Source organism: Enterobacter cloacae complex sp. IR5418, from assembly GCF_049238105.1.
GTDB lineage: Bacteria > Pseudomonadota > Gammaproteobacteria > Enterobacterales > Enterobacteriaceae > Enterobacter > Enterobacter hormaechei.
Window position 1 is genome coordinate 1 of sequence record NZ_JBMKHS010000021.1, and the last position, 57,671, is coordinate 57,671.

The window sequence follows — 57,671 nt, forward strand, 5'->3', positions numbered from 1 at the left end:
CATCGTTCATTCTGAAAGTCGCTTTATTGCTTCAGCTTAAAAATTACTGGGGATCCCTCTACCGGTGGGAGAGGCCATTATCGCGCACTCTGTAAAACATCAGCGCAACAGCACGCAGTCCGGCGGCAACCGGCACTCCAACGCGCCGGGTAACACTTCGATACGGAATCGCTTACCGCTGAGCGGCTCCCCGTCGAGGTTAAAGGTCATGCCGTGTGGGGCGATCACTTCAAACCACGCGGATTTGCCGTCGATAATATTCGGGCTCTCCTCTGGCTGCGTCAGCGTCGTAAACAGCGCGGGCAGCAGCCCGTCGCCGGTAAAAATGCGCAGCTGTAGCTGACCGTCATTAATCAGCGCTTCCGGGCAAAGCTGCTGTCCGCCGCCTGCCTGACGCCCATTGCCGATACCAATCACCAGCGCGTCGCCCTGCCAGTGGAAGTTTTCACCGAGGATTTCACAGCTGTCGGGCTTGAGGGTGTCCATGCGCATCAGGCCGTGAATGAGATACGAGACGCCACCCAGCGCGGCTTTCAGTTTTTCTGGCGTTTCGCTGGTGATCCGCGTACCGAAGCCCCCCGTCGCCATATTGATAAAGCAGGTTCTTTCATTCACCTGTGCAATATCAACGGCGGTCGCTTTTCCGAGGATAGCCAGTTGCAGCGCTTTCCCTAAATCCTCAGGTATGCCTGCGCTGGTGGCAAAATCATTGGCAGTACCGAGCGGTAAAATGCCCATCACCGGGCGATGTGCTGTGTTGAGGTCAATAAGCGCGCCAGCGATCTCGTTGATTGTTCCGTCGCCGCCGCCGGAAATGATGGTCTCAGCGCCTAACCTGATGCCTTCGTCGATATAGCGTGCCGCATCGCCTTTTTCAAAAGTCACCCTCACGTGAATGCGCGCGCCATCTTCACGCAATTCGGTAATCGCCTGGCGCAACAAATCGTTGCCTGCACTTTTGCCATTGAGAATTAATAAACTGTCTGGATAGGTTGCCATCCGGGTTGCTCCCTTTTTTTACTATAAAAAGAGTGTATCCCAGAGAAGGAAAAAGCGGGTAAGAACAGGATGAAAGGCAAAAAATAAGCCCGCGTAAGGGAGATTACGCAGGCTAAGGAGGTGGTTCCTGGTACAGCTAGCATTTATGGGTTATGTTTTTCAGCGGGGGGATAATACCCGTATTGAACGAAGCGGTATGTGATCCGATTCTAAGAATTATCCCAGCGTGAAAAAATCCCGTTGATTGACTATTTGCTGTGTGGATTTCGGGTGTTTTCACCTTCAAAATTACGCATCAGCAGTGCAAACTCCAGCTCCACCTCTTCAGGAACCGGCAGCCAGACCACATGGCCATCGCCAGGTGCGACCTCAATCGCTTCACCTTTTTTGTTTTCCAGGTGCTCAAGACGGAAGTTCATGTTGCCCTGCGGCGTCATCAGCTCCAGGCTGTCACCTTTTGTGAATTTGTTTTTTACGGCGACGGCGGCCAGTGGACCTTTACGTTCACCGGTGAAGTCACCTACAAACTGCTGGCGTTCAGAAATGGAATAGCCATGCTCGTAGTTCTGGTAGTCGTCGTGGGTGTGACGACGCAGGAAGCCTTCGGTATAGCCGCGATGCGCCAGGCCTTCCAGCGTTTCCAGCAGGCTGGTATCGAACGGTTTACCGGCAGCGGCATCGTCGATGGCTTTGCGATACACCTGTGCGGTACGGGCGCAGTAGTAGTAAGACTTGGTGCGGCCTTCGATTTTCAGGGAGTGCACGCCCATCTGCGTCAGACGCTCCACGTGCGCGACGGCGCGCAGATCTTTGGAGTTCATGATGTAGGTGCCGTGCTCGTCTTCAAAGGCGGTCATGTACTCGCCCGGACGTTTGGCTTCTTCGATCATAAACACGCTGTCGGTAGGCGCGCCGATACCCAGCGTTGGCTCAACGTTGGTGACCGGGATCGGCTCGTGTTTGTGCACGATGTTGCCGATGTCATCCTCTTTGCCTTCCTGAACGTTATATTCCCAGCGGCAGGCGTTGGTGCAGGTGCCCTGGTTCGGGTCACGCTTGTTGATGTAGCCAGAGAGCAGGCAGCGCCCGGAGTAGGCCATGCACAGCGCACCGTGGACGAAGATTTCGATCTCCATATCCGGCACCTGGGTGCGGATCTCTTCGATCTCTTCGAGAGACAGCTCGCGGGAAAGAATGACGCGGGTCAGCCCCATCTGTTTCCAGAATTTCACCGTCGCCCAGTTAACGGCGTTGGCCTGCACCGAGAGGTGAATATCCATCTCCGGGAAGTTCTCCCGAACCAGCATGATTAAACCGGGGTCCGACATGATCAGCGCGTCCGGCCCCATATCCACCACCGGCTTCAGGTCACGAATGAACGTTTTCAGCTTGGCGTTGTGCGGCGCGATATTCACCACCACGTAGAATTTTTTGCCCAGAGCATGCGCTTCGTTGATGCCGAGCTGAAGATTCTCGTGGTTGAATTCGTTGTTACGCACGCGCAGCGAGTAGCGCGGCTGGCCCGCGTAGACGGCGTCGGCGCCATAGGCGAAAGCGTAACGCATATTTTGCAGCGTTCCCGCCGGGGAAAGGAGTTCCGGTTTAAACATGTTTGTTCTCGTTCTGATGACAGGTCAGATCCGCGTGCACCAGGTGCAGCGGTAAGGGGAGATCCCCCACTTTAAGGGCGGGCATTGTAGCGCTGCGGGGAAGAGAGGTAAAGCTTTGCCCCTCACCCTAACCCTCTCCCCAAAGGGGAGAGGGGACTCAAACACCCTCTCCCCTTTGGGGAGAGGGCAGGGTGAGGGGGTGTTTATTTAGGCAATCCTGCACGCATCCGCTTCCCAGCGATACCCCACGCCGTACACCGCGCGAATAAACGACTGGTCGGCGTCCAGCGCCTCCAGCTTGCGGCGCAGGTTTTTGATGTGGCTGTCGATGGTGCGGTCGGTCACCACGCGGTAATCGTCATACAGATGGTTAAGCAGTTGTTCACGGGAAAACACTTTCCCCGGCTCGTGGGAGAGCGTTTTCAGCAGGCGGAACTCCGCAGGGGTGAGATCCAGCAGTTTGCTGCGCCAGCTTGCCTGGAAGCGGCTTTCGTCAACGACCAGCGGGCTTTCGGCGTCCAGCACCTGAAGCTCGCGCTGCGGCTTACAGCGGCGGAGGATCGTTTTCACGCGCGCGACCACCTCCCGCGGGCTGTATGGCTTGCAGATGTAATCGTCGGCGCCGATTTCAAGCCCCAGCAGACGGTCGATCTCTTCGATTTTGGCCGTCACCATCACAATGGGCACATCGGAGAAACGACGAATTTCACGGCACAGGGACAGGCCGTCGGTACCCGGCAGCATCAGATCCAGCAGGATCAGATCCGGCGGCGTCTGGCGCACGTAGGGCAACACCTGGTCGCCGTGGCTGATAAGCGTTGGCGCATAGCTCGCGGCGCGCAAATAGTCGATCAGCAGTTGCCCCAGTTTAGGCTCGTCTTCCACGATCAAAATGCGCGGTGTGTTGTCGTCAATCGGTAACTCGGTCATGCTTCCCTCGATAAATCCCGTTCCAGAGGTAACTCTACTGTAATGCTTACCCCGCCAAAAGGCGAATGGGCGGCGCGGATGGTGCCCCCGTGGGCTTCCACAATGTTAACGCATATCGCCAGCCCAAGGCCGGAACCGCCGCTGGCGCGATTGCGTGAACCTTCGGTGCGATAGAAGCGTTCAAACAGTTTTTCCAGCTGCGCATCCTTCACGCCAGGGACGGAGTCCGCAAAGGTCAGGGCAAAGCGCCCGTTTTCCTGTTTGCCGGAGATATGCAGCGCGCCGCCGCCGTCGGTGTAGCGAAGGCTGTTCTCCAGCAGATTATTGAACAGCTGCATCAGGCGATCCCTGTCGCCAAATACCACCGCGCTGTCCGGCAGCGAGAGGTTGATTTTCAGGTCACGGCTGGCGAAGCGCTCGCGGAACGCGCCGGTCACGACTTCAAGGATATTGATCACATCGATAGGGGCTTTCTGGTAAGCCAGGGCGCCTTCGTCGGACATGGAAAGCTGATGCAGATCGTCCACCAGCTTGGTCAGCGTGCCGACTTCCGCCTGCAACGAGGCCACGGACTCGGGGGTGAACTGCCGCACGCCGTCCTGAATCGCCTCCAGCTCGCCGCGCAGCACCGCCAGCGGGGTGCGCAGCTCGTGCGAAATGTCCGCCATAAAGTCCCGGCGCATCTGCTGGTTTTTTTCCAGCGTGCTGGCGAGCTGGTTGAAGTCCTGCGCCAGCTTGCCCAGTTCATCCTGGCTGCGGGTGTCCACGCGGGTCGAGAAATCACCCGCCGCCAGCTTGTGTGTGCCTTCCACCAGGCGCTTAACCGGTGCCAGCAGGCCACGCGCCAGCGGGAAGGTGGCGAGCGCCGCAAGCAGGGTAGAAAGCGCGACAATCAGCCAGCTGGTTTGCCGCTGCTGGCGGTCAAAGTTGATGTCGGTGTTGCGCGTCAGGCGCTCGACCGGCGAGGCAATTACCCAGCCTACCGTTGCGCCGTTCGAGGTAATGGCGCGCTTTGTGCCATCCGGCGGTACCGGTGAGCGTGGGCCAACGAGCACGCGCATCTCCTGGTCAATCACCCAGAACTGGGTGCGCCAGCCGTGCGGCGGCATGCCCGGCCCCGGGCGGTCGTCGTCGTTATCGTGCTCCAGCGAACGCAGGATTTGAAAAATAAAACGGTCGTTGTTGCGCAGAAAACGCCAGTTACCGTGCAGGCTGTACTGCTCGCCCAGCGCGTCGCTTAAGCCCTGTAAACGCTGTTCGTTACCGTGTTTGATGTAGTCAATAAAGCCCCGCTCAAAGCTGACCCGCACCGCCCAGTGCATGGTAATCAGCAAGACGATACAGGTGGCGAAAATCGCCACAAAAAGCTTGCCGGTGATCCCCGGACGCCAGAATTTCATGGTGCACTCCTTTTGCCGCGTCGGATCACGACGTTTTTGGTCGTGTCATTCGGTACTCTGGCAAAGATAAAAGCGGGCATGGCGATAATTACCGCCATGCTGAGGTAAGTGTATAAAAAGACCTGATGCGCGACGGGGGTGTCGGCGCTGAGATGGTGCTGACCGTACATGCCGAGCAGCAAACCGGCCACCGTGACCCCCACGCTCATGGAGAGTTGCATGATCATCGACAGTAGGCTGTTACCGCTGCTCGCCAGCTCGTCCGGCAGATCTTTTAGCGTCAGGGTGTTCATCGACGAGAAGCGCATGGAGTTGATAATCCCCTGGCAGAACAGCACCAGCGGCAGGATGTAGTACCAGCCCAGCAGCGCCACAGCCATAAACAGCAGGCAGACCAGCGCCAGCCCGAGCGTGGCGGCCACCAGCACCCGGCGATAGCCAAAGCGGTTCACCACCTGCACCACAATACGCTTCATCCCCATGCTGCCGAGCACCATCGGGATCATCATTAACCCGGCGTGGAACGGCGAGAAGCCCATCCCAATCTGTAAAAATACCGGCGTCATAAACGGCAACATGCCGCTGCCGATGCGTCCGGCAAAGCTACCGATAAGACCAAGACGGTAGGTGGGGTTCCTGAACAAATTCAGGCTGAACAGCGCGTTTTCGTTGCCTCTGGCATGCCACAGATACCAGAGGATCGCGGTGATCCCCAGTGCCACCAGCAGGGCGAGCGACAGGGAGGAGATCCCCAGCCCTTTTTGCCCGTCGAGCGCCAGGGTGAGCGTCGCCATGCCAGCCGCCAGCAGGATAAAGCCAACGACATCAAAGCGCCGGGTCTGCATTTTATAGTTCGGCATCAGCGTCAGGGTGGCAATCGCGCCGATAATACCGACCGGCAGGTTGATCAGGAAGATCCAGTGCCAGGAGGCATACTCCACCAGAATACCGCCCAGCGCCGGGCCAAGCAGCGGGCCGACCTGACCGGGCAGGGTGACGAAGGTCATCGCCGCCATGTACTGCGCGCGCGGAACAATTTTCATCACCGTGAGTCGCCCGACGGGCACCATCATCGCGCCGCCGACGCCCTGTAGCACGCGCGCCATCACCAGCTGGTCGAGGGTATTGGCCTGGGCACAAAACAGCGACCCGGTGGTAAACAGCACAATGGCAGTGAAGAAAATATTCCGCACGCCGACCTTATCCGCCAGCCAGCCGCTGGCAGGCAGCATCACGGCGACCGTCAGCACGTAGGCGACAATCACCATATGCATGTGCAGCGGACTCTCCCCCAGGCTTTTCGCCATTGAGGGGAGGGCGGTGTTCACGATGGTCGTGTCCAGCGACTGCATAAAGAAGCCGAACGCGACGATCCACAATTGCCAGCGAACGTTACTGGGTAGGTCGGTCATTTACTCGGTCACCGTGGTTCTCTTATTACGCGAAAAACGCAGCCGCAGTCGGTCAAAGAACAGATAGACTACCGGCGTGGTGTAGAGCGTCAGCAGCTGGCTCATCACCAGACCACCGACAATCGTGATCCCCAGCGGCTGGCGCAGTTCCGAACCATCGCCGCCGGACATGACCAGCGGCAGCGCGCCAAACAGTGCGGCCAGGGTGGTCATCATGATCGGGCGAAAACGCAGCAGACAGGCCTGGAATATCGCCTCGTCCGGCGTCAGGTTGCCGTTGCGCTGGGCGTCCAGGGCGAAGTCGACCATCATAATCGCGTTTTTCTTCACGATGCCTATTAATAGCATGATCCCGATGAGCGCGATGAGGCTGAATGGGGCACCGAATAGCTCCAGCGCCAGCAGCGCCCCCACGCCCGCAGAAGGCAGCGTGGAGAGGATGGTCAACGGATGCACGTAGCTTTCATACAACACGCCCAGTACGATATAGACCGTCGCAATGGCCGCCAGAATCAAAATGACCTGCGAGTTCATGGTGTCCTGGAACACCTGCGCCGTACCGGCAAAACTGCCGCGCACGGAGGAGGGCACCCCGAGCTGGGTCATGGCGCGGTTGATGGCATCACTCGCCTCAGACAGCGACGAACCGGTTGGCAGGTTAAACGACACGGTCGAGGCGGCAGAAAGCCCCTGGTGATTCACCGACAGCGGCGCGTTCGACGGCTGCCAGCTGGCGAAGTACGACAGCGGGATGGCCTTGCCGTCATTATTAATCACAAACATCTTGTCCAGCGCGCTGATGTCCTGGGTGTAGCGCGGATCGACCTCCATCACCACCTTGTACTGGTTCATCGGCTGATAGATGGTGGAAACTTCACGCTGGCCGAAGGCGTTGTTAAGCAGGCTGTTGGCCGCTTCAACGTTGATGCCCAGCCGCGACATGGTTTCACGATCGTAGGTGAGCGCCATCTCCGCGCCGTTGTTCTGGCTGTCGGAGTTCACGTCCGCCAGCTGCGGCAGCGCGGCCAGCGCTTTGCGTATCTTCGGCTCCCACTCGCGCAGGGCGGCTAAATCGTCCGAGAGCAGGGTGTACTGATAGCTGGCGTTAGCCTGTCGCCCCCCGACGCGGATATCCTGAACGGCCATCAAAAACAGATTCGCCCCCGGCTCTTTGGCAAGCTTCACCCGCAGGCGGTCAATGATCTGCTGCGCCGTTTCATGACGTTCATCGCGCGGCTTGAGGGTAATAAACATCATCCCGCTGTTAACGCGCGAGCCGCCAGTAAAGCCGGTCACGTTATCCACGGCCGGATCTTCCCGGATGATTTTCATAAAGTCTTGCAGTTTGCCGCGCATCGCCTGGAACGAAATACTCTGGTCTGCCTGAATACCGCCCATCAGCACGCCGGTATCCTGCTCCGGGAAGAAGGTTTTCGGGATGGTGATATACATCCAGACGTTGAGCACAATGGTGCCGATCAGCACCAACCCGACAAGACGCGTGTGGTTCAGCACCCACTTCAGCGATTTGCCGTAGCCTGCCTGCATCGCCATCAGGACGCGGCCAAAGCCTTTCCTGCGCGGCTGCGAGTGCGGTTGGCTGCGCTTTAGCATCCAGCCGCACATCATCGGCGTCAGCGTCAGCGAAATGACCAGTGAGATACCGATGGCGACGGAGAGCGTAACGGCAAATTCGCGCAGCAGTCGCCCCGGCAGGCCGCCCATCAGCAGCAGTGGCAGGAACACCGCCACCAGCGACAAGCTCATGGACAGGACCGTGAAGCCCACCTCGCGCGTCCCCTGAAGTGCCGCCTGGAGCGGCTTCATGCCCGCTTCCAGATGACGCGAGATATTTTCCAGCACCACGATGGCGTCATCCACCACAAAGCCGGTGGCAATCGTCAGCGCCATCAGCGACAGGTTGTTAAGGCTAAAGCCGCACAGGTACATGGCGGCAAAGGTGCCTATCAGCGATACCGGAACCGCCACCGCTGGGATCAGCGTGGCGCGCCCCGAGCGCAGGAACAGGAACACCACCAGGATCACCAGCGCGACGGAGATGATCAGCGTTTGCTCGACCTCCTCAAGCGAGGCGCGGATGGTGGGGGAGCGGTCCTGCGCAATCTGGAGGTCGATGGCCGCCGGAATCGTTTCCTGAAGCTCTGGCAGGCGCGCGCGGATGCTGTTTACCGTCTGGATGATGTTGGCTTCCGGCAGCTTGCGGATCATCAGCAAAATCGCGGGTTTGGCATTGGTCATCCCGGCGTTACGCACGTCCTGCACCGAGTCGGTGACACTGGCGACGTCGCTCAGGCGCACCGCCGCGCCGTTATTGTAGTGAATAATTAACGGCTGATACTCGGCGGCGGTTTTCAGCTCGTCGTTGGTCTGGATCTGCCAGCGGTGGCTGTTGTCCTCAATGGCGCCCTGCGGTTTACGCACGTTGGCGTTGCTGATGGCGGATCGCACGTCGTCCAGCGACACGCCCTGATTAAACAGCGCCTGCGGATTTAGCCCCACGCGCACGGCGGGGAGGGAACTGCCGCCGACGTCCACGTCGCCCACGCCGTCGATCTGGGCGATGGTTTGCGCCAGCTGGGTGGAGGCAAAATCGTACAGTTCGCCCTGGGAGTAGGTCTCTGACGTAAGCGTCAGGATCATGATCGGCGCGTCGGACGGATTGGCCTTGCGGTAGGTTGGACGGCTCGGCATGCCGCTTGGCAGCAGGCTTTGCGCGGCATTAATCGCGGCCTGCACGTCACGCGCCGCGCCGTTGATATCCCGGTCGAAGTTGAATTCCAGAATGATGCGCGTGCTGCCCAGCGAGCTGCTGGAGGTCATCTCGTTCACCCCGGCAATTCGCCCAAGCGATCGTTCAAGCGGCGTCGCCACCGATGACGCCATGGTTTCCGGCGATGCCCCCGGCAGCGAGGCGCTGACCATGATCACCGGGAAATCGACCTGCGGCAGCGGGGCCACCGGCAGCAGCCGGAAACCCAGCACACCGCACAGGGTGATGGCGACGGAGAGTAAAATCGTCGCTACCGGACGGTAAATGAAGAGGGCAAAAAACTTCACTTACGCCTCCTCTTCACGTTTCGGGAAGCGGCTTTTCGTCCACAGGGCCAGACGGTCAAACAGCAGGTAGACAACCGGCGTGGTAAACAGCGTCAGCACCTGGCTCACCAGCAGGCCACCCACCATCCCGATCCCCAGCGGACGGCGCAGTTCGGCCCCCACGCCGGTGCTCAACATCAGCGGCAGCGCGCCTAACAGGGCGGCGAGGGTGGTCATCAGGATCGGACGAAAACGCAGCAGACAGGCCTGGAAAATGGCCTCGCGCGGCGCCATCCCCTGCTCGCGTTCGGCGGCCAGCGCAAAGTCGATCATCATAATGGCGTTTTTCTTCACGATCCCGATAAGCAGGATGATGCCGATAATGGCTATCACGTCCAGTTCGCTTCCCGCCAGCATCAGCGCCAGCAGCGCCCCCACGCCCGCCGTCGGCAGGGTGGAGAGAATAGTGATCGGATGGATAAAGCTTTCATACAGCACGCCAAGCACGATATACATCGCTACCACCGCCGCAACAATCAGCCAGACGGTGCTCCCCAGCGCGGCCTGGAACGCCAGCGTACTGCCCTGGAACTGGGTCTGAATATCGGACGGGAAGCTAAGTTCTTTCTCCGCGCCCAGAATGGCCTCCACCGCTTCGCCCAGGGAATACCCGTCCGGCACGTTGAAGGAAATGGTGGTGGACGAGAACTGATCGAGATGGTTAATCGACAGCGGGGTGTGACGCTCTTCCACGCTGGCAATGGCGCTGAGCGGCACAATACCGCCGTCTTTGCTGGTCAGGCGTACCGAGTCCAGCGCCGCCAGACCGGGGGTGTTTTCGGTGTTATGTTCCAGCACCACGCGATACTGGTTTGCCTGGGTGTAAATGGTGGAGATCAGGCGCTGGCCAAAGGCGTTATACAGCGCGTTATCCACGTCGGACATGGTAATACCCAGACGGCTGGCGGTGTCGCGGTTGACGTTCACGTATGCCGCCAGCCCTTTATCCTGCCAGTCGCTGCTGACGTCAGAAACCTGCGGCAGCGCTTTCAGCTTATCCACCAACTGCGGCACCCAGGTGCTCAGCGCCTCAAGCGTGGTGGCCTGGAGCGTAAACTGGTACTGCGTGCGGCTGACCTGCGTATCAATGGTTAAATCCTGAATCGGTTGCAGATACAGCTCAATGCCCGGCACGCGCGCCACCGCGCTTTGCAGACGCTCAATCACCGTGTTGACGCGATCGTCGCGGTCATCAAGCGGTTTGAGGTTAATTTGCAGGCGCGCGCTGTTCAGGGACGGGTTGGTGCCGTCCACGCCCACGTAGGCCGTCAGGCTTTCCACCGCCGGATCTTTCATGATGATCTCTGACACCTGCTGCTGGCGCTGCGCCATGTTGGCGAAGGAGACCGTCTGCGGGGCCTGAAGTGTGCCCTGAATAATGCCGTTGTCCTGAATCGGGAAGAAGCCTTTCGGAATGAATATCCACAGCATCACGCTGAGCGCCAGGGTGCCGAGCGCCACGCCGAGAGTTGCCCACGGATGGTTCAGGACTTTCGCCAGCACGCGGCCATAGGCGGCAATAATGCGCTCGAACATCCGCTCGGAGGCGCGCGAGAAGCGGTTTTGCTTGCGCAAAGATTCGTGGCTCAGCATGCGGGCGCACATCATCGGCGTGAGCGTCAGCGACACCACGGCGGAGATCAGAATGGCGACCGCCAGCGTCACGGCAAACTCGCGGAACAGCCGCCCGACGATATCGCCCATAAACAGCAGCGGGATCAGCACCGCAATCAGCGAGAAGGTCAGTGAGATAATGGTAAAGCCGATCTCCCCTGCGCCCTTCAGCGCGGCGGCCAGCGGCTTTTCGCCTTTCTCGATATAGCGCGAGATGTTCTCGATAACGACGATGGCATCATCCACCACGAACCCGGTGGCGATGGTGAGCGCCATCAGCGTCAGGTTGTTGATCGAGAAATCAAGGAACACCATCACCGCAAAGGTGCCGACCAGCGAGAGCGGCACGGCAACGGCGGGAATAATGGTTGCCGGGACGTTGCGCAGGAACAGGTAGATGATCATCACCACCAGCGCAATCGCCAGCATCAGCTCGAACTGGGTGTCGGTCACCGACGCGCGAATATTCGTGGTGCGGTCAGAGAGCACTTTCACGCTGACCGATTTTGGCAGGCTTTCCACCAGCTGCGGCAGCATGGTGCGAATGCTGTCGGCGGTATCAATGATGTTCGCGCCCGGCTGGCGCTGAACGTTCATGACAATCGCCTGCTGCTTGTTGGCCCACGCCCCGAGCCAGCTGTTTTCCGCCCCTTGTTCGACGGTTGCCACGTCGCCCAGGCGGATCGGCGCGCCGTTCTGGTAGGCGATAATCAGCTGACGGTACTCATCGGCGGACTGCATCTGGTCGTTGGCGGAGAGCGTGACCGCGCGGGTCGGGCCGTCCAGCGAGCCTTTCGCGGAGTTGACGTTGGCGCTGCTGATGGCGGTGCGAATGGTTTCACTGGTTAACCCCAGCGCGGCAATGGCCTGGGCATTCAGTTTGACGCGAACGGCGGGGCGTTGACCGCCTGCCAGCGTCACCAGCCCCACGCCGGTCACCTGCGAAATCTTCTGCGCCACGCGGGTTTCAACCATGTCTTCCACCTGGGTCATCGGCATGGCGGAGGAGGTGACGGCAAGGGTCATGATCGGCGGATCCGCCGGGTTGACCTTGCTGTAAACCGGCGGGTTAGGCAGGTCAGACGGCAGCAGGTTCGTGGCGGCGTTAATCGCGGCCTGCACCTCCTGTTCAGCGACGTCCAGCGACAGCGTGAGCTGGAACTGAAGCGTGACGACCGAGGCGCCGCCGGAACTTTGGGAGGACATCTGCTTCAGGCCAGACATCTGGCCAAACTGACGCTCCAGCGGGGCGGTGATGGCGGACGTGACCACATCCGGACTGGCGCCCGGATAGAGGGTGACAACCTGGATGGTCGGATAGTCCACTTCCGGCAACGCCGACACGGGCAGAAAACGGTAGCCAATGATCCCGGCCAGCAGAATCGCCACCATCAACAGAGTCGTGGCAACCGGACGTAAAATAAACAGGCGTGATGGCCCACCTGTAGAGCTCGGCGGCATCACCTGCATCAGGCTTTTGCTCCTGTATTCTGCGCTTCCACCACCTCGACCTGCGCCCCTTCGGTCAGACGGTCAATACCGTCGGTGACGACGCGGTCGCCTGCGGACAGCCCGGCGCTGATTACCACCGTCTGGCTGTCCTGGATGCCGGTTTTCACCAGGTGTTTGCTGACCTTGTTTTCGCTGTTCAGCACCCAGACAAAGTTGCCTTCACTGCCCATTTGCAGGGCCGCCGTCGGGATCACCACCGCGTTTTCTTCGGTCGCGACCAGCATGCGCGCATTGACGAACTGATTCGGGAACAGGGCATCATCCTGATTGTTGAAGCGTGCTTTAAGCTTAATGGTGCCGGTGGTGGTGTCGATCTGGTTATCCAGGCTCAGCAGCGAACCTTCGCTCAGCTTCTGTTTGTTGGTGCGATCCCAGGCTTCAACCACCAGCGCTTTTCCGGCCTTCTGCGCCTGTACCACCGTCGCAATGTCGCTTTCCGGCAGGGTAAAGACGAGATCGATAGGGTGCGTCTGGGTGATCACCACGATGCCGGTGGTATCGCCGCTGGAGATTTGGTTGCCGATATCAACCTGTTTCAGGCCCACGCGGCCGTCAATCGGCGCGGTGATCCGGCTCCAGTCAAGCTGGAGCTGGGCGCTGGCGACCGCGGCTTCGTCGGCCTTGATGGTGCCCTGAGATTCACTCACCAGAGACTGCTGGGTGTCCAGTTCCTGACGCGACACGAGGTTGGTTTTTACCAGCTGCTGATAGCGAGCTAAATCGCGGCGGGCATTGGCGAGGGTGGCTTTGTCTTTCGCGAGCTGCCCCTGCGCCTGCGCCAGGGCCACCTTAAACTGGCTTGGGTCGATTTCCGCCAGCAGATCGCCGGCTTTCACCTGCTGCCCTTCCTGGAAGTGGATGGCCATCAGCTGACCGTCCACGCGGCTACGCACCGTCACGGTGTTGGCGGCGGTAATGGTTCCCAGCCCGGAGAGATAACGAGGCACCGCTTTAGTCACCGCTGTGGCTGCCTGCACCGGTGCCAGCGCACCGCCGCGCATGCCGTGACGCCCCCCGCCCGTTGGGCGTTGTGAGGCGCTGTTGGCGCCAGCAGGTGCCGTGGAGTTCGCGGACTGGCTGTGCCAGTACCAGGCGGCGGCAAGGGCCACCACAATCAGACCAACGGCGATTGCCCAGCGGAATTTGTTACTGCCTTTCATCGTTATAGGTTCTCATCCTGAAACTCTTTCGGGGAATGATACTAGTTTAGTCAGGTAACACAGCGGAAAAATGGAGGAAATATGGAAGACTGTCGGGAATTGTCTGAGTGTGGCGCAGCGGTTTTCACCCTCTCCCCATGGGAGAGGGCCGGGGTGAGGGCACCAGACCGCACCAACGCTAGCTAAACACCACCTGCGCCCAGCGCGCCAGCCCAGCCGTGACGGAGCCAAAGTCATCGCCACCGGCAATCGGGATCCCCGGCAGCTGTTCCGCCAGCGCTTTTTTGAGGAGCGGTGAACGGGCGCTACCGCCGGTCAGGTAAATCACGTCCGGTTTCTCTTTGCCGTTCTCCAGCGCCAGCTGTACCTGCTCCAGAATACGCTGTAGCGGCTGGGCCAGCGCCGCTTCCAGCCCTTCCTGCGTGATAGCCGTAGCCAGATCGTCACGGATAAACGGCAGCGAAACCGCATGCTCAGGACGATCGGAAAGGGCAATTTTGCTCTCTTCGGCAGTGCGCACCACGCGGTAGCTCAGACGCTGACGCCACACTTTATAGAGCAGTGCGACCTTCTCCGCATCCTGCGCATCACGCACCAGATCGTTGAGGAAACGGCCATTCGCGGTGCTGTAAAAATCACTCTGCGCCGGGACGTCGTTGATGGCAATCGCGTTCCACCACGGCAGGATCGGCAGGGCGATGCCTTTCTCGGTTTGACCGCCCATGCCGAGCAGCGGCATCAGGCTCTTGAACGCCAGGGCGATATCCAGATCGTTACCGCCCACGCGGCAGCCGCTGTGCCCCAGCAGACTGTTTTCACGATCGCGACGGTGATGCCACTGCGGACCCATCAGCAGCAATGAACAGTCCGTTGTGCCGCCGCCGATGTCCACCACCAGCACCCGTTTCTCTTCCGTCAGCGTGGCTTCAAAATCCAGCCCCGCCGCCACCGGCTCATACTGAAACACCACGTCACGGAAGCCAGCGCGGTGTGCTGCACGCTCAAGGATCCCCTGCGCCTGCTGGTTGGCTTCGTCGCCGCCCAGCCCCTGGAAGTTGATCGGGCGGCCAATCACCGCCTGAGTAATAGCCTCCGGCACCTGCGACTGCGCCTGATTGCGGATATGCAGCATCATCGCGCAGACCAGATCCTCAAACATCGCCACCTGCTGCGGCTTCAGGCCGCTGGCGCCGAGGAAGGATTTCGGGGATTTTACGAAGTAAACCTCTTCCGGGTCTTCAATGTACTGCCCGAGTGAGGAGAGGCCGAACTGCACGCTGGACGGCGTAACCTCAATATCTTCTTCACGGTTGAAACTGACCGCACGGCGCAGCAGCGCCTGGGTCTCCGCCGCCGTAGCCGGAACCTGATGGTGGCGGAACAGCCACTCGCTCACCGCTTCACGCGTGGGCGCACAGAGCATTGACGGCAGCAGCGTACTGCCGTTTTCCATTTTCAGGAGCTGCGGTTGTCCGTTTTGCATTATCGCAACCGAGCAGTTTGCGGTGCCGTAGTCGAATCCAATAAACACAATAAATCCCCATGCCGGTGAGAAGGGGCGAGACTTTAGCGAAATGTCTGCCAGGCGACAACAGGAATATGAAAGCAAGGCGTAACGCGATCTTTCGGTTTATGCTGAGGTAAAGACAAAAGGAGAGACGATGTACACCCTGAACTGGCAACCGCCTTACGACTGGTCGTGGATGTTTGGCTTTCTTGCCGCACGTGCGGTCGCGGGGGTTGAAACCGTCACGGAGGATTACTACGAGCGCAGTTTTGGCTATGCCGGGCACCGGGGCGTTTTCCGGGTTACGCCAGACAGCGCAACCCCTACGCTGGCGGTGTCGCTAAGCCCTGGCCTGATCCCGGTAGCGGATATCTGCCTGGACCGCATCGCCCGCCTGTTTGACCTCGATTGCGACCCGCTGCACATTGCGCGTACCCTGGGCGATCTCGGCGCGGCGCGGCCGGGGTTACGTTTGCCGGGCGCGATGGATGCATACGAGCAGGGTGTGCGCGCCATTCTCGGGCAACTGGTGAGCGTGGCGATGGCGGCAAAACTGGCGTCACGGGTGGTGGCGCTGTGCGGTGAACCCATTGAGGATGCGCCGGGCTACCTCTGCTTTCCGCCGCCAGAGGTACTGGCCGCGGCGGATCCGCTGGCGTTAAAAGCCCTCGGGATGCCGCTCAGGCGTGCGGAGTCGTTGATTCACCTGGCGCAGTCGGTGGTGGACGGTGAATTCCCGCTGTTCCCGCCTGCGAACATTGAGGCCGGGATGAAGGCGTTACAGCAGCGCCCCGGCATCGGACGCTGGACCGCCAATTATCTGGCCCTGCGCGGCTGGCAGGCGAAGGATGTTTTTCTGCCGGATGATTATCTGATTAAGCAGCGCTTTGCCGGTATGACGCCCGCGCAGATCCGTCGCTATGCTGAGCGCTGGCAGCCGTGGCGCTCCTATGCGTTGTTACATATCTGGTACACCGACGGCTGGTCGCCGTCAGTTGATGGCGAAATAGCTGGTATTCAGCAGTAGATCCAGCGGCTGCGCTTCACCGATGGTATCGCCGTAAATAAAGTCAACGCCGATGCCCGACAGCGTATCCATCATGATCGACTGATGGCATGGCCCGGCTATGGTTTTTATGCCCAGACGTTGGGCGTGGCCCTGAATGATTGTCACCATCATCTCGTCCATCAGATTGCCGTGGACGTTGGTCACCACGTCTGCATCCAGCAGCAGATAATCCGCCGTGTGGGCGCTAAGCTGGCTGAAGACGTTCATATCGCGTCCGACGCGGGTTAACACCACGCGACAGCCAGCATGACGAAGCTTTTGCAGACCCTGCTGCACGTTTTCATCTTTATTGCTCAGCACATCGACGGCGATCGCCAGATGCAGCAGCCGCGCGGGCAGCGGGCCTTTGGTAATCAGGTCGAGCAGCTCATCCACCAGCGTGACGCTGGCTAAACCCGCTTCTGAAAGCGGCAGCGCGACGCCCATCCCTTTCGCCGCCACCTGTCTGGCATAGGTGCGGAAAAACTCGCTGAAAATACGCCGGTCAAGGGCGTGCAGTAGCTCTGCCTCCGCCAGCCCGGCGCGGAAGGCATGCTCCTCCAGCACTTCCCCCTGGCTGGTCCACAGCCGCAGGGAAATCAGCCAGAAGCTACTGCTCTCGGGAATGCGCGGTGAGGCGACGCTGCGGGCGATCATCAGCAGATGATTATCTTTAATCATGTGCCACTGTTCATCCAGCGACATCATGCTGCGCGTGCTGTGGATCCGCTCCTGCTGGGGTTCATAGACGGTAACCACGCCGCGCCCGCTGTTTTTCGAGGCGTAACAGGCGATATCGGCCTGAGACATCACTTCCGCAGCCTGATAATTGGTGTCGTCAATCAGCGTGATCCCTGCGCTTGCGCCAATCCGGTGCAGGCGTCCTTCCCAGGAAAAATGATAGTTGTTGATGGCGTCGATCAACCGGCCCGCAATATAGCGTGCGCTTTCGACGTTGCAGTCCGGCAGCAGCAGGCCAAACTCGTCGCCGCCCAGACGCGCCAGCACGTCGCTGGAGCGCAGCATGGTCAACATTAGCGAGGAGAGTTCGCGCAGGAGAGCATCGCCCGCCGCGTGGCCTGCCGTATCGTTCACCGCCTTAAAACGGTCAAGATCGATAAAGACCAGCGCGTGACGCTGATGGGTCTCCTGTACCGTCTGCAACAGACGCTTCAGATGGTTTTCAAAGCTGACGCGGTTCGCCAGGTGGGTCAGGGCGTCATGGGAGGCGCTGTAGCTCAGCTGGCGCAGCATTTTGCGCGACTCGGTCACGTCCTGTATCACCAGCACCGAGCCAATATTCTGTCCGTCCAGGGTGCTCAGCGGAGTAATGCTGTAGTGAATGTCGTAACTGCCGCCGTTCCGGCAGTTAAGCACCACATCCTGTTCGATATCGGTACGGGACATATCGCCGCTGTGGATGTTTTCCATTAACGGACCGTTCTCGCCGAAGGTAATGTGCAGCACCTTCAGAACGGGCTGACCCAGCGCTTCGCTTTGCGACCAGCCGCTCATCTTCTCGGCAACCGGGTTCATAAAGGTGATGTTCATGTCGATGTCGGTACACAGCACCGCTTCGCCGATGGAGTCGAGGGTGATATGCAGGCGCTCTTTTTCCTGGAACAGCGCCTCGTTCAGCTGCTTCACCTCGGTCATATCCATGTTGATCCCTAACAGCCGTTCCACCTCGCCCTGTTTGTTCAGCACCCGGTTCGCCAGCGAACGAATGTGGCGAATGCCATCCTTGACGCGAATGCGAAATTCCAGCTTGAAAGGCATTCTGGCCTGGAGTGACTCTCGCAGCACCTGTTCGGCATGCGTACGATCTTCAGGCACGATGGCGTCATGCCAGAGCGACCAGGTAGGCTTGATATGCGGGGGGATCTCGTACAGTTCAAACATCCGCTTATCCCAGCTGATCACGTCCGGCTCCAGATCCCACTCCCAAATTCCAATGCCACCGGCTTCGTTAGCGAGAGTAATGCGTTCCATCAGCCGCTTATTGACCCACTCGGTGTGTTTCAGGTCGTTGATGTCTTCAATCTGCGCAATAAAGTAGAGCGGCGTACCGTCGGCATGACGCACCACGGAGACGGCCAGCAGCGCCCAGACCACTTCGCCGCTGCGGGTGTAGTAGCGTTTTTCGAGGCTGTAGGTGTTGATCTCGCCGTTCACCAGTTGTTCCATCTGCTCCAGGTCGGTATTTAAATCCTCCGGCCAGGTCAACTGCTGGAACGTGAGCGCCTGGAGTTCAGACTGGCTGTAACCGAGGAAATTACACAGCGCCTTGTTGGCCTGAAGCCACTGGCCCTCAATGCCCACCAGCGCCATACCAATCGCGGAATATTCCATCGCATTACGAAAACGTTCTTCGCTTTCGGTGATGTGTTTACGCTCGGCCCGGAAGGCATACATCACCATCGTCATAATGTTGGCAGGTAGCAGCATCATCAGGAAGGGGAGCCACGGCGCGTTGAAGGTGACGATCATGCTCGAGGGCGTCATGGAGGCCGGGTTTCGCGCCATCATCAGGGACACCATCATGATGGTGAACAAAAATACCAGGAAGGCTTCCATACGCGGCAGGCGTACCGCGCTCCACATCAGCAGAACGATGATGCAGGTAAATGGCCACGGCAGCCAGGTGATTGCCGTCCAGCTCAGGACCAGCGTAATGACTAGCGTCACCAGCGTTTCCAGCAGCAGTTTCGGGTTGCGGTGCCGCAGCAGGTAGTGCGGCTTAAACAGTAAACCTAACGGCACCAGCGCCAGTGCGCCAATGGATTCTGAAAGTACCCAGAAAATAAAATTACGCAGCGGCTCTGCGCTCGGCACCAGAAAATGAACCAGAACGCCCCCCACCAGCGGAGGGAGCAGGGCACTGCCGATGGCTAGACGGACCCAGTCGTTGAGGTTTTGCAGCGGGTTATACCAGGGGAGTAGCTTGCGCAACAAAACTGCCCCAATTCCGGCCTCAATAATATTGATTGTGGTGTAGGTCAGGCTGATCGCGTCCCACGAGAAAAGCAGCTACGAGGCAAAAATATTGCCAAAAGAGCAGGCGAGCGCAATGCCGGGCCACATTTTTCCCGCGTGGCGGTAAAACGCCACCATCATAATGGAGGTCGGGAACCACAATGGCGCCAGCAGCGTACCGAAGCGAGTCAGCTCAAGGGAAAATAAGGTGAAGATGAACGTGACCAGACCCAGACAGACAAGCCGCAGTAAAGGATGTGGGGTAGTAACCAAAACCCGCTGGTATTGTTTATTCATTACCGCTCTATCCAGGGACGCCGTGTTGTCAGGAGCCAGGTCCGGACGCGTAAAATTAATACTTTGGTTTATGCTAGTACAAACATTTTACAATTCATATGCTGAGTGCTCAGATTTTGACTTCATAGACTTATAAAATAGTTACTCTGCGAAGAAGGGTGATGAAATGGCGAAAAACCGCGCGTAAAAATTTCGCTAAAGGCGTGAAACGGCGCTTTTCAGCCCGCCTCGCATAACCTGCGCATTCGACTGGTATCACGTCTCCGAAATCCCTATAATTGCCGCGTTTGACGCTCCGGCGTCGTCCTTCCTTACATCCAGGTTAATCAGGTCGCTAAATTTATGACTGATAAGTCTCATCAGTGCGTCATCATAGGCATCGCCGGCGCATCGGCTTCAGGTAAAAGTCTTATTGCCAGTACGCTTTATCGCGAACTGCGTGAACAAGTGGGTGATGAGCATATCGGTGTTATTCCCGAAGACAGCTATTACAAAGATCAATCCCATCTTTCGATGGAAGAGCGCGTAAAAACCAATTACGACCACCCCAGTGCGATGGATCACAGCCTGCTGTTCCAGCATCTGGAGGCGCTGAAGCGCGGCGAGGCGATTGAACTGCCCGTCTACAGCTATGTGGAACATACCCGCACCCAGGAAACGATCCGCATCGAGCCCAAAAAGGTGATCATCCTTGAAGGGATTTTGCTGCTCACCGACGCCCGTCTGCGCGAATCAATGAACTTCTCGATTTTCGTCGACACTCCGCTGGATATCTGCCTGATGCGTCGTATCAAACGCGACGTTAACGAACGCGGCCGCTCCATGGACTCCGTCATGGCGCAATATCAGAAAACCGTGCGTCCGATGTTCCTGCAATTTATTGAGCCTTCGAAACAATACGCCGATATTATCGTGCCTCGCGGCGGTAAAAACCGTATTGCCATTGATATCTTAAAAGCGAAAATCAGTCAGTTTTTTGAATAAGCCGTGTGAATTGTGTACCGTTCAGAGATAACCTGGTTTTGCCCTGACGCCGTAAGGCTTCAGGGCGCGATGCACGAAAGGAGAAAGTGCCATGCGTCTTTGTGACCGCGATATAGAAGCCTGGCTGGATGAAGGCCGCCTGTCTATCACCCCGCGTCCACCGGTTGAGCGTATTAACGGCGTGACCGTCGATGTGCGTCTGGGGAATAAATTCCGCACCTTCAGCGGCCACACGGCACCGTTTATCGACCTCAGCGGGCCGAAAGACGAAGTCAGTGCGGCGCTGGATCGCGTCATGAGCGACGAAATCGTCATCGAAGAAGGAGAGGCGTTTTATCTCCATCCTGGCGAACTGGCGCTGGCGGTGACCTTTGAATCCGTCACGCTGCCTGCGGATCTGGTCGGCTGGCTTGACGGGCGCTCTTCCCTGGCGCGTCTGGGCCTGATGGTACACGTCACCGCGCACCGTATCGATCCGGGCTGGTCTGGCCGTATCGTGCTGGAGTTCTTTAACGCCGGTAAACTGCCGCTGGCGCTTCGCCCGGGTATGATGATTGGTGCGTTGAGCTTCGAACCGCTGACCGGCCCGGCAGACCGTCCTTATAACCGCCGTCAGGACGCAAAATATCGCGACCAGCAGGGTGCGGTTGCCAGTCGTATCGATAAAGACTGATCTGTGAGTTCACTGAGGAAGCCATGAGAAGAGTTCTGACAACGCTGATGATTTTGCTGGTGGTGCTGGTGGCTGGCCTTTCAGCGTTGGTGCTGCTGGTTAACCCCAATGACTTCCGGGCCTATATGGTGCGGCAGGTGGAAGCGCGCAGCGGGTATGAACTCAAGCTGGACGGGCCGCTGCGCTGGCATGTCTGGCCTCAGCTCAGCATTCTCTCCGGACGTATGTCGCTCACCGCGCCGGGCGCCGCCCAGCCGCTGGTCACGGCGGATAACATGCGTCTTGATGTCGCGCTCATCCCGCTGTTATCCCATCAGCTCCAGGTAGAACAGGTGATGCTGAAAGGGGCGGTGATTCAGCTTACGCCACAAACCGAAGCCGTTCGTCAGGCGGATGCCCCGGTCGCACCGCGTGAAAATACCTTGCCTGACGTTCCGTCTGACACCGGCTGGTCGTTCGATATTGGTAATCTGAAAGTCGCTGACAGCGTGCTGGTTTTCCAGCATGAGGATGACGAACAGATCACCGTACGCAATATCAACCTCAGGATGGAGCAGGACGCCAACCATCACGCCACCATGGAGTTCTCCGGGCGGATCAACCGCAATCAGCGCGATCTCAACCTGTCGATGAATGCGAACGTGAACGCGTCGGACTACCCGCACCAGCTGACGGCGGACGTTCAGCAACTCAACTGGCAGCTGACCGGCGCGGATCTACCCACAAAAGGGATCGTCGGGCAGGGCACGATGCAGGCGGTGTGGCACGAAGAGCGCAAACAGCTCGAACTGAACGCGCTCAACCTTCAGGCCAACGACAGTACCCTGAAAGGGCAGGCGAGCGTCACGCTTGATGAAAAACCCAAGTGGGTGTTGGATCTGCAATTCGACAGGCTGAACCTTGAGAACCTGCTCCCGCCCCAGCCGGTGAACGCGACCGATGAAGGGGGCACGCAGGTGGGGCAAAGCCAGGGCACGCAGTCGCGTCCGGTGATCTCCTCTAATCTCGATCAGCCTGACTACAACGGCCTGCGCGGATTTACCGCCGACATTCTGCTGAAAGCGAACAGCGTGCGCTGGCGTGGCATTGATTTTACTGACGTCAGCAGCCAGATGTTCAACCACAATGGCCTGCTGGTCATTTCCGAACTCAGCGGAAAAATGGGGGCAGGGAACCTCTCCCTGCCAGGCACGCTGGATGTACGCAAAAACGTTGCCAGCGCCGCGTTCCAGCCGCGTCTGGAAAACGTTGAGATTGGCACCATCCTGAAAGCCTTTAATTACCCGATTGCCCTCACGGGGCAGCTGTCGCTGGCAGGGGATTTCTCCGGCACGAAGATTGATGCGGACGCGTTCCGCCGTAGCTGGCAGGGGCAGGCGCACGTTGAGCTGAAAGATTCACGCATGGAAGGGCTTAACTTCCAGCAGCTGGTGCAGCAGGCGGTAGAGCGCAGCAGCAGCGTGAAAGCGAATGAAAACTACGACAGCGCAACCCGTCTCGACAGCTTTACCAGCGAGCTTGCCCTCGACAACGGTCAGCTCTCGCTGGACGAGATGCAGGGAACCTCCTCTCTGCTGGCGCTGACCGGAACCGGCGCGCTGGATCTGGTGAAAGAGACGGCAGACACCCGCTTTAACGTCCGCGTGAAGGCCGGTTGGGAAGGCGAAGGTCAGCTTGTCGAGTTCCTGAAAGAGACGCCGATACCGCTGCGCGTCTACGGAAAATGGCAAGAGCTGAATTATAGTTTGCAGGTCGATCAGATCCTGCGTAAGCACCTTCAGGATGAAGCGAAACGTCGGCTGAATGACTGGGCGGATCGCAATAAAGAGTCTCAGTCAGGTAAGGACGTGAAAAAGCTGCTCGATAAGCTGTGATGCCTGTTGTGCCGGGTGGCGGCTTTGCCTTACCCGGCCTACAAAAGCCAGACACCGTAGGCCGGGTAAGCGAAGCGCCACCCGGCTTTTTTACACATCAAAATCCATCTCATCTTCACCGCGCAGCGGTATCAGCTGCACCTTCTGCACGCGATGGCTCTCTACCTGCAAGGTTTTGATCATGTAATCCCCCACCTGAACCTCTTCGCCCGGCTGCGGAATGCGTTGCAGATATTCCATCAGCAAACCGGCGATGGTGTGGTATTCGCGCTTCTCGTCCAGCGGAAGCGGAACGAACTGCACCAGATCCTCCAGCGGCATATGGCCGTTAGCGGTCCAGCTGCCGTCGGCGTTTTTCTGAATATCGTGGCGCGCATCGATCTCATCCACCTCATTAGGCAGATTACCGGCGATGGTTTCCATGACGTCACTGAGCGTCACCAGCCCTTCCACAGAACCAAATTCATCTACGACAAACGCGAAGTGGGTACGCGCGTTGCGGAACTGCTCCAGGGCGGAGAGCAGCGGCAGCGCTTCCGGGAACACCAGCGGCTGGCGCACCAGCGCGCGCAGGTTGAGCGGCTCGCCGTGAAGCTGCTGTTGCAGCAGGTCGATCACGTGTACCACGCCCAGTAGCTCTTCTTCCTCTTCTCCGCCGGTGACGACCACGCGGGTGTGCTGGTTTTTATCCAGCAGGGCACGGATCTGCTCTTCCGGTGCCGTCAGGTCAACATGCTCAATGTCATGCCGCGAGGTCATGATACTGCTCACCGAACGCTGGTTGAGGTTAAGCACGCGCTCTATCATCCGGCGTTCCTGCGGGTTGAAGATCTGCCCGTCGCTGTGGTCGGCAAGCATCGCAGCGGACTCAGCATCCAGCTCGGCATCCTCTTTTTTGCCGCTCAGCAGGCGCATCACGGTATCTGCGGTGCGCTGGCGTAATGTCTGGTTGGCGGAGAGAAACCGGCGACGGTTGAAAATGGCCAGCTGGTTGAGGAACTCAATCAGCACCGAGAAACCAATGGCAGCGTACAGATATCCTTTCGGGATATGGAAGCCAAACCCATCCGCCACCAGGCTAAAGCCAATCATCAGCAGGAAGCTCAGACAGAGGATGACGATAGTCGGGTGACTGTTCACGAAGCGCGTGAGGGCTTTACTGGCGAGCACCATCAGGGTGATGGCGATGATCACGGCGGCCATCATCACGGCCAGATGGTCAACCATCCCGACGGCAGTGATCACGGAGTCGAGAGAAAAGACGGCATCCAGCACCACTATTTGCGCGACGACCGGCCAGAATTTAGCGCCGCGTCGCTGGGTGGGGTTTTCACTGTCTTTTCCCTCCAGTCGCTCATTAAGCTCAACCGTGGCTTTGAACAGCAGGAACAATCCGCCGAAAAGCATGATCAGGTCGCGGGCGCTAAAGCTCAGACTCTGAATGCTGAATAAGGGTTTGGTCAGCGTCACCAGCCAGGAGATTGAGGCCAGTAACAGCAGACGCATCACCATGGCGAGCAGCAGGCCCGTCACGCGGGCGCGGTCGCGTTGTGAAGGGGGTAATTTATCGGCGAGGATGGCGATAAACACCAGGTTATCAATGCCGAGTACTAATTCGATGACGACCAGCGTCACCAGCCCGGCCCAGATTGATGGATCGGCAATCCATTCCATAGTAAATGCAATACCTTCTGTTATATGACTAATGTCACACTTCGATCATGGATAAAGCCGACGAAAATTGCAATGCCGGGGTGAGATTTCTCTTAATGCTACACTCACGTAAAACCCATTTACCGGGCGGTGTAAATAAGTTAATTGCGAATATTTAATTACAGAAGACGATATTTAGGATATATCGCAATAAATGGCGCGGTGATCTATTTTGTCAATATAAAGAAAATCCGAAAACCTTAAAACTTTGCTCTTAATATTAATCTTAAAAACGAATATTAGGACGGTTGTCTCCTTGCCTGCTATTAGGTTAGCTGCAACAATTCTTCCAGCATCAAATGTTAAATCTCCTTGTTGCTATTTTTGTTTCGGTCTTAGGTGAAGGTTATACATTATCAGTCTGCCTTTTGAGGTGATTGATACATTTCACAAAAGGCCTTATCAAAGAGGGTGTCTAACCATAACGCATTGTTTAGTCAGTGGATTGGTAACTGAAAGCCAAGGGCGGTAGCGTGCCTGAAAGCGTGTGAATCAGCCTCAATTATTCTGTCAATAGCCAATGGATGAATAAGCTTTTTTTAGGACTGATGCCAGTTATATTGCTAAATGATTAACTGCATTCTGATTGTCACCACGACCCGCGCTTATTTTAATTGCACAGGATAATTACTCTGCCAAAGTGATAAATAATCAATGATGAAATCCAAAATGAAATTGATGCCATTATTGGTGTCTGTGACCTTGATGAGTGGTTGCACGGTCTTTCCCGGCAGCAATATGTCAACAATGGGCAAGGATGTGATTAAACAGCAGGATGCTGATTTTGATCTCGACAAAATGGTGAATGTTTATCCATTAACCCCACGTCTGGTAGAACAATTACGCCCACGTCCAAATGTTGCTCAGCCAAATATGTCTCTGGACCAGGAAATTGCCTCTTACCAGTACCGCGTAGGTCCGGGTGACGTCATTAACGTGACCGTCTGGGATCACCCGGAGCTGACCACGCCTGCGGGCCAGTACCGCAGCTCAAGCGACACCGGTAACTGGGTACAGTCCGATGGCACCATGTTCTATCCCTACATTGGCAAAGTGCACGTTGCGGGCAAAACGCTTGCTGAAATCCGTAGTGATATTACCGGCCGCCTGGCGCAGTACATTGCTGACCCGCAGGTGGACGTTAATATCGCCGCGTTCCGATCCCAGAAAGCCTATATCTCTGGCCAGGTCAACAAATCCGGTCAGCAGGCGATCACCAACGTTCCGCTCACCGTGCTGGATGCGATCAATGCCGCAGGCGGCTTAACCGACGGCGCTGACTGGCGCAACGTGGTGCTGACCCACAACGGCAAAGAGCAGCGCATTTCGCTTCAGGCGCTGATGCAAAACGGTGACCTGACCCAGAACCGCCTGCTCTATCCGGGCGACATTCTGTATGTGCCGCGCAACGACGATCTGAAAGTGTTCGTGATGGGTGAAGTGAAGAAACAGAGCACCCTCAAGATGGACTTCAGCGGTATGACCCTGACCGAAGCGCTGGGCAATGCGGAAGGCATCGACCTGACCGCCTCCAACGCCAGCGGTATCTTCGTGATCCGTCCTATCAAAGGCGAGAACGCGAAGGGCAAGATTGCCAACATCTACCAGCTGGATATGTCCGACGCGACGTCCCTGGTCATGGCAACGTCGTTCCGTCTCCAGCCGTACGATGTGGTCTATGTCACCACCGCGCCGGTTGCCCGCTGGAACCGTCTGATCAACCAGTTGCTGCCTACCATCAGTGGCGTTCGCTACATGACGGATACGGCGAGCGACGTTCATAACTGGTAAGCCGCGATGTTTAACAAAATTCTGGTGGTGTGCGTGGGGAACATTTGCCGTTCCCCCACGGCTGAAAGGCTGCTGAAAAATTACCAGCCTGCGTTAACGGTCGACTCCGCAGGGCTGGGCGCGCTGGTCGGAAAAGGTGCCGACGAACGTGCCGCAAGCGTTGCCCTTGAGCATAACCTCTCACTCGACGGGCACGTTGCCCGTCAGGTCTCTGGCCGGATGTGCCGGGAATATGACCTGATCCTCGCGATGGAAAAACGCCACATTCACGCGCTGTGCGATATCGCACCGGAGATGCGCGGCAAGGTGATGCTGTTTGGTCACTGGGATGGCGAGCGCGAAATTCCCGATCCGTATCGCAAGAGCCGCGAGGCCTTTGAGGCGGTATACACCTTACTAGACCAGTCTGCCCGTCAGTGGGCGCAGGCACTGAAAGCTCAGCAGGGATAACAATGACAGAAAAAACAAGACCTTCTGCCGCCCCGACGTCGGGCAGTGATGAAATCGATATCGGTCGCCTGGTCGGGACCGTTATTGAAGCGAAATGGTGGGTGCTGGGTATTACCGCCATCTTTGCCGTGGCGGCGATCGTTTATACGCTGTTCGCGACGCCTATTTACAGCGCCGACGCGCTGGTGCAGATCGAACAAAATACCGGAAACTCGCTGGTTCAGGATATCGGCTCGGCGCTGGCCAACAAGCCGCCAGCATCGGAAGCCGAAATTCAGCTGATCCAGTCGCGCCTGGTACTGGGCAAAACGGTTCACGATCTGGGGCTGGATATTGCGGTCACCAAAAACACCTTCCCGGTGTTTGGCGCTGGCTGGGATCGCCTGATGGGGCGCAGTAACGATACGGTAAAAGTGACCGACTTTGTGATCCCCAAAGGGGCAGGGGACCAAACCTTTACCCTGACCGTGCTGGGACCAAAACAGTATCAGCTGACCAGCGACGCGGGCTTCAGCGCGCGCGGCGAAGTGGGGCAGATGCTGACCAAAGAGGGCGTCAGCATCAAGGTCAGCGCTATTCAGGCGCATGAGGGCGGGGAGTTTACGGTCACTAAATTCTCGACGCTCGGGATGATCAACAACCTGCAAAATAACCTGACTGTCACCGAAAACGGCAAGGATACCGGCGTTCTGAGCATGACCTTCACCGGTGAAGACAAGGATCAAATCCGCGACATCCTGAACAGCATCACCCGCAACTATCTGGAACAGAACGTTGAGCGTAAGTCTGCGGAAGCCGCGAAAAGCCTGGCGTTCCTCAGTAAGCAACTGCCGGAGGTGCGCGCCCGTCTGGATGACGCTGAGAACAAGCTGAACGCGTACCGTCAGGACAAGGATTCCGTCGACCTGCCGCTGGAGGCGAAATCGGTTCTCGACTCCATGGTCAATATTGATGCGCAGCTGAACGAGCTGACCTTCAAAGAGGCGGAGATTTCCAAGCTCTATACCAAACGTCACCCGGCGTACCGCACGTTGCTGGAAAAACGTCGTACCCTGGAAGAAGAGAAGGCGAAGCTGAATGACCGTGTGACCGCGATGCCGAAGACGCAGCAGGAAATTGTTCGCCTGACGCGTGATGTGGAATCCGGCCAGCAGGTTTACATGCAACTGCTGAACAAACAGCAGGAGCTGAAAATCACCGAAGCCAGCACCGTCGGCGACGTGCGTATCGTTGACCCGGCCATTACCCAGCCGGGCGTGCTGAAGCCGAAGAAAGCGCTGATTATCCTCGGCAGCATTATTCTCGGCCTGATGCTCTCTATCGTCGGTGTGCTGCTGCGCTCGCTGTTCAACCGCGGTATCGAAAGCCCGCAGGTGCTGGAAGAGAATGGTATCAGCGTATACGCCAGCATCCCGCTTTCAGAGTGGCAGAAGTCCCGTGACAGCGTGAAAACCATCAAGGGCGTCAAACGTTACAAACAGAGCCAGCTGCTGGCCGTGGGTAATCCGACCGACCTGGCGATTGAAGCGGTGCGCAGCCTGCGTACCAGCCTCCACTTCGCCATGATGCAGGCCAAAAACAACGTCCTGATGATGACCGGCGTCAGCCCGTCAATCGGTAAGACCTTCGTCTGTGCCAACCTGGCGGCGGTGGTGAGCCAGACCAACAAGCGCGTGCTGCTGATCGACTGTGACATGCGTAAGGGCTACACCCACGAGCTGCTGGGCACCAACAACGTTAACGGTCTGTCGGAAATCCTGCTCGGTAAAGGGGAAATCAGCGAAAGCGCCAAGCCGACCTCGATTCCGAAATTTGACCTGATCCCGCGTGGCCAGGTGCCGCCGAACCCGTCTGAACTGCTAATGAGCGAGCGCTTCACGCAGCTGATTGAGTGGGCGAGCAAAAACTACGACCTGGTGCTGATCGATACCCCGCCAATTCTGGCCGTCACTGACGCTGCCGTGGTGGGACGTCATGCAGGCACCACGCTGATGGTCGCACGCTATGCGGTGAACACCCTGAAGGAAGTGGAAACCAGCCTGAGCCGCTTCGAGCAGAACGGGATTGAGGTTAAGGGGGTCATTCTGAACTCCATCTTCCGCCGCGTGACCGGGTATCAGGATTACGGCTACTACGAGTACGAATACAAGTCTGACTCTAAATAACAAAACACACCCCACACCCCTCACCCTAACCCTCTCCCCAAAGGGGAGAGGGGACTGACTGGTGCGGTCTTTCACCCTCTCCCCTCCGGGGAGAGGGCCGGGGTGAGGGGCAGGAGGAATACATGAGCACACAACGCCCTTTGATTTCTATCTATATGCCGACATGGAATCGTCAGCAACTGGCGATCCGCGCGATTAAATCGGTCCTGCGTCAGGATTACGATAACTGGGAACTGATTATCGTGGATGACTGTTCCTCCTCTTACGAACAACTGCAAAAGTTTGTTGAAGACCTGAACGACCCGCGCGTGGTGTACACCCACAATGCCATCAACTCCGGGGCGTGTGCGGTGCGCAACCAGGCGATTATGCAGGCGAAAGGGCAGTATCTGACCGGTATCGACGACGATGACGAATGGACGCCAAACCGTCTGTCGATCTTCCTGTCGCACAAAGCGCAGCTGGTGACTCACGCGTTTCTGTATGCCAACGACTATGTCTGCCAGGGCGAGGTCTATTCGCAGCCCGCCAGTCTGCCGCTGTATCCGAAATCACCCTATTCCCGCCGCCTGTTCTACAAGCGCAACATTATCGGTAATCAGGTGTTTACCTGGGCATGGCGCTTTAAGGAGTGCCTGTTCGATACCGAGCTGAAGGCCGCGCAGGATTACGACATCTTCCTGCGTATGGTGGTGGAGTACGGCGAGCCGTGGAAGGTGGAAGAGGCCACGCAGATCCTGCATATCAATCACGGGGAGATGCAAATCACCTCGTCGCCGAAGAAATTCTCGGGCTACTTCCATTTTTACCGCAAGCACAAGGACAAGTTTGACCGTGCCAGCCGGAAGTATCAGCTCTTTACCCTGTATCAGATCCGCAATAAGCGCATGAACTGGCGCACGCTGCTGACGCTGCTGTCGGTACGTAACGGCAAGCGTCTGGCTGACGGGCTTCGGGGGAAATAATGTTTCTGGAAGATTGCCGCGCTAACAGCTGGAGCCTGCGCCCGTGCTGCATGGTTCTGGCCTACCGCATTGCCCACTTTTGCTCCGTGTGGCGCAAAAAAAATGTACTGAACAATATATGGGCCGCACCGGTGCTGGTGCTGTATCGCATCATCACCGAATGCTTTTTTGGCTATGAAATTCAGGCCGCTGCCACCATTGGCCGCCGCTTTACCATTCATCACGGCTATGCAGTGGTCATCAACAAGTTCGTCGTCGCGGGTGATGATTTCACCATTCGCCACGGGGTGACGATCGGCAACCGCGGGCCAGACAGCCTGGCCTGCCCGGTAATTGGCAATAACGTCGAGCTGGGCGCCAACGTGGTGATGATCGGGGAGATTACCGTGGGCAATAACGTGACGATTGGCGCAGGCAGCGTGGTGCTGGACAGCATTCCGGACAACGCGCTGGTGGTGGGCGAGAAAGCCCGCGTGAAGGTGATTAAATGAACATTCTGCAATTTAACGTGCGCCTCGCAGAGGGCGGGGCGGCAGGCGTGGCGCTGGATCTGCACCAGCGCGCGCTGCAAAAAGGACTCCAGTCGCGCTTTGTTTACGGCTACGGCAAAGGCGGCAAGAAAAGCGTCAGCCATGATAACTATCCGCAGGTGCTGAAACAGACGCCACGTCTGACCTCCATTGCCAATATTGCGCTGTTCCGCCTGTTTAACCGCGATCTGTTCGGCAACCTGAACAATCTCTACCGCACCGTCACCCGCACCAGCGGGCCGGTTGTGCTGCACTTCCACGTGCTGCACAGCTACTGGCTGAATCTGGACGAGGTGGTGGCGTTTTGTGGCAAGGTGAAGGCGCACAAGCCGGATACCCGATTCGTCTGGACGCTGCACGACCACTGGAGCGTGACCGGACGTTGCGCCTTTACCGACGGCTGCGAAGGCTGGAAAGATAACTGCCAGAAATGCCCTACGCTCAGCAACTACCCGCCGGTGAAGGTGGATCGTGCGCATCAGCTGGTTGAGGGTAAGCGTCAGCTGTTCCGCGACATGCTCTCGCTCGGCTGCACCTTTATCTCCCCAAGCCAGCACGTGGCGGATGCTTTTAATAGCCTGTACGGAGCAGGGCGCTGCCAGATCATCAACAACGGTATTGATGTGGCAACGGAAGCGATCCTGGCCGAACTGACGCCCGTGGCCGTTACCGCCGGTAAGCCGAAAATTGCGGTTGTCGCCCATGACCTGCGCTACGACGGCAAAACCAATCAACAGCTGGTGCGCGACATGATGGCGCTCGGCGACAAAATTGAACTGCATACCTTCGGCAAATTCTCGCCGTTCGAAGGCGCTAACGTGGTGAACCATGGGTTTGAAACCGACAAGCGCAAGCTGATGAGCGCGCTCAACGGTATGGACGCGCTGGTGTTCAGCTCCCGCGTGGACAACTACCCGCTGATCCTGTGCGAAGCGCTCTCCATTGGCGTGCCGGTCATTGCCACCCACAGCGACGCGGCGCGTGAAGTGCTGGAGAAATCGGGCGGTAAAACCTTCGCTGAAAACGAGGTGCTGCCGCTGGTGCAGTTGCCGAAGGCCGATATCGCGCAGGCTGTTTTTGGCACGGACCTGGAATCGTTCCGCAACCGCAGCCGTAAAGCGTACAGTGGACAACAGATGCTGGAGGAGTATGTCTCGTTCTATCAGAATCTGTAGTTATCTGCTGCTGCCGCTGATCTACCTGCTGGTCAACGTCAAAATTGCCCAGCTCGGTGAAAGCTTCCCGATTACCATCGTCACCTTCCTGCCGGTTCTGCTGTTGCTGTACGTTGACAAGCTTAACCTCAAAAAGCTGATGATTGCGCTGGGCCTCGGGTTTGGTCTGACGGCATTTAACTACATCTTTGGTCAGTCGCTGGACGCCAGCAAATATGTCACCTCCACCATGCTGTTTGTTTATATCGTTATCATTATTGGCATGGTGTGGAGTATTCGCTTTAAAACTATTTCACCGCACAATTATAGGAAAATCCTTAGGTTCTTTTATATTGTCGTCGGGCTGATTGTTATGCTTGCGGCCATGGAGATGGCGCAAATTATTCTCACCGGCGGCAGTAGCCTGATGGAAATAATTTCGAAATATCTTATATACAGTAACAGCTATGTACTGAACTTCATTAAGTTTGGTGGCAAGCGTACCACGGCGCTCTATTTTGAACCGGCGTTTTTCGCTCTGGCGTTAATCTCAATTTGGCTCAGCATCAAACAGTTTGGTATCAAAACCCCCAAGACCGATGCTATGATTCTTGCAGGAATCGTTCTGTCAGGGTCGTTCTCCGGGGTAATGACGTTTATTCTGTTTTACCTGCTGGAGTGGGCATTCCAGTACCTGAACAAAGAGGCGATTAAGAAAAAACTGCCGCTGGCGATAATCTCTCTGACGGTATTTTTAGTGGGCGTAATATTTGCCTTTCCGTACATTTCTGAACGCTTGGGTGATTTGGGAACGGAAGGTTCGTCGTCCTATTATCGCATCATTGGTCCTCTGGTGATGGTGGGTTATTCCTTAACCCATATTGATGGCGTAGTAAGATTTGGCTCACTTTACGAATATGTTGCATCATTCGGAATCTTTAACGGTGCGGATGTCGGTAAAACCATAGACAATGGTCTGTATCTGTTAATTATTTATTTTTCCTGGTTCGCCGTACTGTTGACACTGTGGTATCTGTTTAAAGTTTTCAAAATGATGATTAACGCGTTTGGTGATAACCAGAACTTTCGCGTTCAGCTTTATCTGTTTACGCCGGTGTCGCTGTTTTTTACCGGGTCAATATTTAGCCCGGAATATGCGTTCTTAATTGTATGTCCGTTTATTTTGCGCAAAGCGCTAAATATTACGCGGGCATGACGAAATGAGGTGATTTATGTTTCTTAGCGTCATTACTGTCGCCTTTCGTAACTACGAAGGGGTGGTAAAAACCTGGCGCTCGCTGCGCAATCTGGCGCGCGATCCAAGCCTCACCTTTGAGTGGATCGTGGTTGATGGCGGCTCGAACGACGGCACGGCGGAGTTCCTGGAAAAACTCAACGGTGAGTTCAACTTACGTTACATCAGCGAGAAAGATAAAGGCATTTACGATGCCATGAATAAAGGCATCAACATGGCGCAGGGGCGTTACGCCATCTTCCTTAATTCCGGCGATGTGTTCCATGAAGATGTGGCCCTGTTTGCCCGTCAGCTGGCGCGCCAGAAAGAAGATGCCATGTTTATCGGTGATGCGCTGCTGGATTTCGGCGAGGGGAAAAAAGTGCTGCGCGGCGCGAAACCAGGCTGGTATATCTACCACAGCCTGCCAGCCAGCCATCAGGCTATTTTCTTCCCGATGAGCGGCCTGAAAAAACAACCTTACGATTTACGCTATAAAGTGTCATCAGATTATGCCCTGGCCGCCAGTCTGTACAAATCTGGCTACCCGTTCCGTCGAATTAAAGGACTGGTCTCTGAATTTTCCATGGGCGGCGTGTCAACCTCGAATAATCTGGAACTGTGCCAGGATGCCAAAAACGTGCAGCGTAAAATATTACGCGTACCGGGTTTCTGGGCGGAATTATCTTATTTCTTACGTCTGAAAACGACGGGTAAAGCGAAAGCCTTATATAACAAAGCCTGAGATATAAGGAAACGTAATGCAGGAATTAAATGGATTCTCCGTGCCGAAAGGTTTTCGGGGCGGGAGCGGTATTAAAGTTCAATTGTGGTGGGCTGTACAGGCAACGTTATTTGCCTGGTCGCCGCAAATACTCTACCGCTGGCGCGCATTTTTACTGCGTCTGTTTGGCGCAAAAATAGGAAAAAACGTAGTCATTCGTCCTTCGGTGAAAATTACCTATCCCTGGAAATTAACGCTTGGGGATTACGCCTGGGTAGGGGATGACGCGGTGTTATATACCCTGGGCGAGATTACGATTGGCGCAAATTCGGTGGTCTCACAGAAGTGTTATTTGTGCACCGGCAGCCACGATTTTATGAGTCAGCATTTTGATATTACCGCTTCGCCAATTGTGATCGGCGAAAAATGCTGGCTGGCAACGGATGTCTTTGTTGCACCCGGTGTTTCTGTTGGCGATGGCACGGTAGTCGGTGCCCGCAGCAGCGTTTTTAAATCGCTACCGGCAAATACGGTTTGCCGTGGCAACCCCGCAGTGGTGATACGCGAACGCGTTGAAACTGAAAAACTTTGATAAGTACAGAGGAATATAAACATGTCTAAAGTCGCTCTCATCACCGGCGTTACCGGACAAGATGGTTCTTACCTGGCAGAATTGCTGCTGGAAAAAGGGTATGAAGTTCACGGTATTAAGCGTCGTGCCTCTTCATTCAACACCGAGCGTGTCGATCACATTTACCAGGATCCGCATGCGGCAAACCCGAAATTCCATCTGCATTACGGCGACCTGACCGATACCTCCAACCTGACCCGCATCCTGCAAGAAGTGCAGCCGGATGAAGTGTACAACCTGGGCGCGATGAGCCACGTTGCGGTCTCCTTCGAGTCCCCGGAATACACCGCTGACGTGGATGCGATGGGTACGCTGCGTCTGCTGGAAGCGATTCGCTTCCTCGGTCTTGAGAAGAAAACCCGCTTCTACCAGGCATCTACCTCTGAGCTGTACGGTCTGGTGCAGGAAATTCCGCAGAAAGAGACCACGCCGTTCTACCCACGTTCTCCGTACGCTGTGGCGAAACTGTACGCTTACTGGATCACCGTGAACTACCGTGAATCCTACGGCATGTACGCCTGTAACGGCATTCTGTTCAACCACGAATCCCCGCGTCGCGGCGAAACCTTCGTGACCCGCAAAATCACCCGCGCGATCGCCAACATCGCTCAGGGCCTGGAGTCTTGCCTGCACCTCGGCAACATGGATTCCCTGCGTGACTGGGGACATGCAAAAGACTACGTGAAAATGCAGTGGATGATGTTGCAGCAGGAGCAGCCAGAAGACTTCGTGATTGCGACCGGCGTGCAGTACTCCGTGCGTCAGTTCGTTGAGATGGCCGCGGCACAGCTGGGCATCAAACTGCGCTTCGAAGGCACCGGCGTGGAAGAGAAGGGTATCGTTGTTTCCGTGACCGGCCACGATGCACCGGGCGTGAAGCCTGGCGATGTGATTGTCCAGGTTGATCCGCGTTACTTCCGTCCTGCTGAAGTGGAAACCCTGCTGGGCGACCCAACCAAAGCGCACGAAAAACTGGGCTGGAAACCAGAAACCACCCTGCAAGAAATGGTATCCGAGATGGTGGCCAAAGATCTTGAAGCAGCGAAAAAACACTCCCTGCTTAAGTCTCATGGCTACGAGGTTGCCATCGCGCTGGAGTCCTGAGAATGACAAAACAACGTATTTTTGTCGCCGGTCATCGCGGAATGGTGGGTTCCGCGATTGTCCGCCAGCTTGAGCAGCGCGGCGACGTTGAGGTGATTGTTCGCACCCGTGACGAGCTGAACCTGCTGGACAGCAAAGCGGTGCAGGAGTTCTTCGCCAGCGGACGTATCAACCAGGTGTATCTGGCGGCGGCGAAGGTGGGCGGCATTGTCGCTAACAACACCTACCCGGCGGATTTCATCTACGAGAACATGATGATTGAGAGCAACATCATTCACGCGGCGCATCTGCACAACGTGAACAAGCTGCTGTTCCTCGGTTCATCCTGTATCTACCCGAAAATGGCGAAGCAGCCGATCGCCGAGAGCGAACTGTTGCAGGGCACGCTCGAAGCCACCAACGAGCCGTATGCGATTGCCAAAATTGCCGGGATCAAGCTGTGTGAATCCTACAACCGTCAGTATAACCGCGACTATCGCTCGGTGATGCCGACCAACCTGTACGGACCGCACGATAACTTCCACCCGAGCAATTCGCACGTGATCCCGGCGCTGCTGCGTCGTTTCCACGAGGCGACTGCCGAAAACGCCCCGGATGTGGTGGTGTGGGGCAGCGGGACGCCGATGCGCGAGTTCCTGCACGTGGATGACATGGCGGCTGCCAGCATTCACGTGATGGAGCTGGATCGCGAGGTGTGGCAGGAAAACACCGAGCCGATGCTGTCGCACATTAACGTCGGGACCGGCGTGGACTGCACCATCCGCGAGCTGGCGCAGACCATCGCGCAGGTGGTGGGCTACAAAGGACGCGTGGTGTTTGACGCCACCAAACCGGACGGCACGCCGCGCAAGCTGCTGGACGTGACCCGTCTGCATCAGCTGGGCTGGTATCACGAGGTCTCACTGGAGCAGGGGCTGGCCAGCACCTACCAGTGGTTCCTGGAAAACCAGCACCGCTTCCGGGGGTAATGATGTTTTTAAGTCAGGAAGATTTTGCCACGGTGGTGCGTTCCACTCCGCTCATCTCTATTGATTTGATTGTGGAGAACGAACGCGGCGAGTTCTTGCTGGGGAAACGAACCAATCGTCCTGCACAGGGCTTCTGGTTCGTGCCCGGCGGGCGCGTGCAGAAGGATGAGACGCTGACCGATGCGTTTGAGCGTCTCACTCTGGCGGAACTGGGCCTGCAACTGCCGATGGCAGCGGGCCAGTTTTACGGGGTCTGGCAGCACTTCTATGACGATAACTTTTCAGGCACCGGGTTCACCACGCACTACATTGTGCTGGGGTTCCGCCTGAAGGTGAGTGAGGCAGACCTGCGTCTGCCTGATTCTCAGCATGACGATTACCGCTGGTTAACGCCAGAGGCGCTGCTGGCAAGCGACAACGTCCATGACAACAGTCGGGCGTACTTCCTCGCGGAACGTCAGGCCGAGGTGCCAGGCCTATGAAAATCCTCGTCTACGGAATTAACTACTCCCCGGAGCTTACCGGTATCGGGAAATACACCGGTGAGATGGTCGAGTGGATGGCGAGCCAGGGACATGACGTGCGGGTGATTACTGCCCCGCCGTATTACCCGGAGTGGAAGGTAGGCGAACGCTATTCCAGCTGGCGCTACCGCCGCGAAGAGGGTGCCGCGACCGTCTGGCGCTGCCCGCTCTACGTGCCGAAACAGCCCTCGACGCTGAAACGTTTAATTCATCTGGGCAGCTTTGCCCTGAGCAGTTTTTTCCCGCTGATGGCGCAGCGTCGCTGGAAGCCGGATCGCATCATCGGCGTGGTGCCGACGCTGTTCTGCACGCCAGGCATGCGCCTGCTGGGAAAACTCTCCGGCGCGCGCACCCTGCTGCATATTCAGGATTATGAAGTGGACGCCATGCTCGGGCTGGGGATGGCCGGGAAAGGCAAGGGCGGCAAGGTGGCGAAGCTCGCCAGCGCCTTTGAGCGCAGCGGCCTGCACAACGTGGATTACGTCTCAACCATCTCGCGCTCAATGATGAACAAGGCGCAGGAGAAGGGCGTCCCGGCGGAAAAGGTGATCTTCTTTCCAAACTGGTCCGAAGTGGCGCGTTTCCGCGATGTGACAGAACACGATGCGCAGGCGTTACGCGCGCAGCTCGGGTTGCCTGCTGATCAAAAAATCATTCTTTACTCAGGCAACATCGGCGAAAAACAGGGGCTGGAGAGCGTGATTGACGCCGCGCTTCAGCTGAGCGAACACCCGTGGATGTTCGTGATTGTCGGGCAGGGCGGCGGTAAAGCGCGGCTGGAGAAAATGGCCAGCGAGCGCGGACTGACCAACATCCGCTTCTTCCCGCTTCAGTCGTATGACGCGCTGCCCGCGCTGCTGAAAATGGCGGATTGCCATCTGGTGGTGCAAAAACGCGGCGCGGCGGATGCGGTGCTGCCGTCCAAGCTGACCAACATTCTGGCGGTGGGCGGAAATGCGGTGATTACGGCAGAAGCCGCAACAGAATTAGGCCAGCTGTGTAACAGCTACCCGGGCATTGCCGTTTGCGTGGAGCCGGAATCGGTCCCTGCGCTGGTAACCGGCATTGAGCAGGCACTCGCCATGCCAAAAGAGAACACGGTGGCACGTGAATATGCCGAACGCACGCTCGAGAAAGAGAACGTGCTGAGCCAATTTATTGCAGATATACGGGGATAAATCATGAGTCAAACCACTTTGTATCCGGTCGTAATGGCGGGTGGATCCGGGAGCCGGTTGTGGCCACTGTCCCGCGTGCTTTATCCAAAACAGTTTCTGTGCCTGAAAGGCGACCTCACCATGCTGCAAACGACGGTTAACCGTCTGCACGGCGTGGAGTGTGAAAGCCCGGTGGTGATCTGTAACGAACAGCACCGCTTTATCGTGGCCGAGCAGCTGCGTCAGCTGAACAAGCTGACCGAAAATATCATTCTGGAGCCTGCCGGACGCAACACGGCGCCTGCGATCGCTCTGGCGGCGCTGGCGGCCAAACGCAGCAGCCCGGACTGCGATCCGCTGATGCTGGTGCTCGCGGCTGACCACGTCATCCAGCAGGAAGAGGCCTTCCGCGACGCGGTACGCGCGGCGATCCCTTACGCTGAGAACGGCAAGCTGGTGACCTTCGGTATCGTGCCGGATCTGCCGGAAACCGGCTACGGCTACATTCGCCGTGGTAGCGTAACGCCTGGCGAAGGTGACAGCGTGGCCTTTGACGTGGCGCAGTTTGTCGAAAAACCGAATCTGGAAACCGCGCAGGCCTACGTGGCCAGCGGGGAATACTACTGGAACAGCGGTATGTTCCTGTTCCGCGCCGGTCGCTACCTGGAAGAGCTGGAAAAATATCGCCCGGATATCTTAAGCGCCTGCGAAAAAGCGATGGCGGTGGTGGATCCGGATCTCGATTTTATCCGCGTGGATGAAGAATCCTTCCTCGCCTGTCCGGAAGAGTCTATTGACTATGCGGTGATGGAGCGCACGGCAGATGCGGTCGTGGTGCCGATGGATGCAGGCTGGAGCGATGTTGGCTCCTGGTCGTCTCTGTGGGAGATCAGCGCGCATACCCCGGAGGGTAACGTCCATCACGGGGATGTGATCAGCCACAAAACGGAAAACAGCTATGTCTACGCCGAGTCTGGCCTCGTCACCACGGTCGGGGTGAAAGATCTGGTGGTCGTGCAGACCAAAGATGCGGTGTTGATTGCTGACCGTAACGCCGTGCAGGACGTTAAAAAAGTGGTGGAGCAGATCAAGGCTGACGGCCGTCACGAACACCATATCCACCGGGAAGTCTACCGTCCGTGGGGCAAATATGACTCCATCGACGCTGGCGAGCGTTACCAGGTGAAACGCATCACCGTGAAGCCGGGTGAAGGGCTGTCGGTGCAGATGCACCATCACCGCGCCGAACACTGGGTGGTGGTGGCAGGGACCGCCAAAGTGACCATCGACGGCGAAGTGAAGCTGCTCGGCGAAAACGAGTCCATTTATATTCCGCTGGGTGCCACGCACTGTCTGGAAAACCCGGGGAAAATTCCGCTCGACTTAATTGAGGTGCGTTCCGGCTCCTATCTGGAAGAGGACGACATCATCCGCTTCCAGGATCGCTACGGGCGCGTGTAGCCCTCCGCATCATGCCCGGTGGCGCTGCGCTTACCGGGCCTACGAATGACAAAAATAAATTTGGCCATTACATGGTCAGGGCCAACTGTTGCCTGAAAAAGGGGTCATCATGGAAAAATTAACCTGTTTTAAAGCCTACGATATTCGCGGCAAGCTGGGCGAAGAGCTGAACGAAGACATTGCGTGGCGCATCGGCCGCGCGTACGGCGAATACCTGAAACCACAAACTATCGTGCTGGGCGGCGACGTGCGTCTGACAAGCGAATCCCTGAAGCTGGCGCTGGCGAAAGGGCTACAGGACGCGGGCGTCGACGTGCTGGATATCGGCCTTTCCGGTACAGAAGAGATCTATTTTGCCACCTTCCACCTGGGCGTGGACGGCGGTATCGAAGTGACGGCCAGCCATAACCCGATGGACTACAACGGCATGAAGCTGGTGCGCAAGGGCGCGCGTCCTATCAGCGGCGACACCGGCCTGCGCGACGTGCAGCGTCTGGCCGAGGCCAACGATTTCCCGCCGGTTAACGAAGCCAGACGCGGCAGCTATAAGCAGATCAACCTGCAAAAAGAGTACATCGACCACCTGCTGGGCTACATCAACGTGGCAAACCTCAAACCGCTGAAGCTGGTGATTAACTCCGGTAACGGCGCGGCAGGCCCGGTTGTCGATGCACTTGAAGCCCGCTTTAAGGCGCTGAACGTGCCGGTGACCTTCGTCAAAGTACACAACACGCCTGACGGCAACTTCCCGAACGGTATCCCGAACCCGCTGCTGCCGGAGTGCCGCGACGACACTCGCAACGCGGTGATTGAGCACGGCGCCGATATGGGTATCGCCTTTGACGGCGATTTTGACCGCTGCTTCCTGTTCGACGAAAAAGGGCAGTTCATCGAAGGCTACTACATTGTCGGCCTGCTGGCGGAAGCGTTCCTCGAGAAAAACCCGGGGGCGAAGATCATTCACGATCCGCGTCTTTCCTGGAACACCGTCGACGTGGTGAAGGCCGCGGGCGGCGAGCCGGTGATGTCCAAAACCGGTCATGCGTTTATCAAAGAGCGTATGCGCGAGGAAGACGCCATCTACGGCGGCGAGATGAGCGCCCACCACTATTTCCGTGATTTTGCCTACTGCGACAGCGGGATGATCCCGTGGCTGCTGGTGACCGAGCTGCTGTGCCTGAAAGGGCAGAGCCTGGGTGAGCTGGTGCGCGACCGCATGGCGGCGTTCCCGGCCAGCGGCGAGATCAACAGCAAACTGGCACAGCCCGCGGAGGCCATCGCCCGTGTCGAACAGCACTTCGCCATTCATGCGCTGGAGATTGACCGTACGGACGGTATCAGCATGGCGTTCCCGCAGTGGCGCTTCAACCTGCGCTCCTCCAACACCGAGCCGGTGGTGCGCCTGAACGTGGAGTCCCGGGCCGATACCGCGCTGATGGAAGCGCGAACGAAGGACATTCTGGCGCTGTTGAATCAGTAATACGAAAACCTGAAAACTGCCCCTCACCCCAGCCCCCTCCCCAGAGGGGAGAGGGTGAAAAATGCTCCGAGCCGTGTCCTCGACCAGAGGGGAGAGGGTGAAAGACCGCACCGGACAGTCCCCTCTCCCCTCCGGGGAGAGGGTTAGGGTGAGGGGTAAGGTTTTGGTTGAATAAAGGAACAACGATGACAAATCTAAAAAAGCGCGAACGAGCGAGAACGAATGCATCGTTAATCTCTATGGTGCAGCGTTTTTCTGATATCACCATCATGGTCGGCGGACTGTGGGCGGTGTGTTGGGTCAGCGGGCAGTCGTTCTTATACATGCACTTGCTGATGGCGTTAATTGCGCTGGTGGTGTTCCAGATGATCGGCGGCATGACCGATTTCTATCGTTCATGGCGCGGCGTCAAAATGACCACCGAACTGATGCTGCTGCTTCAGAACTGGACCTTAAGCCTGGTTTTCAGCGCAGGCCTGGTGGCGTTCAGCCATGATTTTGATAACCGTCTTGTGACCTATCTCTGCTGGTACCTGTTAACCAGCATTGGCATGGTGGTCTGCCGCTCGCTGATCCGCTTCGGTGCGGGCTGGCTGCGCAACCGCGGATATAACCGTCGCTTCGTTGCCGTGGCGGGCGATCTGCCGGTCGGACAGGTATTGCTCGACAGCTTCCGCAAAGAGCCGTGGTTAGGTTTTGAAGTGGTCGGGATTTATCACGACGCGAAGCCCGGCGGCGTGCCGTCCGACTGGGCAGGTAACTACGAACAGCTTATTGACGACGCGAGAGCAGGGAAGATCCACAACGTCTATATCGCCATGCAGATGAAAGATGAATCCCGCATCAAGAAACTGATGCGCGAGCTGGCGGATACCACCTGCTCGGTGATCCTCATCCCGGATGTCTTTACCTTCAACATTCTCCATTCCCGCATTGAAGAAGTGAACGGCGTACCGGTTGTGCCGCTGTACGACACGCCGCTGTCGGGGATTAACCGTGTGCTGAAGCGCGTGGAAGATATCGTGCTTTCATCCCTGATCCTGCTGCTCATCTCCCCGGTGCTGTGCTGCATTGCACTGGCGGTGAAGCTCAGCTCTCCGGGGCCGATCATCTTCCGTCAGACCCGCTACGGCATGGACGGTAAGCCGATCATGGTGTGGAAATTCCGCTCCATGAAGGTGATGGAGAACGACAAGGTAGTGACCCAGGCGACGCAGAACGATCCGCGCGTGACCCGTGTGGGCAACTTCCTGCGCCGTACCTCGCTCGATGAGCTGCCGCAGTTCATCAACGTGTTTACCGGCGGGATGTCCATCGTCGGGCCACGTCCTCACGCCGTGGCTCATAACGAGCAGTACCGTACCCTGATTGAAGGCTACATGCTGCGCCACAAGGTGAAGCCGGGCATCACCGGCTGGGCGCAGATCAACGGCTGGCGCGGCGAGACCGACACGCTGGAAAAAATGGAAAAACGTATCGAGTTCGATCTGGAGTACATCCGCGAGTGGAGCCTCTGGTTTGATATCAAGATTGTTTTTCTGACCATTTTCAAAGGCTTCGTGAACAAAGCGGCGTATTAAGATGAGCTTACGAGAAAAAACCATCAGCGGCGCGAAATGGTCAGCGATGGCGACCATCATCATCATTGGCCTCGGTCTGGTGCAGATGACGGTGCTGGCGCGCATTATCGATAATCACCAGTTTGGTCTGCTGACCGTCTCGCTGGTGATTATCGCCCTCGCCGATACGCTGTCGGACTTTGGTATCGCCAACTCCATTATCCAGCGCAAAGAGATCAGCCATCTGGAGCTGACCACGCTCTACTGGCTGAACGTCGGGCTGGGCATCTTCGTCTTTGTGCTGGTGTTTCTGCTGAGCGATGCGATTGCCGGTGTGCTGCACAACCCGGACCTGGCGCCACTGATGCGCACGCTGTCGTTTGCGTTCGTGGTGATCCCGCACGGGCAGCAGTTCCGCGCGCTGATGCAAAAAGAGCTGGAGTTCAACAAGATCGGCATGATTGAAACCAGCGCTGTGCTGGCGGGCTTTACCTTCACCGTGGTCAGCGCTCATTTCTGGCCGCTGGCAATGACCGCTATCCTCGGCTACCTCGTAAACTCTGCCGTGCGCACGCTGCTGTTCGGCTTCTTTGGCCGCAAGATTTATCGCCCGGGGCTGCATTTTTCGCTGGCGTCTGTTTCATCCAACCTGCGCTTCGGCGCGTGGCTGACCGCAGACAGTATTATCAACTATGTGAATACTAACCTCTCCACGCTGGTGCTGGCGCGCATTCTGGGCGCCAGCGTCGCGGGTGGCTATAACCTGGCGTATAACGTCGCGGTTGTCCCGCCGATGAAGCTCAACCCTATCATTACCCGCGTGCTGTTCCCGGCGTTCGCTAAAATTCAGGACGATACCGAGAAGCTGCGCGTGAACTTTTACAAGCTGCTCTCCGTGGTGGGGATCATAAACTTTCCGGTCCTGCTGGGGCTGATGGTGGTCGCCAGCAATTTTGTGCCGCTGGTGTTTGGTGAGAAATGGAACGGCATCATCCCGATCCTGCAACTGCTGTGCGTCGTGGGGCTGCTGCGCTCGGTGGGGAACCCGATTGGTTCTCTGCTGATGGCGAAGGCGCGCGTGGATATCAGCTTTAAGTTCAACGTATTTAAAACCTTCCTGTTTATTCCGGCAATTATTGTGGGCGGTCACACGGCGGGCGCCATTGGCGTGACGCTCGGCTTCCTGCTGGTGCAGATCGTCAATACCGTGCTGAGCTACTTCGTGATGATCAAACCGGTGCTGGGCTCCAGCTACCGTCAGTACATCCTCAGCCTGTGGCTGCCGTTTTATCTCTCATTACCGACGCTTGCGGTGAGCTACGGCCTGGGTGTGGTGCTCAACGGGCATCTGCCGCTGGCGGCGCTGCTTGCGGTGCAGGTCGCGGCCGGTGCGCTGGCGTTCGGCGTGATGATTGTGCTGTCGCGCAATGCGCTGGTGGTGGAGATGAAGCGCCAGTTTTGCCGTAACGAAAAAATGAAAACGCTGCTTCGCGCAGGCTAATTTTACGAGGCCATTATGAAATTACTTATTCTTGGCAACCATACCTGCGGCAACCGTGGCGACAGCGCCATCCTGCGCGGTTTACTGGATGCAATTAACACCCTTAAGCCTGAGACTGAAGTGGATGTGATGAGCCGTTATCCGGTCAGCTCATCCTGGTTACTCAACCGCCCGGTGATGGGCGACCCGCTCTACAGCCAGATGAAACAGCACAACAACGCCGCGGGCGTGATGGGGCGCGTGAAGAAAGTGCTGCGCCGTCGCTACCAGCATCAGGTGTTGCTTTCTCGCGTGACCGACACCGGCAAGCTGCGCAATATTGCCATCGCGCAGGGTTTTACCGATTTTGTCCGCCTGCTGTCTGGCTATGACGCGATTATTCAGGTCGGCGGATCGTTCTTCGTCGATCTCTACGGCGTGCCGCAGTTTGAGCATGCGCTTTGTACGTTTATGGCGAAAAAGCCGCTATTCATGATCGGCCACAGCGTCGGGCCATTCCAGGATCCACAGTTCAACCAGCTGGCAAACTATGTCTTCGGCCACTGCGACGCGCTGATCCTGCGTGAATCGGTCAGCCTCGACATGATGAAGCGCAGTGAAATCGACACCACCAAAGTGGAGCACGGTGTGGACACCGCCTGGCTGGTGGATCATCAGGATGACAGTTTCCAGGCCAGCTATGCTGTACAGCACTGGCTGGACGTGGCGGCAAAGCAGAAAACCGTCGCCATTACCCTGCGTGAACTTGCGCCGTTCGATAAACGCCTCGGCACGACCCAGGCGGCCTACGAGAAAGCTTTTGCCGACGTGGTGAACCGCGTACTGGACAGCGGTTACCAGGTGCTGGCGCTCTCCACCTGTACCGGTATCGACAGCTACAACAAAGATGACCGCATGGTGGCGCTGAACCTGCGCAACCTGGTGAACGATCCGTCCCGTTATCACGTGGTGATGGACGAACTCAACGATCTGGAGATGGGCAAGCTGCTCTCTGCCTGCGACCTGACCGTCGGCACGCGTCTGCACTCGGCGATCATTTCAATGAACTTCGGCACGCCAGCCATCGCCATTAACTATGAGCACAAGTCAGCGGGCATTATGCAGCAGCTCGGCATGCCGGAAATGGCCGTCGATATTCGTCATCTGCTGGACGGATCGCTCGGTGCGATGGTGGGCGACACGCTCGGCCAGCTGCCTGCGATCAACGAGCGTCTGGCGGTGGCGGTCAAAGCCGAACGCGAAAAAGGCATTGGGATGGTGAAATCCGTACTCGACCGCGTCCGGGAGGGGAAATGAAGGTTGGTTTCTTCTTACTGAAATTTCCGCTGTCGTCTGAAACTTTTGTGCTGAACCAAATCACCGCGTTTATCGATATGGGGTATGACGTGGAGATTATCGCCCTGCAAAAGGGCGATACGCAGAACACCCATGCGGCGTATACCCAGTATGGACTGGAGGCGAAAACCCGCTGGTTGCAGGATGAACCGAGCGGACGGATGAACAAACTGCGCCATCGCGCCAGCCAGACGCTGCGCGGCCTTCATCGCGCCTCGACGTGGCGGGCGCTGAATATGTCGCGCTATGGGGCGGAGGCGCGCAACCTGATCCTCTCCGCTATTTGCGGGCAAACGGCTCAGCCCTACCGGGCCGATGTCTTTATCGCCCACTTTGGCCCGGCGGGCGTAACGGCGGCAAAACTGCGTGAGCTGGGGGTGATTGACGGCAAAATCGCAACCATTTTCCACGGTATCGACATCTCCAGCCGGGAAGTGCTGAACCACTACACGCCGGAATATCAGCAGCTGTTTCGCCGCGGCGACATGATGCTGCCGATAAGCGACCTGTGGGCCGGACGCCTGAAAACCATGGGTTGCCCGAGCGAGAAAATCACCGTTTCACGCATGGGCGTGGACATGGAACGCTTCACCCAGCGACCGGTCAAGGTGCCGGGCAAGCCGCTGCAAATTATCTCTGTTGCCCGCCTGACCGAAAAGAAAGGGCTGCACGTGGCTATTGAAGCTTGTCGCCAGCTGAAGGCGCGCGGCGTGGACTTTCACTACCGCATCCTGGGTATCGGGCCGTGGGAACGTCGGCTACGCACGCTGATTGAACAGTATCAGCTGGAAGACGTGGTTGAGATGCCGGGCTTCAAGCCGAGCCACGAAGTGAAGGCCATGCTTGATGACGCGGATGTGTTCCTGCTGCCTTCCGTGACCGGCGCCGATGGCGATATGGAAGGCATTCCCGTGGCGCTGATGGAGGCGATGGCGGTTGGCATTCCGGTGGTTTCGACCCTGCACAGCGGGATCCCGGAGCTGATCACCTCTGAACACTCCGGCTGGCTGGTCCCTGAAAACAATGCGCTGGCGCTGGCGGACCGTCTGGCCGCGTTCAGTGATATCGATCAGCAGACGCTGATCCCTGTGCTGCAAAATGCGCGGCAAAAAGTTGAAGCAGAATTCAATCAGCAGGTGATTAATCGCCAGTTAGCGAGCCTGCTGCAAACGCTGTAACGCTGAGGTTGTATGCTGAAAAAGATTACCCGACGCCGATTTGTCTCTTCTTTATCCGTCCTGGCTGCCATGCCGCTGTTGTCGCCCCGCGCTGCGCGGGCGGCGACCGGGAAGACGGTTTCTGTCGATCGCTACAACAATCACGACTGGATCGCCGCCTTTAAGCAGGCCTTTGCCGAGGGCGATACCGTTGTTGTTCCCGCCGGGTTAACCTGTGAAAACATCAATACCGGCATTTTTATTCCTGACGGGAAAACTCTGCTGATCCGCGGTGCGCTGAAGGGCAACGGCCGCGGGCGGTTTGTGCTTCAGGAAGGCTGCAAGGTCATTGGGGAAGGAGTGGGGCGCACGCATAACATCACGCTGGACGTGCGTGGCTCCGACTGTGTCATTAAGGGGCTGGCAATGAGCGGCTTCGGCCCCGTCACCCAGATCTACATCGGCGGCAAGAAGCCGCGGGTCATGCGCAATTTGCTCATTGATAACATCAATGTTTCACAGGCCAACTACGCTATTCTGCGCCAGGGTTTCCATAATCAGGTGGACGGTGCGCGCATTACCAACAGTAAATTCAGCCATTTGCAGGGTGATGCGATTGAGTGGAACGTGGCGATTAATGACCGCAATATTCTGATCTCTGACCATGTTATCGACAACATCAACTGCACAAACGGCAAGATCAACTGGGGCATAGGCATTGGGCTGGCTGGCAGTACCTACGATAATGACTATCCGGAACAGCAGACCGTTAAAAACTTCGTCGTGGCAAATATCACCGGCAGCAACTGTCGGCAGTTGGTCCATGTCGAAAACGGTAAACACTTTGTGATCCGTAATATCAAGGCCAGCAATATTACCCCTGACTTCAGTAAAAAGGCCGGAATTGATAACGCGACGGTAGCTATTTATGGCTGTGATAATTTCGTTATTGATAATGTCGATATGGTGAACAGCGCCGGAATGCTAATCGGCTATGGCGTGATTAAGGGCGATTACCTCTCAATACCGCAGAACTTCAAACTTAACGATATTCGCCTGGATAACCGGGAGCTTGCGTATAAGCTGCGCGGGATCCAGATTTCCTCCGGCAATGCCACGTCGTTTGTTGCCATCACCAACGTCAACATGCAGCGCGCAACGCTTGAGCTGCACAACAAGCCACAGCACCTTTTCTTGCGTAATATCAACGTGATGCAGGAGGCAGCGACGGGGCCTGCACTTAAGATGAACTTCGATTTGCGCAAAGACGTGCGCGGGAAGTTTATGGCTAAAAACGAGACGCTGTTGTCACTGGCGAACATTCATGCAGTAAATGAAAAGGGACAGAGTTCGGTCGATATTGATCGGGTCGATCAACACGTGGTGAATACGGAACGGTTGAATTTTGCGCTGCCACACAGGTAATCATGCAGACTATTTTGCGACTATTCCTGGAACAGGATCGCGATCTATTCAGATTACAACTACTGTAATTTGTGGTGGGGTGACTTAGGATTACTTCATATTTACGGCAAAACATGCTGGCGAAAACAGGTTTAAAAGCTATAATTCGTCAACCATTTTAAGGTGGAAGAAATAATGATTAATTTGAAAGCAGTCATACCGGTAGCGGGTTTGGGCATGCACATGTTGCCCGCCACAAAGGCCATTCCTAAAGAGATGCTGCCGATCGTTGACAAGCCGATGATTCAGTACATCGTCGACGAGATTGTTGCTGCGGGGATCAAAGAAATCGTTCTGGTGACGCACTCTTCGAAGAATGCCGTTGAGAACCACTTCGACACCTCTTATGAACTCGAAGCGCTGCTTGAGCAGCGCGTTAAGCGTCAGCTTCTGGCAGAAGTTCAGTCTATCTGTCCTCCTGGCGTGACCATCATGAACGTGCGTCAGGCACAGCCGCTGGGTCTGGGCCACTCGATTCTGTGCGCGCGTCCGGTAGTGGGTGATAACCCGTTTATCGTGGTTCTGCCGGACATCATCATTGATAACGCCTCTGCCGATCCGCTGCGTTATAACCTGGCGGCAATGGTTGCTCGTTTCAACGAGACGGGCCGCAGCCAGGTGCTGGCGAAACGTATGAAGGGCGATCTCTCTGAGTACTCGGTTATTCAGACTAAAGAGCCGCTGGAGACGGAAGGGCAGGTGAGCCGTATCGTTGAGTTTATCGAAAAACCCGATCAGCCGCAGACCCTGGACTCCGATCTGATGGCGGTAGGCCGTTATGTGCTGAATGCGGATATCTGGGCTGAGCTGGAAAAAACCGAGCCGGGAGCCTGGGATCGTATCCAGCTGACCGATGCGATTGCCGAGCTGGGGAAGAAGCAGTCGGTTGATGCGATGCTGATGACCGGTGACAGCTACGACTGCGGTAAGAAAATGGGGTATATGCAGGCGTTTGTGAACTATGGCCTGCGTAACCTGAAGGAAGGGGCGAAGTTCAGAAGCCGTATTGAGAAGTTGCTGGCTGAAGGCTGATACTTCTTCGCAGCCTGAAAGACGTCATGCGCGGCAGCGATCATTTTAGTTATGTTGTTACATAACCAAAATGATGGCTGCCGCTTTTTATTATTAATTCTCATGATAACAGAGAGTTGCCTGCTTCAAATCTGGGCTGATTTGTAACGATTTGTGCTTGTTTCCGAGTCCATTTAGGACGACAATTAACGCCAGTTTTTGTCTGAAAACAGACAGTCAATTCTATATTCAACACTCGCTCAGTGCACTGGTAGCTGTCAAGCCAGGGGCGGTAGCGTGCATAATTTCTAATCCTGAATTAATACCGGGATTCAGAACGCCAATATCTCGACATATCTACAAAACGGAATAGATAACGTGAAAATTCTTGTGACGGGTGGAGCTGGCTTTATCGGCTCAGCGGTTGTACGACATATTATTACTAATACCCAGGATGAAGTCGTCAACGTGGATAAACTGACGTATGCCGGTAACCTGGAATCCCTTAACGATGTCAGCGCCAGCGAACGTTATGTGTTTGAGCATGCAGATATTTGTGATAAAGCGGCTATGGACCGTATTTTTGCTGAACATAAACCGGATGCGGTAATGCATCTGGCGGCAGAAAGCCACGTTGACCGTTCCATTACTGGCCCGGCGGCATTCATTGAAACCAACATTGTCGGGACCTATGTGCTTCTGGAAGCCGCCCGTGCTTACTGGTCAACCCTTGATGACGCGGCGAAAAAAGCGTTTCGTTTCCATCATATCTCCACCGATGAAGTGTACGGCGATCTGCCGCATCCGGATGAACAGCCGGCATCCTCAGAACTCCCGCTGTTCACTGAAACCACAGCCTACGCGCCAAGCAGCCCATACTCTGCCTCCAAAGCGTCCAGCGACCATCTGGTTCGCGCCTGGCTGCGCACCTACGGTTTCCCGACGATTGTCACCAATTGTTCAAACAACTACGGTCCGTATCATTTCCCGGAAAAGCTGATCCCGCTGGTGATCCTGAACGCGCTGGACGGAAAAGCGCTGCCGATTTATGGCAAAGGCGACCAGATCCGCGACTGGCTCTATGTTGAAGACCATGCCCGTGCGCTTTACACCGTTGTGACTCAGGGTAAAACGGGGGAAACTTACAACATCGGTGGTCACAACGAAAAGCAGAACCTGGACGTTGTGCACACTATTTGCGATTTGCTGGATGAAATCGTGCCGAAAAAAGGCTCTTACCGCGATCAAATTATTTATGTTGCCGATCGTCCAGGACATGACCGCCGCTATGCGATCGATGCGCATAAAATTGGGGTGGAGCTGGGCTGGAAGCCTGAAGAGACGTTTGAAAGCGGAATTCGTAAGACTGTGGAATGGTATCTGAGCAATCAGGAGTGGGTTAACAACGTTAAAAGTGGTGCTTATAAAACCTGGATCGAACAGAACTACGGGGAACGTCAATAATGAACATTCTTCTGTTCGGCAAAACAGGGCAGGTAGGCTGGGAGCTTCTGCGCGCGCTGGCTCCACTTGGCAATCTGATTGCGCTTGATGTGCATTCTAAAGATTACTGCGGCGATTTCAGCAACCCGGAAGGGATTGCTGAGACGGTTCGTAATATAAAACCTGACGTGATCGTCAACGCAGCCGCACATACCGCAGTGGATAAAGCAGAGTCGGAACCAGATTTTGCGCAGTTACTGAATGCGATAAGCGTTGAGGCTATCGCGAAAGAAGCTGCAAAGATCGGCGCCTGGGTTGTTCACTACTCCACGGATTACGTCTTCCCGGGTGATGGTGAAACCCCCTGGAGTGAAACGGATGCGACGGCACCGCTGAATGTTTATGGTCAGACGAAACTGAATGGCGAAAAAGCATTGCAGGATAACTGCCCTAATCACCTGATTTTCCGCACAAGCTGGGTATATGCAGGTAAAGGCAACAATTTTGCCAAGACCATGCTGCGTCTGGCTAAAGAACGCAAAGAACTTTCTGTCATTAACGATCAGGTGGGTGCCCCAACAGGCGCTGAGCTGTTAGCCGATTGTACCGCCCACGCCATTCGTGTCGCGATGGTGAAACCAGAAGTTGCCGGGCTTTACCATCTGGTCGCTTCTGAGACGACAACCTGGTACGACTATGCGGCGTTGGTGTTTGAGGAAGCCCAAAAGGCAGGCGTTGAGTTGGCGATTGAAAAACTCAATGCTGTTCCGACAAGCGCTTACCCGACACCTGCTCGCCGGCCGCAGAATTCACGGTTAAGCACAGAGAAATTCCAGCATAACTTTGGTCTGGTATTGCCAGCATGGGATGTTGGCGTGAAGCGCATGTTAGCTGAGCTTTTTACAGCCCAATCACTTTAATCATTAAATAAATGCCCGGATTCGGGCATTTTGCGTTACAGAGAAATTATAATGGCTACGCGTAAAGGTATTATTCTTGCTGGTGGATCCGGCACTCGTCTCTACCCTGTGACTATGGCGGTGAGTAAACAACTGCTGCCCATTTACGACAAACCAATGATTTACTATCCGCTGTCTACACTGATGCTGGCAGGGATTAAAGACATTCTGATCATCAGTACGCCACAGGATACCCCGCGCTTTGAACAGCTTCTGGGCGACGGCAGTCAGTGGGGATTAAACCTTCAGTATAAAGTACAGCCAAGCCCTGATGGACTGGCTCAGGCCTTTATTATTGGCGAAGAGTTCATTGGTGACGACAACTGTGCGCTGGTGCTGGGCGATAATATTTTCTACGGCCATGACCTGCCTAAACAGCTGGAAGCCGCAGTGAGTAAAGGCGACGGTGCAACGGTATTCGCCTATCACGTCAACGATCCTGAACGTTATGGCGTAGTGGAGTTCGATAAAAATGGTACGGCCATCAGTCTGGAAGAGAAGCCGCTGGAACCTAAAAGCAACTATGCTGTAACGGGTCTTTATTTCTACGACAATGATGTAGTGGAAATGGCGAAGAACCTTAAGCCTTCAGCGCGCGGTGAGTTGGAAATTACCGATATTAACCGTATCTACCTTGAGCAGGGCCGTCTGTCTGTAGCGATGATGGGACGAGGCTATGCCTGGCTGGATACCGGTACGCATCAGAGCCTGATTGAAGCGAGCAACTTTATTGCGACCATCGAAGAACGTCAGGGGCTTAAAGTCTCCTGTCCGGAAGAGATTGCTTTTCGTAAGGGATTTATTGATGCAGAGCAGGTAAAGATACTGGCTGAACCTCTCAAAAAAAATGCCTATGGCCAGTATTTGCTCAAAATGATTAAAGGTTATTAATCTATGAATGTTGTAAAGACAGATATTCGAGATGTGATGATTTTTGAGCCGAAGGTTTTTGGTGATGAACGAGGGTTTTTCTTTGAAAGTTTTAATAAGAAAACCTTTGAAGAGTTAACAGGACGTGAAATAGAATTTGTGCAAGATAACCATTCTAAATCCTGTAAAAACGTACTACGTGGTCTTCATTACCAGCAAGCACCTTATGCACAAGGAAAATTAGTTCGCTGCATAGCTGGTGAAGTTTTTGACGTAGCTGTTGATATACGTAGAGAATCGGAAACATTTGGTAAATGGGTTGGGGTATATCTTTCTGCTGAGAATAAACGGCAGTTATGGATACCTGAAGGTTTTGCTCATGGTTTTGTTGTTCTTAGTGAAGCTGCTGAGTTTCAATATAAAACAACAAATTATTACAACCCCAGTAGTGAACGATGTATTGCATGGAATGACCCTGTGCTAAATGTACATTGGCCGATTTCTGAGAATGAAGTCATTCTCTCTGAGAAAGATAAATTAGCTCCAGATTTTATAGAACATATTAAGGATGAACAATGATTCCATTTAATAAACCATACTTACAAGGGAAAGAACTCTTTTATATATCCCAGGCGGTAAGTTTAGGAAAAATATCTGGTGACGGTTTTTTTACAAAAAAATGTCACGAATACTTTGAAAATAAATATGCTTTTAAAAAAGTATTATTAACAACATCTTGTACCGATGCGCTTGAAATGGCCGCGATATTACTTGATATTAAGCCAGAAGATGAGGTTATTGCACCGGCTTATACATTTGTATCTACAGTAAACGCTTTTGCACTGCGAGGAGCAAAATTAGTTTTCGCGGATAGCTATGCAGATAATCCAAATGTTGACCCAAGCTCAATCCGAGCTAGTATAACTGATAAAACGAAAGCTATTATTGTTGTTCATTACGCTGGTGTAGCGTGTGATATGGATGAAATTATGTCCATTTCTAAGGAATATAATATTCCTGTCATTGAAGATGCTGCGCAAGCTATTGATTCCTTCCATAATGATAGACCTCTGGGAAGCATTGGTACATTCGGTACTTTTTCATTCCATGAAACAAAAAACATTATCTCGGGTGAAGGTGGAATGCTTGTCATCAATGATGAAAGCTATTTTCAGCGAGCAGAAATTATAAGAGAAAAAGGTACCAACAGGTCTTCATTCTTCAGAGGAGAGGTAAATAAGTATGGATGGGTTGATATCGGATCATCCTTCCTTCCATCCGATATTATTGCAGCATATCTTTTTGCGCAATTAGAAAATTTAGAGCTCATTCAGAAACAGCGAAAAGTATTGTGGGAGAGATATCGTGCTAATTTGAGTGAATTAGAGACTAAAGGATTTATTAAGCTACCTGTAATTCCTGAGTTTGCTACTAATAATGCCCATATGTTTTATGTAATATGTGCTGATATAGAAAAAAGAACAGCGTTAATTAACTATCTTAAAGGATTCGAAATTCATTCCGTTTTCCATTATTTATCACTTAATAAAAGTGATTATTATTTGTCAATCGGTGATGAAGTTGAGTTGGCAAATAGTGACCATTTTAGTGATTGCTTGTTAAGACTTCCGATGTTCTATGAATTAACAATAGAGCAGATAGATTATATTTGTGAAAAAATAAAAAATTTCTATAACTAATCTTTTGATCACGTAGTGTAATGTTAGGGTTATCATCAAATAACCTTCTTCTTAATAACAAGAAATTTATATAATGATTAAAGAAGTCAAGTTATTAACATATATATATGGCGTTAGAATATATACAGCTGTCGTTGCGATCTTGCTGATTCCTTTGTTAATAAAGAGGATTGGTGTAGAAGCATATGGATTACTTGGCTTCTTTACAGTATTACAGGCATGTTTAAGTATTTTGGATGCAGGAGTAGGTGGGGTATTAACAAGAGAAGCCATTATATCGAAGAAAAATATTAAGCGGTTTGAAAAATTCAATATATTATATCGAAAAATAATTTTAATATTTATTGGCATAACAATATCGCTCATTCTGTTGGGAGGGTTATTTAGCTATAAATTTAGTACATCATGGCTAAAAACAAATATCAAAGATTCCACATTAATTATATGCACAACACTGATGTTTTGCATTTTTGCACTAAGATATTTGCAGGGGCCATTCAGAAGTTTATTACTTTCTAATGAATCCCAGATTACAATTACGACTATTAATTTAATAAACACAACGCTGTCGCAACCTTTTACACTTGTATTATTATATGTTTTCAAAGGCGATGTTATCTTTTATTTTATAATGCAGCTTTTGAGTGCAGCGTTAACTTGTGGATTGATGATTGTTTTTAGTGAACGCGTGAGAAAAAACATATTAAAGACCATCGATAAACAACAAGTTACTGATGATGATACTAGTGAGATATCCATTTCAAAATTCTTTTCGTTTGCATTGCAGCTGTCAATGCTTACGATTCTATGGGTAGTGGTAAACCAATCGGATAAGTTAACGCTGACGCGTTTTCTGCCTTTATCCGAATATGCAATGTATAGTATCGCTATTTCTATAATGGGGATTCTGGCAATTATTAGCGATCCTTTAAATCAGTATCTACAGCCAAGACTGACCAAATATTTCCATGAAAAAAATACGCTACAATATTCAAGATTATATTTTCATGCATTTAAATTTATAATTACTATTACTATACCCTTAAGCATCTTTTTGTTTTTCTTTTCTGAGAAGATACTTTTTATATGGAGTAACAATACACATCTCGCTACTGAAGTATCTAAATATTTACCATGGCTGTTTTTGGGAGGGGTGTTTTCAATTTATTCAAATCTAATATTCTTGCTTCTCTATAGCCAGGGACAGTTAAAAAAACATACTGTCGTGTATGTGATTTTTAGCACGATAATAATTCCGTCAAACATTTTTATCGCTAAGAACTTTCATGGTGATGGAACGTCTGTTTTTTATGCGGTGAATGCTATCCTTTTATTTATTTTGTGGGGAGGATATAACCTTACTGAAACATTCAAACATGGACTAGGAATAATAATCTTTTATATTATACCTTTGGTCATTATAGAACTCATTTATTATTATTACATATCTAAATTCGAAGCGTTTAGTGGAAGCCGGTTATTATCTTTTGCATATTTATCTTTGTTAGGGTTTGGAAGCGTTCTAATTTCTATGTGCTATATTTTTGGAATGCATAAAATATTACCTTCTTTTGATTTTAAAATGAGCAAAAAATGAAAGTGTTTATATGTGCGCCTTCTTTTGATGAGAATAGTGGTGGTTCCGTAGTTCTTCATCGTTTATGTCATATTATTAATGAATTTAGCGAACATAACGCTTTTCTTGTAAAGTTAAAACCAACATACTCAGGAAAAATAACGATTAAAAAAATACTTCAGCAATTAAAATGGGAAGTTCGCTCGAAGTCTTGTTTTAAAACGCATGCTGAATGGAATACTCCGCTATGGAATTCGAAAAAAATTCCTGAAGATGGGATAGTCATATATCCGGAAATAGTTAATGGCAATCCTCTTGGGGCCAAACATGTCGTAAGATGGTTACTGCATCAGCCTGGTTTTCATACATCCATCATCAATTATGAAGCTGGCGAAATGTATTATAAATTTAACTCAGCTATTAAAGATTTTCAGAGAGACGGGTCGTTTACATCTCAGCATGAATTGAAAGTTATTTATTACCCAATTGATATATATAATGAAAGTAATGATGTAAAAGATATAGACTGCTGTTTCATGGTTAGAAAAGGAACTTATAAAGAAAAAATACATCCCGCTAATGCAGTACAAATTGACGGTTTAAGTCATAAAGAAGTAGCCGCTATTTTCAAGCGCTCTAAAAAATTCATTTGTTATGATGATTACACCGCCTATTCAATTTTTGCTGTGTTATGTGGTTGCCCGTCATATGTTGTACCAGCTCAAGGGCAGTCGATAGAAGATTGGTATCCAAATTTATCGGACAGATATGGTATTTCTTTTGGTTTCTCAAAAGAGCAAGAGGAGTGGGCTCAAAGCACAAGAGAAAATGTTTATAACCACATTATTGCAGAACATCAACGATCAAATGAAACAGTACTTAAATGCTTATCTGAGATGTCTATATATTTCCATTTAAAGTGATGGAATATACTTATACATAAATATTTAGCAAAGCGTAATTTCACCAATCTTTGCAGAATAATATTTCGCTTCTTATTATTTTAATGATCATTAAAGGTATGCATATGCGTGTATTTGATGTTTGTTTTACACTTTATGCTTCAAATACAACTTTTGATTTTATTACTCAATATCATCAAAAGGCTGGAAATAAAATTAAGTTTTTATGGTGTAAGGTTTTACTATCTTTACCTTTTAAAATATTAAATAAATTCAAATTAATTTCCCTACGAGATAATTTTATCTATACTTTAAAAGGAGAGTCCAAAGATAAACTCTTCAAATTTTCAACTTTTTTTGTTGACGATTTTCTCAAATCTAAAGAAAATGAAACAACGATGAAATTACTTTTATCAAATCAATCAGATTCTATTTTGATATCCGCTTCCCTGGATCCTGTAATTGATGCAATTGCTAAGAAATTAAGTGTTACCGGGTACTCTTCAAAATTACAATATAAAAATGGTTATTGCACTGGTAGATTAGATATAGATCTCAAAGGGAATAAACATACTAAAATTATTCCAGAAAAACTAGAGTTGGTTGTTACTGACAATATGAGTGATATTAATTTAATAAAAAATAGTCAACAATCCTATATTGTTACTCGAAAAAATAATAATGAAAAGTGGCTGGTATTACTTTCACATAACAATGTGGATTTAGGAAGGATTAAATTTTTATGAAACTATATATACCATTTTCCTATCTTCTCATTACCAGAATTAAAACGAAGCATGAAAGAATTAGTTGGTTTATCATTTATCCTCTTTTTCTTTTGCTCACAGTAATTATTTTAAAAGGAGATGTATTAAATTTCATAGCTAGTTTTATTATGATAATGTCCTTATATGAAATAGGATATATTGACAATGATTTTAGAACTGTAAAAAAAGAGAAAGATCCTACCCTTCGTGCCACAACACAACGCGCATGGATAGAAAAAAATATAATTTCTCTTGTGATTTCT

At 54.3% G+C, this 57,671-nt stretch carries 44 protein-coding genes and 1 pseudogene (1 of these 45 running past the window's edge); 34 read left to right on the forward strand and 11 right to left on the reverse strand.

Annotated elements, in window-relative coordinates; genetic code table 11:
• Positions 1 to 99 precede the first annotated feature (99 nt).
• From yegS to yegD, 9 genes are all read right to left on the reverse strand, one after another.
• Positions 100 to 999 carry a lipid kinase YegS gene (yegS, locus tag ACOTX7_RS16055; RefSeq protein ID WP_221256224.1) on the reverse strand — a complete coding sequence of 300 codons (900 nt, stop codon included), beginning with the start codon at positions 997 to 999 and terminating at the stop codon, positions 100 to 102.
• A gap of 248 nt (positions 1,000 to 1,247) precedes the next feature.
• On the reverse strand, positions 1,248 to 2,609 hold the full coding sequence (gene yegQ, locus ACOTX7_RS16060) for a tRNA 5-hydroxyuridine modification protein YegQ (RefSeq protein ID WP_006811260.1): 1,362 nt from the start codon (positions 2,607 to 2,609) through the stop codon (positions 1,248 to 1,250).
• Positions 2,610 to 2,816: 207 nt separating this feature from the next.
• Positions 2,817 to 3,539, reverse strand: a complete 723-nt coding sequence (gene baeR, locus ACOTX7_RS16065) for a two-component system response regulator BaeR (protein WP_006811259.1) — start codon at positions 3,537 to 3,539, stop codon at positions 2,817 to 2,819.
• Entirely contained in the window at positions 3,536 to 4,939 is a 1,404-nt protein-coding gene (gene baeS / locus ACOTX7_RS16070; RefSeq protein WP_221256223.1) for a two-component system sensor histidine kinase BaeS, read from the reverse strand. The genes baeR and baeS overlap by 4 nt, the downstream gene beginning before the upstream one ends.
• Positions 4,936 to 6,351, reverse strand: a complete 1,416-nt coding sequence (locus tag ACOTX7_RS16075) for an MFS transporter (protein ID WP_221256222.1) — start codon at positions 6,349 to 6,351, stop codon at positions 4,936 to 4,938. The genes baeS and ACOTX7_RS16075 overlap by 4 nt, the downstream gene beginning before the upstream one ends.
• Complete coding sequence (gene mdtC, locus ACOTX7_RS16080) at positions 6,352 to 9,429, reverse strand: multidrug efflux RND transporter permease subunit MdtC (RefSeq protein WP_221256221.1); 3,078 nt, start codon at positions 9,427 to 9,429, stop codon at positions 6,352 to 6,354. It lies immediately after the preceding gene.
• Positions 9,430 to 12,552 (reverse strand): MdtB/MuxB family multidrug efflux RND transporter permease subunit, encoded by a 3,123-nt coding sequence (locus ACOTX7_RS16085; RefSeq protein ID WP_221256220.1) that lies wholly within the window; start codon positions 12,550 to 12,552, stop codon positions 9,430 to 9,432.
• Positions 12,552 to 13,754 (reverse strand): MdtA/MuxA family multidrug efflux RND transporter periplasmic adaptor subunit, encoded by a 1,203-nt coding sequence (locus tag ACOTX7_RS16090; RefSeq protein WP_047354481.1) that lies wholly within the window; start codon positions 13,752 to 13,754, stop codon positions 12,552 to 12,554. The genes ACOTX7_RS16085 and ACOTX7_RS16090 overlap by 1 nt, the downstream gene beginning before the upstream one ends.
• Positions 13,755 to 13,932: 178 nt before the next feature.
• Positions 13,933 to 15,285, reverse strand: a complete 1,353-nt coding sequence (gene yegD, locus ACOTX7_RS16095) for a molecular chaperone (RefSeq protein WP_221812910.1) — start codon at positions 15,283 to 15,285, stop codon at positions 13,933 to 13,935.
• A gap of 130 nt (positions 15,286 to 15,415) precedes the next feature.
• Between yegD and alkA the strand changes: the two genes are divergently transcribed.
• Positions 15,416 to 16,288 (forward strand): DNA-3-methyladenine glycosylase 2, encoded by an 873-nt coding sequence (alkA, locus tag ACOTX7_RS16100; RefSeq protein ID WP_006811252.1) that lies wholly within the window; start codon positions 15,416 to 15,418, stop codon positions 16,286 to 16,288.
• On the opposite strand, the pseudogene ACOTX7_RS16105 reads toward alkA, so the two are convergent.
• A pseudogene (locus ACOTX7_RS16105) lies at positions 16,253 to 19,582 on the reverse strand (diguanylate cyclase). The gene alkA and the pseudogene ACOTX7_RS16105 overlap by 36 nt on opposite strands.
• 342 nt (positions 19,583 to 19,924) lie before the next feature.
• On the opposite strand from ACOTX7_RS16105, the gene udk reads away from it, so the two are divergent.
• The 3 genes from udk to asmA all read left to right on the forward strand — a co-directional run bounded on the left by udk (position 19,925) and on the right by asmA (position 23,113).
• On the forward strand, positions 19,925 to 20,566 hold the full coding sequence (gene udk, locus ACOTX7_RS16110; RefSeq protein WP_000130320.1) for a uridine kinase: 642 nt from the start codon (positions 19,925 to 19,927) through the stop codon (positions 20,564 to 20,566).
• Between the two features lie 91 nt (positions 20,567 to 20,657).
• Positions 20,658 to 21,239 (forward strand): dCTP deaminase, encoded by a 582-nt coding sequence (gene dcd / locus ACOTX7_RS16115; protein ID WP_006811250.1) that lies wholly within the window; start codon positions 20,658 to 20,660, stop codon positions 21,237 to 21,239.
• A gap of 23 nt (positions 21,240 to 21,262) precedes the next feature.
• Entirely contained in the window at positions 21,263 to 23,113 is a 1,851-nt protein-coding gene (asmA, locus tag ACOTX7_RS16120; protein ID WP_221256218.1) for an outer membrane assembly protein AsmA, read from the forward strand.
• Between the two features lie 90 nt (positions 23,114 to 23,203).
• Here the strand turns inward: asmA and ACOTX7_RS16125 are convergent, their stop codons facing one another.
• A complete protein-coding gene (locus ACOTX7_RS16125) occupies positions 23,204 to 24,787 on the reverse strand; it encodes a TerC family protein (RefSeq protein WP_221256217.1) in 1,584 nt (527 codons plus the stop codon).
• A gap of 693 nt (positions 24,788 to 25,480) precedes the next feature.
• On the opposite strand from ACOTX7_RS16125, the gene ACOTX7_RS16130 reads away from it, so the two are divergent.
• The 30 genes from ACOTX7_RS16130 to ACOTX7_RS16275 all read left to right on the forward strand — a co-directional run.
• Positions 25,481 to 26,617: a polysaccharide export protein gene (locus tag ACOTX7_RS16130; protein ID WP_003862079.1), complete on the forward strand. Its 1,137-nt coding sequence runs from the start codon at positions 25,481 to 25,483 to the stop codon at positions 26,615 to 26,617.
• A 6-nt stretch (positions 26,618 to 26,623) separates the two neighbouring features.
• On the forward strand, positions 26,624 to 27,067 hold the full coding sequence (gene wzb / locus ACOTX7_RS16135; protein ID WP_003862078.1) for a low molecular weight protein-tyrosine-phosphatase Wzb: 444 nt from the start codon (positions 26,624 to 26,626) through the stop codon (positions 27,065 to 27,067).
• A 2-nt stretch (positions 27,068 to 27,069) separates the two neighbouring features.
• Positions 27,070 to 29,232 (forward strand): tyrosine-protein kinase Wzc, encoded by a 2,163-nt coding sequence (gene wzc, locus ACOTX7_RS16140; protein ID WP_221256216.1) that lies wholly within the window; start codon positions 27,070 to 27,072, stop codon positions 29,230 to 29,232.
• Positions 29,233 to 29,354: 122 nt separating this feature from the next.
• Positions 29,355 to 30,197 (forward strand): colanic acid biosynthesis glycosyltransferase WcaA, encoded by an 843-nt coding sequence (gene wcaA, locus ACOTX7_RS16145; protein WP_006811246.1) that lies wholly within the window; start codon positions 29,355 to 29,357, stop codon positions 30,195 to 30,197.
• Positions 30,197 to 30,688, forward strand: a complete 492-nt coding sequence (gene wcaB, locus ACOTX7_RS16150) for a colanic acid biosynthesis acetyltransferase WcaB (RefSeq protein ID WP_006811245.1) — start codon at positions 30,197 to 30,199, stop codon at positions 30,686 to 30,688. The genes wcaA and wcaB overlap by 1 nt, the downstream gene beginning before the upstream one ends.
• Positions 30,685 to 31,902 carry a colanic acid biosynthesis glycosyltransferase WcaC gene (wcaC, locus tag ACOTX7_RS16155; RefSeq protein ID WP_221256215.1) on the forward strand — a complete coding sequence of 406 codons (1,218 nt, stop codon included), beginning with the start codon at positions 30,685 to 30,687 and terminating at the stop codon, positions 31,900 to 31,902. The genes wcaB and wcaC overlap by 4 nt, the downstream gene beginning before the upstream one ends.
• On the forward strand, positions 31,877 to 33,097 hold the full coding sequence (gene wcaD / locus ACOTX7_RS16160; RefSeq protein WP_006811243.1) for a colanic acid polymerase WcaD: 1,221 nt from the start codon (positions 31,877 to 31,879) through the stop codon (positions 33,095 to 33,097). The genes wcaC and wcaD overlap by 26 nt, the downstream gene beginning before the upstream one ends.
• A 16-nt stretch (positions 33,098 to 33,113) precedes the next feature.
• On the forward strand, positions 33,114 to 33,860 hold the full coding sequence (gene wcaE / locus ACOTX7_RS16165) for a colanic acid biosynthesis glycosyltransferase WcaE (protein ID WP_003863510.1): 747 nt from the start codon (positions 33,114 to 33,116) through the stop codon (positions 33,858 to 33,860).
• Between the two features lie 16 nt (positions 33,861 to 33,876).
• Positions 33,877 to 34,431 carry a colanic acid biosynthesis acetyltransferase WcaF gene (gene wcaF / locus ACOTX7_RS16170; protein ID WP_006811242.1) on the forward strand — a complete coding sequence of 185 codons (555 nt, stop codon included), beginning with the start codon at positions 33,877 to 33,879 and terminating at the stop codon, positions 34,429 to 34,431.
• A 21-nt stretch (positions 34,432 to 34,452) separates the two neighbouring features.
• Entirely contained in the window at positions 34,453 to 35,574 is a 1,122-nt protein-coding gene (gene gmd / locus ACOTX7_RS16175; protein WP_003863514.1) for a GDP-mannose 4,6-dehydratase, read from the forward strand.
• 2 nt (positions 35,575 to 35,576) lie between these two features.
• A complete protein-coding gene (gene fcl / locus ACOTX7_RS16180; RefSeq protein ID WP_221256213.1) occupies positions 35,577 to 36,542 on the forward strand; it encodes a GDP-L-fucose synthase in 966 nt (321 codons plus the stop codon).
• 2 nt (positions 36,543 to 36,544) lie between these two features.
• Positions 36,545 to 37,024, forward strand: a complete 480-nt coding sequence (locus ACOTX7_RS16185) for a GDP-mannose mannosyl hydrolase (RefSeq protein ID WP_065186924.1) — start codon at positions 36,545 to 36,547, stop codon at positions 37,022 to 37,024.
• Complete coding sequence (gene wcaI / locus ACOTX7_RS16190) at positions 37,021 to 38,244, forward strand: colanic acid biosynthesis fucosyltransferase WcaI (protein ID WP_006811239.1); 1,224 nt, start codon at positions 37,021 to 37,023, stop codon at positions 38,242 to 38,244. Before ACOTX7_RS16185 ends, wcaI begins: the two co-directional genes overlap by 4 nt.
• A 3-nt stretch (positions 38,245 to 38,247) precedes the next feature.
• Complete coding sequence (cpsB, locus tag ACOTX7_RS16195) at positions 38,248 to 39,684, forward strand: mannose-1-phosphate guanyltransferase (RefSeq protein WP_006811238.1); 1,437 nt, start codon at positions 38,248 to 38,250, stop codon at positions 39,682 to 39,684.
• 109 nt (positions 39,685 to 39,793) lie between these two features.
• The gene (cpsG, locus tag ACOTX7_RS16200; protein WP_047053469.1) at positions 39,794 to 41,164 is read left to right on the forward strand and encodes a colanic acid biosynthesis phosphomannomutase CpsG; all 1,371 of its coding nucleotides are present in this window, start codon (positions 39,794 to 39,796) and stop codon (positions 41,162 to 41,164) included.
• 185 nt (positions 41,165 to 41,349) lie between these two features.
• Complete coding sequence (wcaJ, locus tag ACOTX7_RS16205) at positions 41,350 to 42,744, forward strand: undecaprenyl-phosphate glucose phosphotransferase (RefSeq protein ID WP_221812912.1); 1,395 nt, start codon at positions 41,350 to 41,352, stop codon at positions 42,742 to 42,744.
• Position 42,745: 1 nt separating this feature from the next.
• A complete protein-coding gene (wzxC, locus tag ACOTX7_RS16210; RefSeq protein ID WP_006811235.1) occupies positions 42,746 to 44,224 on the forward strand; it encodes a colanic acid undecaprenyl disphosphate flippase WzxC in 1,479 nt (492 codons plus the stop codon).
• A 15-nt stretch (positions 44,225 to 44,239) separates the two neighbouring features.
• Positions 44,240 to 45,520, forward strand: a complete 1,281-nt coding sequence (gene wcaK / locus ACOTX7_RS16215) for a colanic acid biosynthesis pyruvyl transferase WcaK (RefSeq protein ID WP_006811234.1) — start codon at positions 44,240 to 44,242, stop codon at positions 45,518 to 45,520.
• The gene (gene wcaL / locus ACOTX7_RS16220; RefSeq protein WP_180250852.1) at positions 45,517 to 46,737 is read left to right on the forward strand and encodes a colanic acid biosynthesis glycosyltransferase WcaL; all 1,221 of its coding nucleotides are present in this window, start codon (positions 45,517 to 45,519) and stop codon (positions 46,735 to 46,737) included. The genes wcaK and wcaL overlap by 4 nt, the downstream gene beginning before the upstream one ends.
• A 12-nt stretch (positions 46,738 to 46,749) precedes the next feature.
• On the forward strand, positions 46,750 to 48,141 hold the full coding sequence (wcaM, locus tag ACOTX7_RS16225) for a colanic acid biosynthesis protein WcaM (protein ID WP_221812914.1): 1,392 nt from the start codon (positions 46,750 to 46,752) through the stop codon (positions 48,139 to 48,141).
• Between the two features lie 174 nt (positions 48,142 to 48,315).
• The gene (gene galF, locus ACOTX7_RS16230) at positions 48,316 to 49,212 is read left to right on the forward strand and encodes a GalU regulator GalF (RefSeq protein WP_221812915.1); all 897 of its coding nucleotides are present in this window, start codon (positions 48,316 to 48,318) and stop codon (positions 49,210 to 49,212) included.
• A gap of 357 nt (positions 49,213 to 49,569) precedes the next feature.
• Positions 49,570 to 50,655: a dTDP-glucose 4,6-dehydratase gene (gene rfbB / locus ACOTX7_RS16235; protein WP_221812917.1), complete on the forward strand. Its 1,086-nt coding sequence runs from the start codon at positions 49,570 to 49,572 to the stop codon at positions 50,653 to 50,655.
• Positions 50,655 to 51,554: a dTDP-4-dehydrorhamnose reductase gene (rfbD, locus tag ACOTX7_RS16240; RefSeq protein ID WP_221812919.1), complete on the forward strand. Its 900-nt coding sequence runs from the start codon at positions 50,655 to 50,657 to the stop codon at positions 51,552 to 51,554. The genes rfbB and rfbD overlap by 1 nt, the downstream gene beginning before the upstream one ends.
• A gap of 51 nt (positions 51,555 to 51,605) precedes the next feature.
• A complete protein-coding gene (gene rfbA / locus ACOTX7_RS16245) occupies positions 51,606 to 52,484 on the forward strand; it encodes a glucose-1-phosphate thymidylyltransferase RfbA (protein WP_062728858.1) in 879 nt (292 codons plus the stop codon).
• A gap of 3 nt (positions 52,485 to 52,487) precedes the next feature.
• Entirely contained in the window at positions 52,488 to 53,042 is a 555-nt protein-coding gene (gene rfbC / locus ACOTX7_RS16250; protein ID WP_221812921.1) for a dTDP-4-dehydrorhamnose 3,5-epimerase, read from the forward strand.
• Entirely contained in the window at positions 53,039 to 54,163 is a 1,125-nt protein-coding gene (gene rffA, locus ACOTX7_RS16255) for a dTDP-4-amino-4,6-dideoxygalactose transaminase (protein ID WP_063841321.1), read from the forward strand. The genes rfbC and rffA overlap by 4 nt, the downstream gene beginning before the upstream one ends.
• 73 nt (positions 54,164 to 54,236) lie before the next feature.
• Positions 54,237 to 55,760, forward strand: a complete 1,524-nt coding sequence (locus ACOTX7_RS16260; RefSeq protein ID WP_221812923.1) for a lipopolysaccharide biosynthesis protein — start codon at positions 54,237 to 54,239, stop codon at positions 55,758 to 55,760.
• A complete protein-coding gene (locus ACOTX7_RS16265; RefSeq protein ID WP_221812924.1) occupies positions 55,757 to 56,662 on the forward strand; it encodes a WavQ in 906 nt (301 codons plus the stop codon). The genes ACOTX7_RS16260 and ACOTX7_RS16265 overlap by 4 nt, the downstream gene beginning before the upstream one ends.
• Before the next feature lie 104 nt (positions 56,663 to 56,766).
• Positions 56,767 to 57,387, forward strand: a complete 621-nt coding sequence (locus ACOTX7_RS16270; RefSeq protein ID WP_221812925.1) for a hypothetical protein — start codon at positions 56,767 to 56,769, stop codon at positions 57,385 to 57,387.
• Positions 57,384 to 57,671, forward strand: the beginning of a protein-coding gene (locus ACOTX7_RS16275) for a hypothetical protein (RefSeq protein WP_221812926.1). It continues 531 nt past the right edge of the window; only the first 288 of its 819 coding nucleotides appear in the window; the start codon lies at positions 57,384 to 57,386; its stop codon lies beyond the right edge, outside the window. Before ACOTX7_RS16270 ends, ACOTX7_RS16275 begins: the two co-directional genes overlap by 4 nt.

What these genes read in the sequence shown, in the direction of transcription:
- wcaD (WP_006811243.1), top strand. Translation starts at nt 31,877, where the DNA reads ATGTCTCGTTCTATCAGAATCTGTAGTTATCTGCTGCTGCCGCTGATC.
- cpsB (WP_006811238.1), top strand. Translation starts at nt 38,248, where the DNA reads ATGAGTCAAACCACTTTGTATCCGGTCGTAATGGCGGGTGGATCCGGG.
- wzc (WP_221256216.1), top strand. Translation starts at nt 27,070, where the DNA reads ATGACAGAAAAAACAAGACCTTCTGCCGCCCCGACGTCGGGCAGTGAT.
- wcaB (WP_006811245.1), top strand. Translation starts at nt 30,197, where the DNA reads ATGTTTCTGGAAGATTGCCGCGCTAACAGCTGGAGCCTGCGCCCGTGC.
- dcd (WP_006811250.1), top strand. Translation starts at nt 20,658, where the DNA reads ATGCGTCTTTGTGACCGCGATATAGAAGCCTGGCTGGATGAAGGCCGC.
- wcaK (WP_006811234.1), top strand. Translation starts at nt 44,240, where the DNA reads ATGAAATTACTTATTCTTGGCAACCATACCTGCGGCAACCGTGGCGAC.
- ACOTX7_RS16075 (WP_221256222.1), bottom strand. Translation starts at nt 6,351, where the DNA reads ATGACCGACCTACCCAGTAACGTTCGCTGGCAATTGTGGATCGTCGCG.
- rfbD (WP_221812919.1), top strand. Translation starts at nt 50,655, where the DNA reads ATGAACATTCTTCTGTTCGGCAAAACAGGGCAGGTAGGCTGGGAGCTT.
- wcaF (WP_006811242.1), top strand. Translation starts at nt 33,877, where the DNA reads ATGCAGGAATTAAATGGATTCTCCGTGCCGAAAGGTTTTCGGGGCGGG.
- wcaM (WP_221812914.1), top strand. Translation starts at nt 46,750, where the DNA reads ATGCTGAAAAAGATTACCCGACGCCGATTTGTCTCTTCTTTATCCGTC.
- wcaJ (WP_221812912.1), top strand. Translation starts at nt 41,350, where the DNA reads ATGACAAATCTAAAAAAGCGCGAACGAGCGAGAACGAATGCATCGTTA.
- ACOTX7_RS16090 (WP_047354481.1), bottom strand. Translation starts at nt 13,754, where the DNA reads ATGAAAGGCAGTAACAAATTCCGCTGGGCAATCGCCGTTGGTCTGATT.
- yegS (WP_221256224.1), bottom strand. Translation starts at nt 999, where the DNA reads ATGGCAACCTATCCAGACAGTTTATTAATTCTCAATGGCAAAAGTGCA.
- ACOTX7_RS16270 (WP_221812925.1), top strand. Translation starts at nt 56,767, where the DNA reads ATGCGTGTATTTGATGTTTGTTTTACACTTTATGCTTCAAATACAACT.
- wzb (WP_003862078.1), top strand. Translation starts at nt 26,624, where the DNA reads ATGTTTAACAAAATTCTGGTGGTGTGCGTGGGGAACATTTGCCGTTCC.
- udk (WP_000130320.1), top strand. Translation starts at nt 19,925, where the DNA reads ATGACTGATAAGTCTCATCAGTGCGTCATCATAGGCATCGCCGGCGCA.
- cpsG (WP_047053469.1), top strand. Translation starts at nt 39,794, where the DNA reads ATGGAAAAATTAACCTGTTTTAAAGCCTACGATATTCGCGGCAAGCTG.
- baeR (WP_006811259.1), bottom strand. Translation starts at nt 3,539, where the DNA reads ATGACCGAGTTACCGATTGACGACAACACACCGCGCATTTTGATCGTG.
- ACOTX7_RS16130 (WP_003862079.1), top strand. Translation starts at nt 25,481, where the DNA reads ATGATGAAATCCAAAATGAAATTGATGCCATTATTGGTGTCTGTGACC.
- ACOTX7_RS16125 (WP_221256217.1), bottom strand. Translation starts at nt 24,787, where the DNA reads ATGGAATGGATTGCCGATCCATCAATCTGGGCCGGGCTGGTGACGCTG.
- wzxC (WP_006811235.1), top strand. Translation starts at nt 42,746, where the DNA reads ATGAGCTTACGAGAAAAAACCATCAGCGGCGCGAAATGGTCAGCGATG.
- alkA (WP_006811252.1), top strand. Translation starts at nt 15,416, where the DNA reads ATGTACACCCTGAACTGGCAACCGCCTTACGACTGGTCGTGGATGTTT.
- wcaA (WP_006811246.1), top strand. Translation starts at nt 29,355, where the DNA reads ATGAGCACACAACGCCCTTTGATTTCTATCTATATGCCGACATGGAAT.
- asmA (WP_221256218.1), top strand. Translation starts at nt 21,263, where the DNA reads ATGAGAAGAGTTCTGACAACGCTGATGATTTTGCTGGTGGTGCTGGTG.
- wcaI (WP_006811239.1), top strand. Translation starts at nt 37,021, where the DNA reads ATGAAAATCCTCGTCTACGGAATTAACTACTCCCCGGAGCTTACCGGT.
- wcaE (WP_003863510.1), top strand. Translation starts at nt 33,114, where the DNA reads ATGTTTCTTAGCGTCATTACTGTCGCCTTTCGTAACTACGAAGGGGTG.
- fcl (WP_221256213.1), top strand. Translation starts at nt 35,577, where the DNA reads ATGACAAAACAACGTATTTTTGTCGCCGGTCATCGCGGAATGGTGGGT.
- baeS (WP_221256223.1), bottom strand. Translation starts at nt 4,939, where the DNA reads ATGAAATTCTGGCGTCCGGGGATCACCGGCAAGCTTTTTGTGGCGATT.
- gmd (WP_003863514.1), top strand. Translation starts at nt 34,453, where the DNA reads ATGTCTAAAGTCGCTCTCATCACCGGCGTTACCGGACAAGATGGTTCT.
- wcaL (WP_180250852.1), top strand. Translation starts at nt 45,517, where the DNA reads ATGAAGGTTGGTTTCTTCTTACTGAAATTTCCGCTGTCGTCTGAAACT.
- yegQ (WP_006811260.1), bottom strand. Translation starts at nt 2,609, where the DNA reads ATGTTTAAACCGGAACTCCTTTCCCCGGCGGGAACGCTGCAAAATATG.
- ACOTX7_RS16085 (WP_221256220.1), bottom strand. Translation starts at nt 12,552, where the DNA reads ATGCAGGTGATGCCGCCGAGCTCTACAGGTGGGCCATCACGCCTGTTT.
- ACOTX7_RS16265 (WP_221812924.1), top strand. Translation starts at nt 55,757, where the DNA reads ATGAAAGTGTTTATATGTGCGCCTTCTTTTGATGAGAATAGTGGTGGT.
- wcaC (WP_221256215.1), top strand. Translation starts at nt 30,685, where the DNA reads ATGAACATTCTGCAATTTAACGTGCGCCTCGCAGAGGGCGGGGCGGCA.
- rffA (WP_063841321.1), top strand. Translation starts at nt 53,039, where the DNA reads ATGATTCCATTTAATAAACCATACTTACAAGGGAAAGAACTCTTTTAT.
- galF (WP_221812915.1), top strand. Translation starts at nt 48,316, where the DNA reads ATGATTAATTTGAAAGCAGTCATACCGGTAGCGGGTTTGGGCATGCAC.
- ACOTX7_RS16260 (WP_221812923.1), top strand. Translation starts at nt 54,237, where the DNA reads ATGATTAAAGAAGTCAAGTTATTAACATATATATATGGCGTTAGAATA.
- ACOTX7_RS16185 (WP_065186924.1), top strand. Translation starts at nt 36,545, where the DNA reads ATGTTTTTAAGTCAGGAAGATTTTGCCACGGTGGTGCGTTCCACTCCG.
- rfbC (WP_221812921.1), top strand. Translation starts at nt 52,488, where the DNA reads ATGAATGTTGTAAAGACAGATATTCGAGATGTGATGATTTTTGAGCCG.
- rfbA (WP_062728858.1), top strand. Translation starts at nt 51,606, where the DNA reads ATGGCTACGCGTAAAGGTATTATTCTTGCTGGTGGATCCGGCACTCGT.